This window comes from Mangrovibrevibacter kandeliae (genome assembly GCF_024519155.1).
In the GTDB taxonomy this organism is placed as follows: Bacteria; Pseudomonadota; Alphaproteobacteria; order Rhizobiales; family Rhizobiaceae; genus Mangrovibrevibacter; species Mangrovibrevibacter kandeliae.
The window spans coordinates 1-42,196 of sequence record NZ_JANIFJ010000012.1 but is presented as its reverse complement, the minus strand read 5'-3'; the positions used below and the strand labels follow the sequence as shown (position 1 = coordinate 42,196).

Here is a 42,196-nt window from a genome sequence, read left to right as displayed (position 1 = left end):
ACTCTTCGGCCACCGGCCGCTCCATGCGCACCGTCAGGTCACCCTCCGCCAGCCGCTCGAAGCCGGCCTCGATGTCGTGTACGAACCCCTTCAGCTCCTCGGCCTTGGCCTGCTCGGCCGCCATCTGCCGCTCGCGTTCGGCCTGCTGGCGGGCGCGCAGGTCGTTCGCCTCGGCTTCGAGGCGGTTGCGTTCGACCGCAGCCTCCTTGAACGTTTCGAGCGCGGACGCGATCTCGCCGATCTCGTCGCGCCGACCGATGCCGGGAATTTCGGCCGCGACGTCGCCGCCCGACAGGCGCCGCATGGACGCGGTCATGGCGTGCAGGGGCCGGGTGATCGACCGGGAGATCGGCAGCGCGCAGGCGGCGAGCGCCACGAGCAGAAGGCCGAGCCAACCGAGCGTCTTGTAGACCTCGCCCATGAACTGGTCCTGCAGGTCGTCGACATAGAGACCGCCGCCGACCGTCCAGTCCCACGGCTGGAACAACTGGGCGTAGGAGAGCTTGGGCGATTCCGAGTCCGAGCCCTTCAGGCGCGCGCGGTAGTAGGTGGTGAAGCCACCGCCCTTGTGCGCGTTCTCGACCATGTCCCGATTGTAGTAGAGGCCGGTCGAGTCCTTCGACTCGAACGAGTTCGTCCCCTGCAGCTTGGGATCGGGATGCATGACGCGGGTGCCATCGCCGCTCATCATGAAGACGTAGTCGTTCTCGCCGTAGCGGATCGCGCGCGTCGCGTCTTTGGCCCGGGCCTGCGCTTCCTCGAGCGACATCTCGCCGGCTTCGACCCGCTTCTGGAAGCCGTCGAGGATCGAGATCGCCGTCTGCACCTGACTGACGATGAGCGCCTTGCGATCCTTCCAGATCGTCTGGTTGAGCGAATAGAGCTGCAGAGAGAGCGCCGCGACACTCAGCAGTGCGGCGACGACGATCATCAGCGACAGTTTACGCGTAATGGTGAGGCGCATCGAACGGGATCCCCAGAAAGGCAGGACCCGATACAGACACCACGGCGTATAAATTTTCCTTGAAGCTGGCGGCAACGGGGCTTGATTCTTTGCCGCCGGCATCTTCAGGGGTTCGAATCAGCTAGAGCACGGTCAGCCGGGGCATTGCGCGTCGGCTGCAGCAATTGCCGTGGAGCGCTTACGCCCGCCGATCAGGCCTTGTCGGTCACGCCGGCTTCACCGAAGGTCGCCATCCCCGTGTGACAGTGTGCCGCGGCTTTGACAATGCCGGCGGCGAGCGCCGCCCCGGTGCCTTCGCCCAGCCGCATGCCGAGCGCCAGCAGCGGCACCTTGTCCATGTGACGCAGCGCCTTGATGTGGGCGGGCTCGGCCGAGACGTGACCGAACAGGCAATGGTCGAGCGCCGCCCGGTCCATGGCCCAGAGCACGGCGGCTGCCGCCGTCGCGACATAGCCGTCGACGATCACCGGCACGCGCTGCATGCGGGCAGCGAGGATCGCGCCCGCCATCGCGGCGATTTCGCGGCCGCCGAGGCGCCGCAGCACCTCCAAGGGATCGTCGAGGTGGCCGGCATGGAGCGCCAGCGCCTCCTCGACCGCGTTGGTCTTGCGCAGCATGCCCGGTCCGTCATTGCCGGTGCCGGGCCCGACCCAGTCCTGCACGCTGCCGCCGAACAAGGCGGCGTAGATCGCGGCCGCGACTGTGGTGTTGCCGATCCCCATCTCGCCGATGCACAAGAGGTCGGGCTCGCCGGCCAGCACCTCCATCCCGAACGCCATGGTGGCGGCGCAGACGCGCTCGTCCATCGCCGCTTCCCGCGTGATGTCACCCGTCGGCAGGTCGAGCGCGAGGTCGAACACCTTGAGACCGAGGTCGTAGGCGGCGCAGATCTGGTTGATCGCCGCGCCGCCGGCGGTGAAGTTCGCCACCATCTGGTGGGTCACCTCCGGCGGGAAGGCCGACACGCCCTTGGCCGCCACGCCGTGATTGCCCGCGAAGATCGCGACGACCGGCCGGTTGACGGCCGGCGCCCGTCCCTGCCACGCCGCCAGCCACTCCGAAAGGTCCTCCAGGCGGCCCAGCGCGCCCGCCGGCTTGGTCAACTGCGCCTCGCGCTCGCGCTTGGCGTGGATGGCGCCCCCGTCCGGCCCCGGCATCGTCCGGATCAGCGCGCGGATGTCGTCGAAGGGCAGGCCGGTGGTGGACATCGAGGATCGGTTCCAGGATTGCGGAGCACCGCGGTCTTGCCAAAGAATGGCCGGTCGCGGATCAGCAGGCTGTAACGCCGGCCCGCCCCGGCTGTAAACCGGGCGAGCAAGGTTCGCCCAGGAGATGTTCGTGTCCCTCGCTGCCCTGCTGCGCTCGCTTGCCTTCCTCACCCGATTTTCGATCGGCCGGGCGCGCTGGCCGGCCGATCATCGGCTGGGAGCGGATGCGCCGGCCTTCCCGCTGGCGGGCCTGATCGCCGCCCTGCCGGCCGCCGCGATCCTGCTCGCGGCATCGCGCCTCGGCCTGTCGCCGGAGATCACCGCCCTCACCGCCATCGCCGCGATGATCGCGGCGACCGGCGGGCTGCACGAGGACGGGCTGGCGGATGTCGCCGACGGGCTCGGCGGGCAGCACCCGAAGGATTGGGCGCTCGAGATCATGAAGGACAGCCGCATTGGCACCTATGGCGTGCTGGCGCTCCTGATCGTCACCCTCGCCCGCATCGCGCTTCTGGCGGCGCTCTGCGCCCGGGCGCCGCAGCCCGCCGCAGCTCTTTACCTCGCGGCGGCCGCCGGCAGCCGGGGGGCGATGGCCTGGCTCTGGTCGAGCCTGCCGCCGGCGCGCGCCGAGGGCGTCGCGGCACGGCTGGGACAGCCGACGCAAAGCGAGGGACGGATCGCGCTCGTCGTCGGCGCCGGCCTTGTCCTCCTCGCCGCGCTCGCGGCGGCCGATCCTGCCGGCGCCGTGCTCGGCGTCGCTCTCGCGACCGGTGCGACCCTCTGGTTCAGGGCGTTGATCCGCCGGCGGCTCGGCGGTCAGACCGGGGACTGCGTCGGCGCCACCCAGCAGATGGCCGAAGTGGCCCTTCTCCTCGGCTTCGTCATCGCAGGCTGAGAGCGAGCGCCAGTGCCGCGAGGACGATCAGCACCGTGCCGAGCCGCGACAGAAGGCCGAGCGCGGCGCGGATGTCGGCGGGCGATGCCTCCCGCCGGCCCGCGGGGTTGATCAGCGGCGCATCGACCACGAGCGCGCCGTAGCGCCTCGGACCGCCGAGCGCGAGGCCGAGGATCGCGGCAACCGCAGCTTCCGGCCACCCGGCATTCGGCGAACGGTGCCGCGGTCCGTCCTGCACGGCGACCGTGATCGCCCGCCGGGCGACGCCGCGTCCCTCCAGAGTGAGCGCGGCGAACGCGAAGAGGAGCACCGTCAGCCGCGCCGCCGGCCAGTTCAGGAGGTCGTCGAAGCGGGCCGAGGCCCAGCCGAAGTGGCGATATCTGTCGCTGAGATGGCCGATCATCGAATCCGCCGTATTCACCGCCTTGTAGGCGAGGAGCCCGGGGAGCCCGGCCACCAGGAACCAGAGCCAGGGCGCGACCACACCGTCCGAAGCGTTCTCGGCAAGGCTCTCGATCGCCGCGCGCGACACTCCGGCCTCGTCGAGTTGTTCCGGGTCGCGGCCGACGATCAGCGCCACCGCCCGCCGCCCGGCCGGAAGGCCGCCGGCTTCGAGCGCCAAGGCGACGCGTCCGACATGATCGGCGAGGCTCTTCTGCGCCAGGAAGATCGCGACGACGAGCGCCTCCAGCACGGTGCCCGTGCGACCGAGCCTTTCGCAGAGCCCCTGCAGGAGAAGGCCGACCGCGATCGCGCCGACCAGCAGGACGCCGAGTGCGACGATGCCGAGCAGCCGGCGCCGCCGCGCGCTCCAGGCCGGGCGGTTCAGCCGGCGGTCGAGCGCATCGATGACCTGGCCCATCCAGACCACCGGATGCGGCACGCGCCGCCACAGCCAATCCGGATCGCCGATCAGCCGGTCGAGGACGGTGCCGAGGACGAGGGCGAGGACATGCGCGCTCACGCCCCGAGTTCGGCTTCGATCTCGTGACGCGCCGCCCGAAGCGCGTCGCGCAGCCGCTCCGCCTCGGCCGCCGAGGCCGGATTGCCGATCCGCAGCCAGTCCGGCCGGTGGTCGAAGGGCCGCGTCAGGATCCGCCGGCGGCAGAGCGCATCGAAGATCGTGGCGGCCGCATCGTGGCGAACCAGCGCGAAGAGCGGCGTGCGGCCGGCGATTGTCCAGTCGTCGTCGGCCAGCGTCTCGAAGAGCCGGTGCGACTGGTTGAGGATCGTCTCGCGCAGAGCCGCGAACCCGGCTCCGTCGCTCATCAGCGCCGTACCCATCGCGACTGCCGGACCGGAGATCGCCCATCGTCCGAGCCGCGTCTCGAGCGCCTGCGCGAGAGACGGCGTCGTCAAGGCGAAGCCGAGGCGCAGCCCGGCGAGACCGAAGACCTTGCCGAAGGAGCGCAGGACGAGAAGCCCCGACCGGCCCGCCTCTTCGGCAAGGCTCTCGCCTGGATCGGCATCGGCGAAGGCCTCGTCGACCACGAGAAGACCATCGCGTTCGGCGAGGCGACGGGCGATGGCGAGGAGTTCGTCGCGCTCGAAGCTGCGGCCATCGGGGTTGTTCGGATTGGTCACGACGAGAATGCTGGCGAGACTGTCGGCGGCGGCCGGCGTATTGATCTCGACCACTCGATGCCCCGCCAAACGCCAGGCCGACGCGTGTCCGCCATAGGTCGGCCCGACGACGGCGACACCGGTCGGCGCGAAGAGATGCGGCAGCAGCGAGATCAGCGCCTGCGAGCCCGGCGCGGCGGCGATGCCCGCCGTCGGCGGGCAGCCATAGAAGGCCCGCGCCGCCTGGATCAGCGCCTCCTCGCCAGCGCGCTCGGGCAGGCGTGTCCAGGCCTCATGCGGCAGCGCGGGGAGCGGCGGCGGCGTGGGGTTGATCCCGGTCGAGAGGTCCAGCCAGTCGCCGCGGCTGCCGCCAAACGTCGCGACGGCCCAGTCGAGGGCGCCGCCATGCTCGCGCGCCGCGCTCATGCCTCGCCCCGGTCGATCAGGTGGAGGAAGGATCCGCAGACCCGGCCGCGCCGCAGGCCGAGCAGCCCGAGCGGCGTGCCGAGCGCGTCCTCCGCCTCGAACAGGCGATCCGCGTCGCCTTCGGAGAGGATCGTCGCGTAGTGGAACTCGTGCGCCGTCAGGCGCCCGCTCCACGGCGCGCCGGCCAGCGCGGTCGCGCGGCGGTAGCCGAGATGGCGCTGCCGCGTCCGGAAGCTGGTCTCGAGCGGCAGGAGGCCGAGCATCGCATGGCTCGCTCCGTCCGCGTCCTCAAGTCTTTCGCCCAGCACCATGTAGCCGCCGCATTCGCCGTAGATCGCCGCGCCGCGCGCCTGTGCGCTTGCCATGCCTTGCCGGAAGCGGGAGGCGCCCGCAAGCCGCCCGGCGTGCAGCTCGGGGTAGCCGCCGGGCAGGAACACTGCATCCGCGGCACCGTCAGGCGCCTCGTCGGAGAGCGGTGAGAACGGCGCGATCTCCGCACCGGCCCGCCGCCAGCCGGCAAGGAGGTGCGGGTAGGCGAAGGCAAAGGCCGCATCGCGCGCCACCGCGATCTTCTGTCCGAGCGGCGGCAGGCCCGGCACCTGATCGCGGGCGAGGCGTCCTGTCGGGCGCGCCAGCGCCGCGAGCGCGTCGAGATCGACACCCGCTGCGACCCAGTCCGCGGCCCGCTCGACAAAGACCTCGAGCTCGGGGTGCTCGTCGGCCTGCACGAGTCCGAGATGGCGGGAGGGCAGCACGAGGTCGGGGCGCGCCGGCAGGACACCCAGCACGGGAAGGCCGAGCGGCTCCAGTGCGTCGCGCAACAGGCCTTCGTGCCTGACGCTGCCGACCCGGTTGAGGATCAGGCCGGCGAGCCGCACGTCCGGCCGGTGGTCGCGGAAGCCGCGCACGAGCGCGCCCACAGAGTGCGACTGGCGGGCGCAGTCGACGACGAGCACGACGCCGGGGCCAAGCTGTACCGCGACGTCTGCCGCCGATCCGGTGCCGTCGGCGGCGCCGTCGAAGAGGCCCATCATGCCCTCGACGACGAGCGCATCCGCGCCCGCTGCGGCCTCGTCGGCCAGCGCGCGCAGCAGCGCCGGGCGCATCGCCCAGGGGTCGAGATTGACGCAGGCGCCCCCACTTGCCGCGGCATGGAAGGCCGGGTCGATGAAATCCGGCCCCGCCTTGGCCGAGGCGACCGCACGGCCGGTACGCCGCAGCGCGCGCAGGAGCCCGAGTGTGACGGTCGTCTTGCCCGAGCCGGAGCTCGGGGCCGCGATCAGGAGCCCGGACATGCTAGACCCTCGTCCGGCTTCCGGCTCGGATGGCCGCGCGCTATAGAACCGGCATGGAGTTCGGCGTCGGCGAGGATCGTGCGGAGAAGCCCGTAGCCGCGCCGCTGCGGCGCGGCTGGACGACGGGCGCCTGCGCCACGGCGGCGACCAAGGCAGCCTTGACCGCGCTTCTGACCGGCGACTTTCCCGACCCCGTCGAAATCACGCTGCCGAAGGGCGAGACGCCCGCCTTCGCCCTCAACCGCACGGCGCTCGCGTCCGCTCACGCGATGGCGAGCATCGTCAAGGATGCCGGCGACGATCCGGACGTCACCCATCTCGCCGAGATCGTCGCGACGCTCCGCTTCGGCGAACCCGGCACCGGCGTGCGCTTCCATGCGGGGCCAGGGGTCGGCACTGTGACCCTGCCCGGCCTGCCGCTGCCGCCGGGCGAGCCGGCGATCAACCCGGTGCCGCGCCGGATGATGACGGACGTCGTGGAAGCGCTCTGCGCGGCCCATGGCCGGGCGCCGGACGTTACGATCGAGATCGCGGTCACGAACGGCGCGGAGCTCGCCCGCCACACCTGGAACCCGCGGCTCGGCATCGTCGGCGGGCTGTCGATCCTCGGCACGACGGGGATCGTGCATCCCTTTTCCTGCTCGGCCTGGATCCACTCGATCCATCGCGGCGTCGACGTGGCGCGCGCGGCCGGTCTGGGGCACGTCGTCGGCGCCACCGGCTCGTCCAGCGAGGCGGCCGCGCGCGCGCGCTATCCTGAACTGCCGGAGATCGCCTACCTCGACATGGGCGACTTTGCCGGCGGGCTCCTGAAGTATATGCGCCAGCATCCGATCAAGCGGCTGACGATCGCCGGCGGCTTTGCCAAGCTGACCAAGCTCGCGCAGGGGGCGATGGATCTGCACTCGGGCCGCAGCCAGGTGGATTTCACGGCTCTCCACGCGCTCGTCGCCGGGCTCGATCCGGACGCCGGCGCGCGGCTGCGGGAGGCCGTGCTCGGGGCCAACACCGCGAAGGCCGTGCTCGACCTGACACAGGCGGCAGGGCTCGATCTCGGCGCGATCGTGGCCGCCCGGGCGCGCGCGCAGGCGCTGGCTCAGCTGCGCGGCACGCCGGTAGCCGTGGAGGTGCTGGTGGTGGATCGCGAGGGACGGGTAATCGCCCATGCCGGCTGACACCATCCTCATCCTCGGCGGCACCGCCGAAGCGGGCGCCCTTGCAGGAGAGCTTGCCGCCGCGCGGCCAAACCTGCGGGTGATCACCTCGCTCGCCGGGCGCACGGCGGCCCCGTCCCTCCCGGTTGGCGAGGTGCGGATCGGCGGCTTCGGCGGCGCCGACGGGCTCGCCGCGTATCTGAAGGAGGAAGGCGTCACGCGCCTCATCGACGCGACGCATCCCTTCGCCGCCGGCATCTCACGCAATGCCGAGAAGGCGGCGGCCGCCGCCGCCGTACCGCGGCTCTGCCTCGTGCGTGCGCCCTGGATGCCGGTCGCGGGCGACCTGTGGACCGAGGTCGATTGCATCGGCACGGCGCGCGACGCCCTGCCCGGCAACGCCCGGCCGTTCCTGGCGCTCGGCCGGCAGCATCTCTCGCCGTTCGCGCGGCGTGCCGATCTCGCGCCCGTGGTGCGGATGATCGATCCGCCCGATCCGCCGCTCACCTTCAGGGCCGATCTCGTCCTCGGCAAGCCGTCGCGCGAGCCGGCCGAGGAAGCGGCGCTCTTCACGCACCTCGGGGTGACGCATCTCGTCTGCCGCAACTCGGGTGGCGGCGCCTCATATGCCAAGATCGAGGCGGCACGCATGCTCGGCCTGCCGGTGATCGTGATCGCGCGACCGCCGGCGCCGGCGGGCCCGACCGTGGCCGACCTCGCAGCCGCGATCGCCTGGGCCGCCGGCACCGCCTAGCCCTTCCGCTTCGGCCGCAGCACGTGGACGTGGTCGGCGTCGTAGAGCTTGGAGTCGACGAAGCCCTCCGCGGCAAGCGCCCGCCCGACGAGGATCAGCGCCGTGCGGGTCAGCTTGGCGGCCCGCGCTTTGCGGTCGATGTCCCCGAGCGTGCCGCGGATCAGCGTCTCGTCCGGCCAGCCGACCCGGTAAGCGATCACCGCCGGGCAGTCCGGCCCGTAGGCCGGCAGCGGGATGAGCTCGCGCTGGATGTGAGCGATGTTGCGCACCGACAGGTGGATCGCGAGGGTCGCGCCGCTCTTGCCGAGCGTCGCGAGGTCCTCGCCCTCCGGCATCGCCGAGGATTGCATGGCGGTGCGTGTGAGGACGATCGTCTGGCAGACCTCCGGCACCGTCAGCTCGCTCTTCAGCGCCGCCGCGGCCGCGGCGAAGGCGGGCACGCCGGGCGTCACGTCATAGGGAATGCCGAGCGCGTCGAGCCGGCGCATCTGCTCGGCCGTCGCGCCGTAGATCGACGGGTCGCCGGAATGCACCCGAGCCACGTCCTCGCCGCGCGCGTGAGCGGCCTCGATCTCGGCGACGATCTCGTCGAGCGTCAGGGGCGCGGTGTCGATCACGCGCGCGCCGGCGGGCGCGGCCGCGACGACCTCGGCTGGCACCAGCGAGCCCGCATAGAGGCAGACGGGGCAGCGCTCGATCAGGCGAAGGCCACGGACGGTGATGAGGTCGGGCGCGCCGGGGCCGGCGCCGATGAAGTGAACGGTCATGCGGGTCGAGACTCAGGCGGCGATTGCGAGGGAGGCCTCGACGGTGATCCTGGACCAGGGCACGAGGACGGACCCGTCCGGCTGCGGATCGACGAGGCCGATCTCCTCGAGCTTGCCGAGATCCTCCTCAACGGCGCCAACGTCCCGGCCGATGGCATCGCCCAGCGCGGCGACGCCGGTCGGTCCGTGCTCCTGCAGGAACCGCAGCAGGCTCCAGCGCTCCGGGGTCATGTAGGCCCACAGATGCTCGATCGACGGAAAGCCGACGCGAGGCGTGTTCGGCGTGTAGTCGCCCGCGTCGATGCGCCGAGCGGCGGCCATCGCGTGGTCGAAGAAGGCATCGACACCCGACACGTGAAGAATGACTTCAGTCACGGCCAATCTCCTTCATCACATCGCGACGAAAGTCGCGGATCAACTCGGCGATCCCGACGAAGACATAGGGCTCTTCCCGGTCCCGATAGTGCCGGTGGTCGCCTTTGCCCCGTTCGTTGTCGTAACCGATGATGCGCTCACCCGATCGACCGTAGAACAGCGAATACTTCAACGCGTGCGGTCGCTCGGGCGTGGGCTCCGGCAGCTGCCAGACCCGAATCTGCATGATCAGTCCATCAGCTAGGTTCTCTTTCGTATCGAAAAGCAACCTCGCCCGCATCGGACCACCCGCGCACGAAAAACCTTATCACCAATCTAGCCGACCTCACTCTTCCCCGCATAGCCGCGCGGCGTGTAGGCCCAGCGCCTCCCGTCGCCGGTCGCGACCACCCGCGTCTGGGACGACCCGACGATCACCACCGTCAGCATGTCGACTTCGTCGACGTCGAGTTCGGCGAGCGGCACGATGCGCACCCGCTCGCCCGCGCGCCCGAGATTGGTGGCGAGCACCACCGGCGTCGCCGCCGGGCGGTGCTGCAGGAGCACGTCGCGGGCAAAGGCGAGCTGGGTGCGCCGCTTCTTCGACACCGGATTGTAGAAGGCGATGACGAAGTCGGCCTCCGCCGCCGCCCGCACGCGCCGCTGGATGTCCTCCCACGGGGTCAGGAGATCGGAGAGCGAGATGGTGCAGAAGTCGTGGCCGAGCGGTGCGCCGGCCCGAGCCGCCGCTGCCTGGAGCGCGGAGATGCCGGGCGCCACCGCGATCTCGATGCGCCGCGCGCCGTCCGGCATGTCACCGCGCTCCAGGAGCTCGAAGACCAGCGTCGCCATGGCGTAGATGCCGGCGTCGCCCGAGCAGACGAGCGCGACCGTCCGGCCCTCCCCCGCGAGCCGCATGGCATGACGCACGCGCAGCTCCTCGGCGCCGAGGTCGAAGTCGTGGCGCGCCTTACCGTCGGCGAGCGGGCCGAGGAGTTCGAGATAGAGCGAATAGCCAACGAGATCGCTCACCGCCTCGACCATCCGGCTGACCTCCGGCGAGCGCCAGGCCGGCTGGCCGGGTCCGATGCCGACGACGAACAGAGTGCCCCGTGCGCGGCCAACGGAAACCGCCTCGATCGGCCGGGGCGCGCGGGCAAGCGCGGCGGTGACCCGGTGCCCCTTGCGCTTCGGCAGGAGCAGGTCGCCCTCCGGGCCGACGGCGGCGAGCGCCGCGCCCTCGGCGACGCCGTGGCAGCCGGTCTCGGCGAAGACGATGTCGGATGGGTTCTGGAGGCGCGGGGCCTCGCGCTCCAGCGTCGCCGCGTCGAAGACACGGGCCGGCACGTCGAAGCGGGCGGCGACGGCGTGCAGCGCCGGCTCGTCGGCCTTCAGGTCGAGCGAAAAGACGCCGGCGAGCGACAGCGGGCTGACGCCGGCCTCGGCGAGGACGGCCTCGGCGAGCGCGATCGCTGCCCCCGACGGCGCGCCCCGTTCGGCGCCGAGCCCAAGCGCCAAGGTCTGGGGACGGTACAGAAGCTCGTTTGGGTCAGGCTGCCGCGCGGTCTCGCTCACCGTCAGCCGAATGGTGCCGTCGGCCGCAAGCGGCAGGCTCGCGGACGTCAGGAAGGGCGCCTCCCCCGTCAGCCGGGCCGTGCCGCCGGCGACGAGCTCGGCCATGACACGCTTGGCGTCCTGCGGATTCTCCAGCCGCCAGCCCGATGGCGGCGCGTCGAGCGCGACGCCGAAGCGCAGGTCGCCGGCGGTGGTCACCGCGGCAAAGCCTTGAAGTGCTTCGGCGATCTCGCGCGCCAGATCGTTGGCGCCGTGATGGCCGCCGAGCAGCGGCACGACGACCGAGCCGTCGTCCGCGATGGCGAGCACCGGCGGCTCGGCCGTCTTGTCGGCGAGGAGCGGCGCGAGAATGCGGATCACCGCCCCGGCCGCCATGACGGCCACGATCGGCCGGCCCTCGCGGAACAGCCCGCGCAGATGAGAGGCGGCGTCCACGAACGACACCGCGACGCCCTCGACGCGGCGGGCCGCGCCATGGACCTCGCCGCCGCAGGCCGTGGCGATGCGGTGGGCGATCGGAAGCGACCCAGCCGACAGGATGACGACCGCGGGCTTCACGACGCCTCCTCCGGCGATGCCGTCCGGACTGTGCCGCCGGACGTGCCTTCACCGCCGAGGATCAGCGAGAAATAGGGGACAGCACCGGTCACCTCGGCGAGCGGGAGGACGCGTTCGCTGGCGAGACCCACCCGCTCGCAGTAGGTGCAGTGCGCAGTCAGGTCGAGCTCGTCGAGCAGCGCCCGGATGCGCGGGTAATGCCGGCCGAGCTTGATGATCGCAAAGCTGTCGGCCGCCGCGATGCGAACCCGGAGGACCTCGTCCTCGAGCGGCGCGGGGAGGATGGCGACGCATGCGTTGCGGCTGGCGAGCGGTCGCCGGGCCGCCGCGCTTGCAGCATGCACCGAGGCGATGCCGGGGATGATCTCGGTCGCAAACCGATCGGCGAGACGCTCGAACAGATACATGAAGGAGCCGTAGAAGAAGGGATCGCCCTCGCAAAGCAGACCGACGTCGCGGCCCGCCGACAGATGTCCGGCGATCGCCTCCGCCGCCCGGTCGTAGACCGCCTGCGCCGGCTGCGTCTCGACCCGCATCGGCACGACGATCGGCAGCTCGACCTGCGACCGGGCCAGATGGCCGGCGACGATCGAGCGGGCGAAGCTCGGGCCGGTGTCCGGTGCGGGATAGGCGACGACCGGCACGCCGCGCAGGATACGCAGTGCCTTCACGGTCAGGAGTTCGGGGTCACCCGGTCCGAGCCCGAGGCCGTAGAGCGTGCCCGTCATGCCGCCTCCGGCTTCGTCAGGTGCCAGTGCAGCACGGGCATTGCCGGCCGCCAGCCGCGATAGGGGCCAACCGGGCTCGCCTGCTCGAGCGAAATGCGCAGCAGCTCACCGCCGAGGCGGCGATGCAGCCCAAGAAGGATCGCCTCCGACTCCAGCGTCACCGCGTGCGCCACCATCCGGCCGCCCGGCCGCAGCGCCTCCCATGCGCCGTCGAAGACGCCATCGGTCAGGCCGCCGCCGACGAAGACGCCGTCCGGCCGAGCCAATCCGGCATAGGCGGCCGGCGCCACGCCTTCGACGACGGTGACCGAACCCGGACAGAAGCGGTCGGCATTGGCCGCGATCATGTCTCGACGCGCCGCGACGGGCTCGATCGCCAGCGCCCGCCCGCCCGGCACCGCGCGGCACCACTCCACCGCAATGGAGCCGCAGCCGGCGCCGACGTCCCACAGGACCTCGCCGGGCTGCGGCGCGAGGGCCGCGATCGCCGCCGTGCGCAGCACGCGCTTGGTCATCTTGCCGTCATGGACGAAGGCCTCGTCCGGCAGGCCGGCGGCCGGGGAATAAGGCTGCGTACCGGGATCGGCCCGGCACTCGACCGCGACGAGATTGAGGTCGGCGGCGTCCGGGATGTCGCAACTCGACGCCGGCGCCGTCCGAACTCGCTCGGCGGCGCCGCCGAGATGCTCCAGCACGGTCAGGCGACTCTCGCCATAGCCGCGAGCGGTCAGCAGCGCGGCGATCGCCGCCGGCCCGTCGGCGTCCTCGGTCAGCACCAGAAGCCTGGCCCCGGGATGCAGCGCACGGACGACATTTTCGATCGGACGGCCGTGGGCGCTGAGGCAGGCGACGTCCTGCAGCGGCCAGCCGAGGCGCGCGGCCGCGAGCGAAAACGCCGACGGGCTCGGGATCACCTTGAGGGCGTCCAAGCCGTAGCGCCGCGCCAGCGTGGCGCCGATGCCGAACCAGAGCGGATCGCCGCTCGCCAGCACCGCGACCGCCTCACCACGCCGCGCATCGAGCTCGGCCAAGCTGTCGGAGAGCGGGGAGCGCCAGGCGATCCGTTCGTGGTGCGTGTCCATCAGCATCGACAGATGCCGCTCGCCGCCGAAGACGGTCCGGGCCGCATCGAGGTGACGCCGCGCGTCCGGCGTCAGCGTGTCGAGCCCGCCGTCGCCGATGCCGATCACCGTCAGCCAGGCGCTCATTCCGAGCCCGGCGCACCGCCCTCGCCGGCCGGCTTGGCGCCTGCCGGGGCGAGCCCCGCCGCGAGCGCGTTGACGGCCGCGGCCGCCATGGCGCTGCCGCCACGTCGGCCCCCGAGGGTGACGAAGGGCACGCCGTAGGATTCGCGCACCAGCTCGGCCTTCGATTCGGCCGCGCCGACGAAGCCGACGGGGAAGCCGAGAATGACGGCCGGCTTCGGCGCGCCCTCCTCGAGCCGTTCGAGCAGGTGGAACAAGGCGGTCGGCGCGTTGCCGATCGCCACGATCGCGCCGCCGAGGAGATCGCCCCACAGATCGACCTGCGCGGCCGAGCGGGTGGTGCCCTCGCGCTCGGCGATCTTGCGCGTGCGCGGATCGGCGAGACGGCAGACGACCTTGTTCTGGTGCGGCAGGTTGGCGGCGATGATCCCGTGCGCGACCATCTCAGAATCGCAGAGGATCGGCGCGCCTGCGTCGAGCGCCTGCCGGCCCGCCTCGATCGCGTCCTCGGACAGCGCGAGATCGGCGAGGATGTCGGGCATGCCGCAGGCATGGACGAGCCGGATCGCCAGCTCGTGCGCAGTTTCGGGCAACGCGGTGAGGTCCGTCTCCTCGCGGATCAGCCGGAAGCTCTCGGCGTAAATTGCCTGGGGGTCGCGGATGTAGGACAGTCGCCCGCCACCAGCCGCCGCGGCCACCGGATCGGCGGCGCCCGCGGCCGCCGGCGCGTCCACCAGCCGATGACCGAGCCCGAGGATCCAGCCCTCCTCGGCGACCACGGCCGCGCGCTCGGCATCGGAGAGGTCGGTCGGCGCGCCGAAGAGGTCGACGAAGCGCCCCTCGGCGTCGAACTGCGCGAAGATCGTCGCCAGCGTCTCGACCTGCGCCTCGTCGAGGCAGCTCTTGTCGCCGGTCGCGACCGGGACGAGGCCCGGATAGATCTCCGCCAGCACGACGGGTGCCGACAGGTCCTCGGCGAAGCGGGTGTCGAAGGGCCACACGGCGATCGCCTCGCCGATATCGGGATCCTGCCGCAGGGCTTCGAGCCGGGCGATGCCGGTGATCGCCTGGCTGCCGACGCTGCCGGTGAAGTTCAGCTTCCAGACCGGCTGTGCCTTGCCGGTGCGCGCCTCGGCGATGCGCCTCTCGGCGAAGGCCGTCGGGTAGGGGTCGGGCTTGGTCGCCGAAAGCCCCGGGATTTCCTGATGGATCGGCCGGCCCCAGAACATCGGCGCGTGGGCGAGCTTCTCGCGGTTGATCCGCCCGGTCACCTCGAAGCGGTTGGAGAAGTTGTCGTCGCGGTCCTGCAGGGCGTCGGCGAAATAGGCCCAGAGCGCGCGCCAATCGGCGCTGCCGGCGATCGCTGCGGCCGCGCCGGTCGGATAGCCCATCGGAAAGTCGAAGCCGACGAAGGCGCGCTTGCCGTCGGCGAGCGCGTTGGCGAGGAAGTGCCGGAGCACCCGCATCGCCGCCGCGCGCGTCGGCGGGTTGGTGGTGCCGAGGACACGGGTCTCGTTGCCGGTGCGCTCGGCAAAGGCGATCCAGATCGAGTCCTTGCCGGTGGTCGGGCTGTTGGCCGCCGACCAGTCGACGACGGCGTAGCAATCGAACAGGTGCGTCATGCGCCTCTCATCGAGCGAGGGCCGAGCGGATGGTCGGCATGCGGGTAAGGGTGATGGTGCCCGTGGGCGTGATCGTGGCCGTGCGCGTGGTCATGGTCATGGTCATGCGGATGATCGTGATGGCCGCTCGGGCCATGACCATGAGGGCCGTGGTCGTGCCCGTGACCATGGTGGTGGTGGTGCCCGTCGCCACTGCCGTGGTGGTCGTGATCGTGCGCATTCCCGCTATGCCCGCCATGCGCATGATCATGATGCCCGTCGTCGTGGCGATGGGCGTGCACGCCTTCGTCATGATGGTGATCATGGCCCGCTTCGCCGACGCCGATGCCCTCGACGTGGTGGTGATGGCTCTCCTGCGGCAGCCCGACCTCGGCTTCGAAGCCGAGCACCTGCTCGCGGTACTTGCACATCTGGCAGTTCATCAGGTTCTGCCCGGCGAGGATCTCCTCCATCCGGTCGACGAAGGTCTCCACCACCAGCGGGTGGCTGTCGAGATAGCCGGCCTTGAGGAAGGCGATCTCGGGGTGACGCGCCGCGACGAGGTCGGCCTGCGCGTAGATCCGGTTCACCAGGATGCCGGTGAACAGGAAATACGGGAACACCACGATCCGGCGGTAGCCGAGCCGCGCCGCGTGCTCGAGCCCCGGCTCGACCAGCGGGAAGGTGACCCCCGAATAGGCCGTCTCGCCCCAGCCGAAGCCGAGGCCCTCCCAGAGCATCCGCATCACCTTGGCGACGTTGGAGTTGGCGTCTGGATCGGAGGCACCCCGGCCGACCACGACGAGCATCGTGTCGTGCAGCGGCTCGCCCTCGCGCCAGCCGTCGGCCCGCAGACACTCGAGGATGCGCTCGCCGGCGGCGCGGATCATCTTCGGGTCGATGCCGAGCTCGCGGCCGTAGCGGATGGCAACGCCGTTGGCGCTGGCATAGGTGTTGAGCACCGAGGGAATGTCGTTCTTCGCGTGGCCGGCGGCGAAGAGCATGCCCGGGACCGCCAGGATCTCGTTCGCGCCGCGCTCGCGCAGCGCATCGAGGCCGGTCCGGATGATCGGCGTGGCGAACTCCAGATAGCCGTGCTCGACCGCCCAGTCCGGCAGGCGGGCACGCAGCTTGTCGGCGAGCACCGCGAACTCGGCGACGGCACCGGCATCGCGGCTGCCATGGCCGCAGAGCATCAGGGCTTTCATCGGGACCTCTCCGTCATCTTTCGTCCGACGCCGGAGGCGACGCGTGGCCCGGGACGGGACGCGATGCGGTTCCGACAGCTTCCGGCTTGGCCCCCGGCATGGGTCGGCCGCCACGGAATCACTTGCGAGCCCGAACGGGCACCGTCAGTCCGAGTGACGTAAACAGCAGCCGGTCGCCGGCGTCAACGCGAGGCGCCGCACGGGATCGTCTGCCGGCTTTCCAATCGCTGGCCTGCCGGGTAAGCGACCAGCTCCGCTGCCGCAGACACCCGACTCGATGCTCGACCCGACCTTTGCCTTCATCACCGGCGCCGCACTGTTCGCCGGCTTCGTCGACGCCATCGCCGGGGGCGGCGGCCTGATCACCATTCCGGCGATGCTGATCGGCGGCATCGACCCCTTCACGGCGCTCGGCACCAACAAGCTGCAGGGCCTGTTCGGCTCGGGCTCGGCCTCCATCGCCTACGCCTCGAAGGGGCACGTCGACCTGCGGCGGCTGCTTCCCGTCGCGCTTCTCTCCGGTCTCGGCGCCGTCGGCGGCGCGCTCGGCGCAATGGTTCTGCCGGTCGAGGTGCTGGAAGGGCTGCTGCCCTACCTCCTGGTCGCTGTCGCCCTCTATTTCGCGGTCAAACCGGGGCTTTCGGACCGGGACGCGGAGCGACGCGTTTCGCCGAGGCTCTTCGCGCTGACCGTCGTGCCGCTGATCGGCGCTTATGACGGGCTGTTCGGGCCGGGCACGGGATCCTTCTTCATGCTCGCCTTCGTCACCCTCGCCGGGCACGGCGTGCTCAAGGCGACGGCCCACACCAAGCTCCTCAACTTCGCTTCCAACATCGGCGGTTTTTCCGTCTTCGCCGTCTCCGGCGTCATCGACTGGAGGCTCGGCCTGGCGATGGGGGGCGCGCAGTTCCTCGGCGCCCGGCTCGGCGCAATGCTGGCGATGCGGCTCGGCGTGCGGCTGATCCGCCCGCTGCTCGTCACCGTCTGCCTGTGCCTGGCGGCGAAGCTGCTGCTAGCTTGAGGCCGGGGCGGTGTAATTCCAAGGATCGATGACGTCGACACCAAGCGCGGCGAAGTCGGCGACATTCCGCGTGACCACAGGCAAGCCGAGGTCGAGAGCGGTCGCGGCGATCAGCGTGTCGTTGGTCGGACGGCCGTTTGGGCTCTTCAGACGACCGGCTCGCCGCACGATCTTCAGATCGACCGGGACAATTCGATCTTCGAGGACGGGCAAGACAAGCTGTTCGAACCAATTCGCGAGCAGCCTGGCGAACGCGGCATCCCGGCCCTCTTGCCGGGTGATCCCGGTCTCGATCTCAAGGATCGTAAGCACCGAGACGCAGAACCATTCAGGCTTCACCGCGGCGAGAAATTGTTGGAACGACGCGTTCGTGCGCTCCGGCCGGCGGCTGTCGGATACGACGTTGGTATCGAATAGATAGCGGATCACACGAGGTCGCCGTCGCGGTCCCGTGCTGCAAATTCGTCAGGGTCGAACGGAAAGTCCGCCTCCGGACGCCGATCCGCCAGGCGATCGAGCAATGTCGGCTGCGCCGAGGCCATGCGTTCGTAGTCGCTCTGAGACATCAGCACGAAAGTCGGCCGACCGTTCTCGGTTATCGACACCGGCTCCACGCGCGCTGCGTCTTTCACAGTGCCATGCCGCTGGTTGAAATCGCGGCTGGAAAATTCCCGCATCGTCCACGGCTCCGCCTGTATTACATTAGATTGAATTTAGTACACGACTTCCAGAGCAACAACACCGTGCTGGACGTCCTGTCCCCCGCGGAGGCACAAGGGCGCATGACGAAGCCCCTCGCCCTCATGCTGCAAGGCACCGGCTCCGACGTCGGCAAGACGGTGCTTGTCGCCGGCCTGTGCCGGCTGTTCGCCCGGCGCGGGCTCAGGGTGCGCCCGTTCAAGCCGCAGAACATGTCGAACAATGCCGCCGTCGCGGCCATTCCCGGCACGAGCGAGGGCGGCGAGATCGGACGGGCGCAGTGGCTGCAGGCGCTGGCCTGCGGCGTTGCCCCAACGGTGCACATGAACCCCGTGCTCCTGAAGCCGCAGTCCGAAACCGGCAGCCAGATCGTCGTGCAGGGCAAGGTCTTCGGCTCCGCGAAGGGACGCGACTACCAGCGGCTGAAGCCGCAGCTGCTCGACAGGGTGCTGGAGAGCTTCGCCATCACCGGCGCCGACGCTGACCTCGTGATCGTCGAAGGCGCCGGCTCCCCGGCCGAGGTGAACCTGCGCGCCGGCGACATCGCCAACATGGGCTTTGCGACGGCGGCCAGCGTGCCGGTGGTCCTCGTCGGCGACATCGATCGCGGCGGCGTCATCGCATCCCTCGTCGGCACCCACACGATCCTGCCGGACGCCGACCGGGCGATGATTCGAGGCTTCCTGATCAACAAGTTCCGCGGCGACCCGACGCTGTTCGACGACGGCCTTGCGATCGTCACGCGCCACACCGGCTGGCCCTCGCTCGGCGTGGTGCCCTGGCTCGCGGATGCCGCTCGGCTGCCGGCCGAGGACTCCGTGGCGCTGGAGCGCCTGTCGGCAAGCGGAACCGCCGGCCGCTTCGTCGTCGCCGTGCCGCAGCTCGACCGCATCGCCAATTTCGACGACCTCGACCCGTTCCGGGCCGAGCCCGGCATCGAGGTCCGCTTCGTCCGGCCGGGCGAGCGGTTGCCCGTCGAGGCGCGGCTGGTGCTGATCCCCGGCTCCAAGTCGACGATCGGCGACCTCCTCGCCTTTCGCCGCAACGGCTGGGACGCCGATCTCCACCAGCATGTCGCACACGGCGGCGCGGTGGTCGGCCTCTGCGGCGGCTATCAGATGCTCGGCCGGCGCGTGCTCGACCCGGACGGCGTCGAGGGCGAGGTGCGCGCGGCGGACGGCCTCGGGCTCCTTGACGTCGAGACGGTGATGGCGGGCGAGAAGACGGTGCGCGAGGTCGTCGCCGCGACGCCGGCGGGCGAAGCGCTCCACGGCTACGAGATCCACATGGGGCGCACGGCGGGCCCGGACTGCGCCCGGCCGGTGGCACTGGTCGACGGCGTGCCGGACGGTGCGGCGAGCGTCGACGGGCGCGTTTTCGGCACCTACCTGCACGGGCTGTTCACCGCCGACGGCTTTCGGCGCCGGTTCCTGCAGGGGCTCGGGCACGCGGCGGGAGAGATCGACTACCGCGCCGGCATCGAGGCGGCACTGGATGGCGTAGCGGACGAGTTGGAACGGCACCTCGACGCGGAGCGGCTGCTGTCGATCGCCGGAGGCTGACCTGCAAGCTCAGAATGCTCGTCGGCAAGCGATACGGCCGTTGCCGAGACAGTCCCGCGAGCCCCTTTCGGCGCCTAAACCTTATCGGAACGGGCGCTTCAATCATCGACTTCGTCATCCCGGCCTTGAGGCCGGGATGACGAACCTTGTATCCGGTGCAACAGGCGTGCCCTCAGCGGACGCCCCTCACCGTCCAGCGAAGTCCTTGAACGCGTCGGCATGATCCGGATGCCAGCGCGACAGAGGCGGGCGGTTCTCGACAATGTCGCCGGCGGCCCACGCGATGCGCATCTCGTCCATCTCCCGCGTCACCTCGCCGTCCGGGCAGAGGATGTAGAAGTCGCCGGCCTCCAGCCGCTCGAACAGGAAGTCGACCGTCTGGTCGGGTGTCCAGGCCCCGGCCGGCTGCTCCGTGCGACCGTTCGCTGTGAGCGGCGTGAAGACGAAGCCGGGGATCAGGAGATGCGCCGTGATCCGGCAGCTCTCGCGGTTGCGCAGGTCGTGCTGCAGCGCCTCGGTGTAGACCTTCACGCCGGCCTTCGAGACGTTGTAGGCAGGGTTCCCCGGCGGCGTCGTGATGCCCTGCTTGGAGCCGGTGTTGATCACGAGGCCCGCGCCGCCCGCGGCAAGCATCGCCGGCACGAACGCCTGACAGCCGGCGACGACGCCGCCGAGATTGACGCGCAGGATCTCGGCCCAGTCGGCCTCCGAGCCGAAGACGCTGGTCGGCGGCTGGATGCCGGCATTGTTCATCAGGACGTGCACTGCGCCCCACCGCTCGCCGACGGTCCTGGCCAGCGCATCCATCGCCACCCGGTCGCCGACGTCGAGCGCAGCGGCCATCACGCTGTCGGCACCGCCGGCCGCGCGTTGGCCGAGCGCGTCGCGGGCGCGCGCCAGGGCCGCCTCCTGCCGGTCGACGAGGCAGACCTTCAGGCCGAGCTGGACGAAGCGACGGGCGGCGGCGAGGCCGATGCCGGAGGCCGCGCCGGTGACGACCGCGACATGGCCGGATGCGATGGCGGGATGAGTCATGGAGATACTCGCTGGTGATTGCTGGCGACGGAGCTAGAGGCGGAGGCCGCCCTGTCGATGCAGCCCGCGGCGAACTGGACGCTCTGTCGTCGGGCATCCAGACGGATGACGGGTCCAAGACTGCCGCGCGCGAAGCACTTTCACCCGCCTCTCGCGCTCGATGGAAACAGGCGACGCGTCCGTCTTCTCCCGTGTGTGGGAGACGGTGGCCCGGAGGACCGGAGGAGGGCGATCTGCGCCAGTCGCCGGGAGCACTGGCCCGACCCCGATTGAATCCCCTCCGCCGCCCGTCTATCTTCGCCGCCGGATGGTCCCGCGCCGCATCCCGCGGTTCGGGCGAAGAGGGAATGCGAAGGGCTTCGGCCCGTATCGCAGCCGACCCCGCGACTGTAGAGCGGCGAGGCGCGTCCACCGGATCGAGCACGGCTCGGACCGGAAACGCCACTGGAGCGAGAGCTTCGGGAAGGCAGGACGCAGCCGGCGACCCGCGAGCCAGGAGACCTGCCATCCCTCGGGGCCGAGAGGCCCGTCACGGAGGTTGATCGTGTCGTTGCCGAATGCCGCGGCGAGAGCCGCGCCGCCTGTCCTGCTTCCTGCCGATCGGCGGCTGTCCGGTGCTGCACCCGTTGCGGCACCCGTCGCCGCAGGCTGCTCCCGCCCGCGCTGCGGCGCCTGACGTGCAGGGTCTTCGACCCGGCGTCGTGCTGGTGCTGGGCGGCGCGCGCTCCGGCAAGAGCGCGCATGCCGAGCGGCTGGTCGAAGCGCTCGGCCGACCGGCAGTCTACGTCGCGACCGGGCGCGCCTTCGACGGCGAGATGGCCGAGCGCATCGACCATCATCGGGCGCGGCGCGGCGCGGACTGGACCACGGTCGAGGCGCCGCTCGATCTCGTCGGCGCGCTCGATGCCGTGCCGCCCGGCGCGCCGGTGCTCGTCGACTGCCTCACCCTGTGGCTCACCAACCTGATGCTGGAGGACCGGGACGTTCCGGCTGAGAGCGACCGGCTCTGCCGCCGGCTCGAAGGCTGGGCCGGCGCGCCGCGTGTCCTCGTCTCCAACGAGGTCGGGCTCGGCATCGTCCCCGACAACCGACTGGCGCGCGACTTCCGCGATCATGCCGGCCGCCTGCACCAGGCGATCGCGGCGCTGGCTTCCACCGTCCATTTCGTCGCGGCCGGACTGCCGCTGACCCTGAAAGGCTGAATCCCGATGCAGAAGATTCCCGCCACCGTGATCACCGGTTTCCTCGGCGCCGGCAAGACCACGTTGATCCGCAACCTCCTCGAGAACGCCGGTGGCCGGCGCATCGCCCTGATCATCAACGAGTTCGGCGATCTCGGCGTCGATGGCGGGATCCTGAAGAGCTGCGGCATCGAGAGCTGCACGGAGGACGACATCGTCGAGCTGAACAATGGCTGCATCTGCTGCACCGTCGCCGACGACTTCCTGCCGGCGATGGAAAAGCTCCTGTCGCGGGAGGCGCCGGTCGACCACATCGTCATCGAGACCTCGGGTCTTGCGCTGCCCCAGCCGCTCGTCGCCGCGTTCAACTGGCCGCAGGTGAAGGCACGGGTCACGGTCGATGGCGTCGTCACGCTCATCGACGCGGCGGCGGTGGCGGGCGGGCGCTTCGCCGACGACGAGGACAAGGTGCGAGCCCAGCGCGAGGCGGACGAGAGCCTCGACCACGACAACCCGCTGGAGGAGCTGTTCGAGGACCAGATCCGGGCGGCCGACCTCATCATCCTGAACAAGGCCGACCTGATCGACGCGAGCGCGCTGGACGCGGTGCGCGTCGAGGTCGCCGGAAAGAGCGCCCGCGCCGTGACGTCGATCCCGGCCGAGGGCGGCCGGCTGCCGATCGAGGTCCTGCTCGGCCTCAACGCGGCGACCGAGGACCAGATCGCGCTCCGCCGCTCGCACCACGAGATCGAGCACGAGAACGGCGAGCCGCACGACCACGACGACTTCGAGAGCTTTGTGGTGACGGCGGGGCCCGTGGCCGACGCGGCGGCCTTCACCAGAGGTCTCGCCAGGCTGACCGAGACGCACGACATCCTGCGTCTGAAAGGCTTCGCCGCGATCGAGGGCAAGCCGTCGCGGCAGGTCATCCAGGCCGTCGGCAGGCGCATCGACAGCTATTTCGACCGGCCGTGGGCGGCGGGCGAGACGCGCGAGACGCGGCTCGTCGTCATCGGCCTGCATGACGGGCTCGACGCGGCGGCGATCGCAGCGGAGATCCGGGCGCTCGCCGCAGGCCGCTCCGCAGCCGCCTGATGCATCTCCTCCTCGCCCGGCAGGGAACGGTCGCCGAGGGCGGCGAGGCGGTCGATCTCGGCCAGACCCCGGCCGAGCTTCTCGTCCTGTCGGCCGCCGACACGGAGATCGCCGCGCTCGCCGGCGCGGCGGGACGGCTGGACGATGCGGCGCCGACGCTGCGCCTCGCCAACCTGTTGAAGCTGTCGCATCCGATGTCGGTCGACGCCTGGTGCGAGCGCACCGCACGCCATGCGAGGCTCGTGGTCGTGCGGCTCCTCGGCGGCGAGAGCTACTGGCCCTACGGCCTGGAGCGGCTGCTCGAGCTCGCCCAGCGTCCGGGCGGTCCGCGCCTCGTCGCGCTCCCCGGCGACGACAAGCCCGATCCCGGCCTCGACCGCTACGCGACGATCCCGCCGGGGGAACGCGACCGGCTCTGGCGCTATCTCATCGAGGGCGGGGCGGAGAATGCCGACCGCTTCCTCCTCGCGTGCCGCGCGGTGCTCGACGGCGGCGACTGGCCGGCCGAGGCCCGACCGCTGCTGCGGGCGGGCGTGCTCACGTGGCGGCCCGGTGGATCCGAAGGCGCCAGCGCCTCTCGCCTCCCCGCCTCATCCCCGGCCGGGACGTCTCTTGGATGGGGAGAAGAGCGCGGAGCGACCGTCGCGATCGTCGTCTACCGCGCGCTCGTGCAGAGCGGGCAGACCGGGCCGGTGGAGGCGCTGGCAAGGGCGTTGCGGGAGACCGGCCTCGATCCCCTGCCCGTCTACGTCGCGAGCCTGAAGGACCCGGTGTCGGTGGCGACGCTCCGGACGATCTTCGCCGGCCAGCCGCCGGCCGTGGTGATCAACCTCACCGGCTTCGCCGTCTCCTCGCCCGGTGGCGCCCACGCTCCGACCGTCCTCGACGAGACCGGCGCGGTGGTGCTGCAGGCGGTGCTCGCGAGCGGCGGCGAGGACGCCTGGGCCGCCTCCAGCCAGGGACTCTCCGCCCGGGATCTGGCGATGAGCGTCGCGCTGCCGGAGGTCGATGGGCGCGTGATGACCCGCGCCATCGCCTTCAAGTCGGCCGGCGAGTGGGACGAACGCACGCAGACGCTCGTCGTCGCGCACAAACCCGTGGCCGACCGGCTGCGCTTCGTCGCCAGCCTCGCGGCGGCCTGGGTGCGGCTGCGGAACGCGCCGCCGGCCGAGCGCCGGGTCGCCATTCTCCTCGCCAACTACCCGAATCGCGACGGGCGCATCGCCAACGGCGTTGGCCTCGATACGCCGGCCGGCACGGTCGAGGTGCTGCGTGCCCTCGCCGCAGCCGGTTACGACACGGGCAGTGTTCCCGTCGACGGCAACGCGCTGGTCGAACACCTTCTCGCCGGTCCGACCAATGCCGGGATCGCCGGACGGCAGGTCCGCGAGACGCTGCCGCTCGACGCCTACCGCGCCTTTTTCGAAGCCCTGCCGTCCGCAGTTCGGGACGCCGTAAACGCGCGCTGGGGCGCGCCGGAGGCTGACCCGTTCGTCCTGAATGACTGCCGTGCGTTTGCCCTGCCGGTCGCCCGCTTCGGCAACGTCCTCGTCGGCATCCAGCCGGCGCGCGGCTATAACATCGATCCGAAGGAGACCTACCACTCTCCAGACCTCGTGCCGCCGCACAACTATCTGGCGCTCTACGCCTTCCTGCGACACGGGGCCGGCGTCCACGCGATCGTCCACATGGGCAAGCACGGCAATCTGGAATGGCTGCCCGGCAAGGCGCTGGCGCTGTCGGAGGCGTGCTATCCCGAGGCGGTGCTCGGCCCGCTGCCGCACCTCTATCCCTTCATCGTCAACGATCCCGGCGAGGGCACGCAGGCCAAGCGCCGGACTTCGGCCGTCATCATCGACCACCTGACGCCGCCCCTGACCCGCGCCGAGACCTACGGTCCCCTGCGCGATCTCGAGGTGCTGCTCGACGAATACTATGCCGCGAACGGCGACCCGCGCCGGCTGACGCTGCTGAAGCGCGACATCCTCGACCTTGTGCGCAGCGCTGGGCTCGACCGCGATCTCGGCATCGACGCCACGCTCGCCGTGGACGACACGCTGGAGGCCCTCGACGCTTATCTCTGCGAGCTGAAGGAGCTGCAGATCCGCGATGGCCTGCACGTCTTCGGCGTCGCGCCGCAGGGGCGGCTCCTGACCGATCTCGTCACCGCCCTCGCCCGCCTGCCGCGCGGGCCGGAGCCGCAGGACGCCTCGCTGATCCGGTCACTGGCGGCAGATCTTTTCGCGGCTCCTTCCGAGCCGCCGCGCGCCTCCCCCGCATCGCCGAACCTTCACGCACCGACGTCAGCAAATGGGCGCCCTTCTTCTCCCCTCGGGGGAGAAGGTGCCGAGCGCAGCGGGCTGAATGAGGGGAAACCCGGCGACGGCGCGGCGGCCGCGCACCCCCCTCTGTCCTGCCGGACATCTCCCCTTCAAGGGGGGAGATCGGCCGGGACGAACGCCGACGCACGATCGGACACGCCGCAGGGCCCTGCCGACGGCTCTGGAGAAGCCTCCTCCCCCCAAAGGCGCGTGATCTCCCCCCTTGAGGGGGAGATGGCTGGCAAGCCAGAGGGGGGCGGGACGGCACATTCGCCTAACTCGGCGGCCCGCGATCAAGGCTCTTCCCCCGCATCCCCGGCCGAGACGTTCCCCCGAGCGGGAGAAGACCGCAGCGTCGTCGCCTTCGACCCGCTCGACTGCGCAATGGCCGAGCCTTGGACCGGCCCACGCCCACAGCTTCTCCACAGCCTGTCCACCGACCCGTGGCGGACGACGGGCGATACGGTCGAGCGGCTGGAGCTCCTCGCAGCCGGACTCGTCGCCGGCGAGATCGCGGCGGACATCCACTGGCTGTCCACAACCGCCGTCCTCGCCGAGGTCGAGGCCCGCCTCAAGCCGGCCGTCACCGCCTCCGGTCCGGCCGAGATCGCCGGGCTGCTGGCCGGGCTCGACGGGCGCTTCGTGCCGCCGGGGCCTTCCGGTGCGCCGAGCCGCGGCCGCCCGGACGTCCTGCCGACCGGCCGCAACTTCTTCTCCGTCGACACTCGGGCGGTGCCGACCGAGACCGCCTGGCGGCTCGGCAAAAAGTCTGCCGAACTGCTCGTCACCCGGCACCTTCAGGACCACGGCGACTACCCTCGCGCGATCGGTCTCACCGCCTGGGGCACCGCCAACATGCGCACCGGCGGCGACGACCTGGCGCAGGCCTTCGCGCTGATCGGCGCCAAGCCGGCGTGGGATAGAGCGAGCCGGCGCGTCACCGGCTTTGAGATCACCACCCTTGCCGAACTCGGCCGGCCGCGTGTCGACGTGACGCTGCGCATCTCCGGCTTCTTCCGCGACGCCTTTCCCGAGCAGATCGCGCTGTTCGACCGGGCGGTGCGGGCGGTCGGCGCGCTGGACGAGGATGAGGCCGACAACCCCATCGCCGCCCGCATGGCCGCGGAGCGGCAGGCGCTCGTCGATGCCGGCGCCTCGCCGGCCGATGCGGATCGCCGCGCCGGCTTCCGCGTCTTCGGCTCGATGCCCGGCGCCTACGGCGCAGGCCTGCAGGCGCTGATCGACGAGCGCGGCTGGGAGACGAAGGACGATCTCGCCGCAGCCTATCTCGCCTGGGGCGGCTATGCCTACGGCGCCGACGCCGAGGGCGAGGCCGAACGCGACCTCTTCGCGGCGCGGCTGTCGGAGCTCGAGGCCGTGGTCCAGAACCAGGACAACCGCGAGCACGACCTCCTCGACTCGGACGACTACTACCAGTTCGAGGGCGGCATGACCGCTGCGGTGGAAACCCTCTCCGGCGCACGCCCGGCGATCTACCACAACGACCATTCCCGCCCCGAGCGGCCGGTGATCCGCACCCTCGAGGAGGAGATTTCGCGGGTCGTGCGCGCCCGCGTCGTCAATCCGAAATGGATCGCCGGCGTCATGCGCCACGGCTACAAGGGCGGCTTCGAGATCGCCGCGACGGTGGACTACATGTTCGCCTTCGCAGCCACCACCGGCGCGGTGCGCGACCACCATTTCGACCTTGCCTTCGCGGCCTTCATCGGCGACGAGGCGGTGCGCGGCTTCATGGCCGACAACAATCCCGCCGCGCTCGCCGAGTTGGCCGAACGCTTCGAGGAGGCTATCGCCCGTGGCCTCTGGCACCCGCGCGCCAACTCCGTTCCCCACGATCTCGCCGCGCTGAGAGCGGCAGAGGAGACCCCCTGATGGCCGAGAAGTCCGAGCTCCTCCAGAGCATGACCGACGCCGAGCTCGATGCGCGCCACGCCGAGAAGATGAGGAAGAAGAAGGCGGCGCGCGACAAGATCCTGGCGACGAAGACGGTCGAGAAGGGCCTCCTCATCGTTCACACCGGCAAGGGCAAGGGCAAGTCGACTGCGGCCTTCGGCATGGTGTTCCGCGCGCTCGGCAACGGCATGAAGGTCGGCATCGTCCAGTTCGTGAAGGGCAAGTGGGAGACCGGCGAGCGCAAGGTGCTGGAGCACTTCCCCGAGCAGGTGACGATGACCGCGATGGGCGACGGCTTCACCTGGGAGACGCAGGACCGCCAGCGCGACATCGCCGCGGCCGAGGCCGCCTGGGCGCGGGCGAAGGCGATGATCGCGGACGAGGAGCACGACCTCGTCCTCCTCGACGAGCTCAACATCGTCCTGCGCTACGACTATCTCGACCTCGCCGAGGTACTGGCCGGCCTCGCCGGAAAGCCGGCGATGAAGCACGTCGTCGTCACCGGTCGCAACGCGAAGGACGAGTTGATCGAGGTGGCCGACCTCGTCACCGAGATGGAAATGGTCAAGCACCCGTTCCGCTCCGGTGTGAAGGCGCAGAAGGGGATCGAGTTCTAGCCCGCGGGAAGAGGGCAGATCCGGCCTGCGCGGCCCCCTGCCCTAGGCGCTGCCGGGCGGCTGCGGACCGGCCCCGGCCAGGTCGATGGCGCGCAGGAGCGCCGTTTCGTCGATCGGCTTCGTCACGATGTCGACCACGAGGTCGGCATTCTCCCGCGCGAGGTCGCCCTGGCCCGTGACGAAGCAACCGACCCGTCCCCGCTCCTTCAGCCACCGTGCGGCATCCATGCCGGTCACGCCATCGGCGAGATCGATGTCGATGAGGGCGAGGTCGAACTCGAGATCCTGCCACTGCGGCAAGGCCTCCGCGAAGCTTGCCGCCGAGCCGACGCAGTCGTGTCCGGCGTCCTCGATCATCATCTCGAGGTGGAGCACCACCAGCGGATTGTCTTCCAGACAGTAGATGCGCATGTCCAACCGTGGGCTTGAGGTCACCCGCCAACGGTGGCCGACGCGTTTCGATCCGTGGCCGGCATCGCGTCGATCCGACTCAGTGGCCCATGCGCCACCAGGACCAGCCCCGAGGGCTCGAAGCGCACCTCCGGCGGCGCGCCGAAGAGATTCTGCATCGCGGCGCGGACGTAGCGCGTGCCGTAGCCGCTGCGGCTCGGCCGAGCCAGCGCCGGGCCGCCCGTTTCGCGCCAGCACAGCCGGAACTCGCGCGCCTCCACCGACCATTCGACGCGGATCAGTCCGGTCGGCACCGACCACGCACCGTATTTGATGGCGTTGGTCGCCAGTTCATGCACCGTCAGCCCGAGGCCCGCCGCCGCGTCCTTGTTCAGGCGTACCGCCGGGCCGTCGATCTCGAAATGAGCTCCTCCATTGGCCGCATAGGGGGACAGCACCAGCGTGATCAGCCCCTTGAGGTCGACCGCCTCGCCGCCCGCCTCGAACAGCGCCGAGTGGACATTGCCGAGCGTGGCGAGCCGCCCGCCGAAACTGCGCTTCAGCTCGTCGAGGTCGGCGCTGGCGCGCGCCGTCATCTGGAAGATCGAGCTGACGCTCGCCAGGATGTTCTTGACCCGGTGGTTGAGCTCGTGGCGCAGCTCCCGCTCGAGCGCGATGTGGTCGCGCACGTCGCGCTGCCGGATGCGGGCGAGCAAGGCCGACTGCACGCCGCTGAGCAGCTCGAGCGTCGCCAGAGGCCGCTGGTAGAAGACCTGCCGCGAGCCCGGCCACTGCTCGGTCAGGTGACGCAGCAGAAGGGCCTGCGGCACACCCTTTTCCACCAGCACGATCACCGTCAGTTCCGACCAGTCCGGCTGCCGGGCGAGGTGATCCTGAACCAGCGCACGGACCCGGTCGGTCAGCGCCTCCTGGGTGAAGATGAGAGCTCCCGGAAGCCCCGCGCCCAGTCCCTCGGCCAGCGCCTCCTCGTCGGGGCAGACGGTCGACTGGATGGCGTGGGTTTCGAGGAGGCTGGCGAGCATCCGGGCGTCGTTGCGGAACGGCGCATGGATCAGCACCTCCTGCAGGTCGAGCGGCACCCGCGCGCCCTCAGGCGACCGGGCCGTCGAGCGGCGCCGGGCTGACGCTGACGCCGTCCGAGGTGATCGCGAGCTCGTGGACGGACATCGCATGCGGCCCATGGCGCTTCTTGACCACGGTGATCGAGCGCTTCAGCCGGTCGCCCTCCTCGCTGATCCGCAGCAGGAGCACGGTGTCGCCGAGGAAGCTGACATCGACGTCGATCGAGACGTTCTCGCCGATCAGCCCGTGCTGGGCGACGATCAGCATCGTCAGGATGCCGCGCCGGGCGAGGAACTTCAGCAGCGACTGGATGTCCTGCACCGCCTGGTCGCGGTTCGGCAGGGCGCTGAGATAGCCGGTGAAGCTGTCGATCACCACCACGCGGGTGCGGCCCTTGGCGACCTCCTCCTGGACGATCTGGCCGAACTGCCCGGCCGTCACCTCGCCGGGATTGAAGTCCTTGATCAGGAGTTCGCCGCTGTCGTGGAAGCTGCGCAGCTTCATGCCGAGGCCTTCGGAGCGGCGGAAGAAGGTCTCCACCCGCTCTTCGAACAGGAACAGGGCCACGTGCTCGCCGCGCTCCAGCGCCGCGGTGGCATAGAGCGAGGCCATGGTCGACTTGCCGGTGCCGGCCTGGCCGATCACCAGCGTCGTCGTCCCCGCCTCCTGGCCGCCGCCGAGCAGGTTGTCGAGGTTCTCGACGCCGGACTTGATCAGCTCCAGCGACTTCGTCTGCTCCGGGATCACCCGCGGCACGATCCGGGGAAACACCACGACCCCCTCGCCCTCGCGGATCACCATGTCGTGATATCCGTCGGCAACCGGCGTGCCGCGCATCTTGGAGACCTCGATCCGGCGCCGTGCGACGCCGTAGTCCGGCAGGGTCTTGTCGAGCCGGACGACGCCGTGCGCGATCGCCTCGATCTCGTCGTTGCGGGTGCGGCCGCGATCGAAGTCGGTGTCGATCAGAAGCGCGGTGATGCCCTGCGCGGCCAGCACCGACTTCAGCCCGATCAGTTCGCGGCGGAAGCGCGCGTCGTCGCCGGTCAAAACCCGGATCTCGAGCAGTGAATCGTAGACGATCCGCTTCGGCGCGTAGCGGCTGACCGCCTCGACGATCGCCTTGCGGGTCTCGTCGAGGCGCAGGTCGGCGGTCTGGAAGATCGACTGATCGCTCGCCGCCGTCGCGCCCTCGGCGGCCGACAGCTCCTCGATGTCGATCCCCTCAAGGCTCCAGCCGTGCGAGGCGGCGATCTGCTCGAGCTCGGCGCGGCTCTGCGACAGGCTCACATAGAGGCCGCGCTCGCCGCGGGCGACGCCGGCGCGCAGGAACTGCAGCGCCGCGGTGGTTTTGCCCGACCCCGGCGCGCCCTTCAGCAGGTAGATGTTGGAGACGGGAAAGCCGCCCTGCAGCACTTCGTCGAGGCCCGGTACGCCGGTGGTGATCACGGGATGGTCGTGCGGCATCAAAGGCTCCGGGCGAGAGGGGACGGCGGCGGTCGGCCGGGGATGGAACGTCAGTTGTAGCGGGATTCGGGGCGACGCCGCGAGAGGGACACGGTGACCTGATACAAAACCCGGGCGTATGCGCTTCAAGCCTTGGCGGTCAAGACGCTACCGTCGGCGGACCGGGTTCGAAGGCGGTGAAGGCATTGGGACTTACCCCTCGTCCTCGTCATTCCCCTCGCGCAGCGCGGCGCGACACACCGCCGCCACCGTGTCGCGCAGCCAGCGATGCGCCGGATCGGCGTCGAGGCGCGGGTGCCAGGTCGCGGCGACGACGATCTCCGGCGTTGCGACCGGCAGCGGGAAGCTCGCAAGGCCCGCGCCGGGCGCGTCGGCATCGCTCGCCGTGCCGCGCAGGCACGAACGCGGGACGAGGGCGACGAGGTCGGACCGGCGCGCCAGGCGCAGCGCATCCGGATGGCCCGGCACCACCACGGCGATCCGACGCGACAAGCCGAGCTCGGCCAGCGCCGCGTCGACCGGCCCGAGGCCGCTCTCCCGCCGCGCGGTGACGACGTGGCGGCAGGCGGCGTAGCGCTCCGGCGTCACCGTGCGCTCGAGCAGCGGATGGCCGGCCCGCACGGCCCCGACGAAGCGGTCGCGAAAGATGAAGCGGCGCCGCAGCTCCGGCGCGGCCATGCCGGGCACGCCGATCTCGAGGTCGACCGGCCCCTCGCGCAGCGGCTGCGCGTCCTTCTCCGGCTTCGGCACGAAGCGCAGGCAGACGCCCGGCGCGGCCTCGCCCACCGCCACCACCAGCGGCGCGGCGGCGAGCGCCATGAAGCCTTCGCTGGCACGGATGGTGAAGCGCGCCGCGAGCGTGGCGGGGTCGAGGGCTTCGCGCTGCGGGCTGAGCACGGCCCTCGCGGCACCCGTAACGTCCTGCACCGCCTCGCGCAGCGCCACCGCACGCGGCGTCGGCACCAGGCCGCGCCCGGCCCGTACCAGCAGCGGATCGCCCGTCGCGGCGCGCAGCCGCGCCAGCGTGCGGCTCATCGCCGAGGCGCTGAGGCCGAGCCGGCGGGCGGCACCGGTGACGCTGCCCTCAGCGAGCAGCGCATCGAGGGCGACGAGAAGGTTGAGGTCGACCGCATCATCCATGTCGCGAACCCTTGGCGTGACATGGCGCCGGACGCAACACTCCTGTGCAGGCCCTGCGTCTGGCGCCCTCCGTGGGTCAGCCGATATGGAGACCTGAAAGCGGCCGCCAGGCAGGTCCGCCGCGAGCCGCACCCTCCGCCGATCCTTCGGCTCTTTTCCCTCGGAGGCACCCGCCATGCGACTGATCGCGATCGAAGAGCACTTCCTCACCCGCGAGATCCACGCGCGCTGGATGGCGCTTGGCCTCGACGCCATTGATCCGAGCGTCGCGCTGCATTCCGGCGTGATCGAGCGACGCCTCCTCGACCTCGCGGGCGAGCGCCTGGCGCTGATGGACGAGAGCGGTGTCGACGTGCAGGTGCTGTCGCTGACGACGCCGGCGCTGCACGATCTCGGGCCGGAGAGCGTCGACCTCGCCCGCCGCACCAACGACGGAGTGGCCGAGGCGGTCGCCCGTCACCCGGACCGCTTCCAGGCCTTCGCCACGCTGCCGGTGTCGCAGCCGGACGCCGCGGCCGAGGAGCTGGAGCGCTGCGTCGGAACCCTCGGCTTCAGGGGCACGATGCTCAGCGGGCGCGTCGGCACGCGCAATCTCGACCATCCCGACCTCGCGCCGATCCTTGCGAGCGCCGCGGCGCTCGGCGTGCCTATCCTCCTCCACCCGCGCATGCCGCCGGCGGGCGTGCGCGAGGCCTATTATTCCGGCCTGGCGCCGCAGCTCGACGCCGCCCTCGCGAGCTTCGGCCTCGGCTGGCACTACGATGCGGGCATCCAGTTCGTCCGCCTCGTCCTCTCCGGCACCTTCGACCAGCTGCCGGACCTGCAGGTGATCCTCGGCCACTGGGGCGAGATGGTGCTGTTCTATGCCGAGCGGCTGGCGGCGCTGGACCGCGTCGCCGGGCTCGCGAGGCCTGTCGCCGACTACCTGCGCCGCAACCTCTGGGTCACCGCGAGCGGCATGGTTCTGCCACACTACCTCGAGCGCGCCGCTGGCTACGTCGGCACCGACCGGCTCCTGTTCTCGCAGGACTATCCGTACCAGTACCGGCCCGGCAACGACGCGCGGCGCTTCGTGGAGCGCTGCGGGCTCGACGACGCCGGCCAGGCGGCGTTCGCGCACGGCAACTGGGAGCGGCTGACGGGGATGCGGGAGGGGTAGGCGATCAGCGGGCGATGACCTAGAATATATCCATATGATAACTACGTTTTTTACTAACGTCGATCCCCAGAATGCCCATCTTATACAGATTTCAGCACTATCGGCCAAGAGGATAATCCGAAAATTACCACGACTCTCGTGTAATGTGTTGATCTCCATCAGATCTACAAAGTTGGTGAAATCCGCCTCGCTTGCAACCGGGACCTTTGGTCGCTTCCTCCCTCTCCCCCGTCCTTCCCTTCCTAAGCCCCTCCCCCATATCGGACCGCAAGCGTCCAGTTTGGAACGGCTACAAGGAAGCGGACATGCGCCTCACCATCAACGGCGTCGGGCAGGAGCTCGACCTCGACATCCGAACCTCGCTCCTCGATGCGCTGCGCGACCATCTCGCGCTGACCGGCACGAAGAAGGGCTGCGACCACGGCCAGTGCGGCGCCTGCACGGTGCTGATCAACGGCCGCCGCGTGAACAGCTGCCTCACCCTTGCGGTGATGCACGAGGACGACGAGATCACCACCATCGAGGGCCTCGGCCAGCCGGGCAACCTCCACCCGATGCAGGAGAGCTTCCTGCAGCACGACGGCTTCCAGTGCGGCTACTGCACGCCGGGCCAGATCGTCTCGGCGGTCGGCATGCTCGACGAGGCGAAGAAGGGCTGGCCAAGCCACGCCTCGAAGGACCTCGACGGCACCGTCAGCCTCGACAACGCCGAGATCTCCGAGCGCATGAGCGGCAACATCTGCCGCTGCTCGGCCTATCCCAACATCGTCGACGCCATCCGCGACGTGAACGAAAAAGGTGCGGCATGAGGCCCTTCGACTACACCCGCGCCACGGCTCCGCAGGAGGCCGCCGCGATGGCCGCGGCGGGCGCCACGAAGTTCATCGCCGGCGGCACCAACCTCCTCGACCTGATGAAGCTGCAGGTGGAGACGCCGGAGAAGCTCGTCGACGTCACCCGCCTGCCGATGAAGGACATCGTGGCGGAGGGCGACGGCCTGAAGATCGGCGCGCTGGTGCCGAACAGCGACCTTGCCGCCGACGAGCGGGTGCGGCGCGACTATCCGGTGCTGTCGCGGGCGCTCCTCGCAGGCGCCAGCGGCCAGCTCCGCAACAAGGCGACCACCGGCGGGAACCTCCTGCAGCGCACCCGCTGCTACTACTTCTATGAGACCAGCGCGCGCTGCAACAAGCGCGAGCCGGGCTCGGGCTGCGACGCCATCGGCGGCTTCAACCGCATCCATGCGATCCTCGGCACCAGCGACGCGTGCATCGCAACGCACCCCTCGGACATGGCGGTGGCGATGCGCGCGCTCGACGCCGAGATCGAGACGCTGACGCCGGACGGCGCGACGAAGCGCCATCCGATCGCCGACTTCCACAGGCTGCCGGGCGATACGCCGAACGTCGAGACCGTGCTGTCGCCGGGCGAGCTGATCACCGCCGTGCACCTGCCGGCGCCGCTCGGCGGCACGCAGATCTATCGGAAGGTGCGCGACCGTGCGTCCTACGCCTTCGCGCTCGTCTCCATCGCGGCGGTCGTGACGATGGACGCCGGCAAGATCGGCACCGTGCGCCTCGCCTTCGGCGGAGTGGCCCACAAGCCGTGGCGCAACGAGGCGGTGGAGGCGGCGCTTGCCGGCGAGACGCCGTCCGCGGCGCTGTTCGACAAGGCCGCCGACATCCTCCTCGCCGAGGCCAAGGGCTTTGGCGAGAACGACTTCAAGATCCCGCTGGCGCGTCGCACGCTTGCCGCCGTGCTCGCCGAAGCGACGGGAGTGAGCCTATGAGCGAGCACACCATCCAGATGGACAAGCCGATCGGCGAGACGCGGCTCGACCGCCGCGTCCAGGACGTGATCGGCAAGGGTGTCGCCCGCCACGAGGGTCCGCTGAAGGTCTCGGGCCGGGCGACCTACGCCTATGAGAACCTCGCCGGCGATGGCAAGAACGTCGCCTATGGCTTCATCGTCACCTCGACCATCGGTGCCGGCAAGATCAAGCGCATCGACGCGGTCGCCGCACTCGGCAAGGCCGGCGTCCTGCACGTCGTCACCGACAGTGACGGCCCCCGCGCGTCTGCCGATCCGGGCGACAAGAAGCCAACGGCGATCAACGGCCAGATCACCCACTACGGCCAGCCGGTGGCGCTCGTTGTCGCCGAAAGCTTCGAGACCGCCCGCGATGCGGCGAAGCTGGTGACGGTGGAGTACGAGCCGACCGAGGGCACCTATGCGCTCGAGGACGCGCAGGACAAGGCCTTCGATCCCGGCCAGGGCGTCATGCCCTCTATCGTCAAGAAGGGCGACTTCGACAAGGGCTTCGCCGCGGCCGAGATCAAGTTCGACCAGACCTACACGACAACCAGCCAGAGCCACTCGGCGATGGAGCCGCATGCCTGCGTCGCCGAATGGAACGGCGACGAGCTGACGCTCTATGGCTGCTACCAGCTGGTCTCGACCAATGTCGGCCAGCTGGCCGCCGCGCTCGGCATCGACAAGAGCCATATCCGGATGGTGAACCCGTATATCGGCGGCGGGTTCGGCGGCAAGCTCGGCATCGGTCCCGAGTCGGTCTTCGCCGCGAAGGCCGCAAAGGTCGTCGGCCGGCCGGTGAAGCTCGCCCTCACCCGCCAGCAGGTCTACCAGGACACCTCGCGCCGCACCGACACCATCCAGCGAATCCGCATCGGCTGCGACCGCAACGGCGTCATCAACGCGATCTCGCACGACACCCTCTGCGGCAACACGCCCGGCGACACGGTATTCGAGCCGGCGGGCATCTCGACCGTCTTCCTCTATGACGGCGAGAACCGGCTGATCACCCACCGGCTTGCCGAGGTGAACGTCGTCCTCGCCTCGGCGATGCGCGCGCCGGGCGAGGCGGTCGGCATGCTGGCGCTGGAAAACGCCATGGACGAGCTCGCCGAGCAGCTCGGCATCGATCCGATCGAGCTGCGCAAGCGCAACGAGCCGAAGGTCGATCCGCAGGACGGCAAGCCCTTCTCCTCGCGCATGCTGGTCGAGTGCATGGAGGAAGGCGCCAAGCGCTTCGGCTGGGCGGACCGCTCCAAGGTGCCGGGCGCCCGCCGCGAAGGCGAGTGGCTGATCGGCACCGGCATGGCCGCCGCCTCGCGCAAGAACCTCCTGCAGAAGGCCTCGGCCAAGGTGGAGCTGCGGCCGGACGGCTCGGCGACGATCGAGACCGACATGACCGACATCGGCACCGGCACCTACACCATCCTGTCGCAGATCGCGGCCGAGATGCTCGGCCTGCCGCTCGACAAGGTGGCGGTGACGCTCGGCGATTCCGACCTGCCGCAGGCCCCGGGCTCCGGCGGCTCCTGGGGCGCCAACTCCTCCGGCTCGTCGGTCTACGCAGCCTGCGAGGGCATCATCGAGAAGATCGCAGCCAAGCTCGGCGTCGAGCCGGCCGGGCTGACGCTGAAGGACGGCACTGTCATCGCCGACAACAAGCAGACGGCGCTGACCGAGCTCCTCGCGGGGGAGCCGATCACCGTCACCGGCACCTTCAAGCCGGGCGACGCCTTCAAGGGCACCCATCAGGCGAGCTACGGCGCGCATTTCTGCGAGGTGGCGGTCAATGCCGTCACCGGCGAGACGCGCGTGCGCCGGCTCATGACGGTGGCGGCGGCAGGCCGCATCCTCAACGAGAAGACCGCGACCTCGCAGAGCTACGGCGGTCAGATCTTCGGCATCGGCGCGACGCTGACCGAGGAGCTCGTGGTCGACCCGCGCACCGGCCTGATCGTCAACCACGATCTTGCCGAGTACCACGTGCCGGTGAACGCCGACGTGCCGCAGCTCGAGGTGGTCTTCCTCGACGAGCGGGACCATGCGGCGAGCCCGCTGGCGTCGAAGGGCATCGGCGAGCTGGCGCTGTCCGGCGTCGGGGCGGCGATCTCCAACGCCATCCACAACGCGACGGGCATCCGCCTGCGCGACTACCCGATGACGCTCGACAAGGTGCTGGCCGGCTGGGCTGCAGGCAAGCAGGCGGCCTGACCGCCGCCCGAGCCTGGGAACGACAAGAGGCGGCACCATCCGGTGCCGCCTTTTTCGTTCGTCCCTCAGCCGTGCAGCTTCAGCGCCGGCCCGTGCGTCGGGCCGACCGCGTCGGCGAAGATCGCGACGGAGCCGCGCAAGGGCCCCAGCACCGCCCACTGATGCCGGCGCTGCAGCGCGTGGTAGGCCGCGATGGCGAAGCGGCCGCCGACGAGGAGATCCCTGCGGTCGAGCAGCCCCAGGAGGCCGACCGTACCTGCGCTCGCGAGCGAGATCAGCTGGCCGCGGTCGCGGTAGACGAACGGGTCGACGCGGTGGCCCTTCAGGCGACGCGGCAGGGCCCGTGCAAGATAGGCCGCCTGCTGGCTCGCGACCTGCGCGGTCGGCGCGAGCGGCCGGTCATCGCCGACCGGCGTCAGGCTGGCGGCGTCGCCCATCACGTAGACCGCCTCGTCCACCGTCGAGCGAAGGCGGGCGTCGATGCGGATCCGGCCCTTGCCGTCGAGCTCGAAGTCGCCGAGCTGCCGCAGCACGGGGTTGCCGATCAGGCCGGCCGCCCAGACCGTCAGGTCCGCCGGCCAGACCCGCCCGTCCTCAGCCTGCACCGCGTCCGCGCGCACCGCCGTCACCCTCACCCCCGTCGCCACCTCCACCGCCAGCGCGCGCAGGCGCTCGAGCACCGAATGCCGCAGTGGGTCGTCAGCGCCCGGCATCAGCTGCGGCGCCGCCTCCAGGATGGTCAGGTGCAAGCGCGGCGCCATATTCGCCGGATCCTCGCCGGGAAACGCCGTTTCCGCCAGCCGCAGATGCGCGGCGAGTTCGGTGCCGGTCGCCCCGGAACCGACGATCACCACGCGCGCCGGCTCACGTCTCTCGCGCGCCCGGATCATCAGGCCGGTGAACAGGCTGCGGAAGGCATCGGCGTCCTCTCGCCCATCGAGCCGGATCGCGTGTTGCGCAACGCCCACCGTGCCGAAATCGGCGGTGATGCCGCCCAGGGCGACGACACAGACGTCGTAGGACAGCGTGCGCGCCGGCGCCCGCTCCCGGCCGTCGAGGTCAAGGATCGGCCGAAGCTGCACCCGACGGCCCTGCCGGTCGATCCGCGCGACCGAGCCCTGCTCGAAGCGAAAGCCGCGCAGCCGGGCCAACGTATAGAAGCTGATCTCGCTCAGCATGCTGTCGACCGTGCCAGCTGCGAACTCATGCAGCCGCGGTTTCCACAGATGCGCAGGCGACTGGTCGACCAGCGTCACCGCATAGGAGCCCTCGGCCGCGAGCGCGCCCGCGAGTTCCAGCCCGCCGGCGCCGCCGCCGAGGATCAGGAGCCGCGGGCGCGCGCGGTCCGCCATGTCGGCCTTTCGCCGCGGTCTCAGAAGCCGCGCATCAGCCCGGTGATGCCGATGATGATGAGATAGATCGCGACGACGTAGTTGAGCAGCCGCGGCGCGATCAGGATCAGGATGCCGGCGATCAGCGCGATCAGCGGCTGCAGCGTCACGATGTCGAGGGTCATGCGGGTGCTCCTTGCGCTCTGAAAAGGCGGCTCAACCCATGTGCCAGCCATGGCTTGCGGTGATCGACTGACCGGTGAGCGCGTTCGAAGAGAAGCCTGCCAGGAAGAGCGCCAGTTCGGCAACGTCGGCCATGCTGGTGAATTCGCCGTCGACGGTGTTGCCGAGCATGATCCGCGAGACGACGTCGGCTTCGGGAATGCCGAGGTCTCGGGCCTGCTCGGGGATCTGCTTCTCCACCAGGGGCGTCTTCACGAAGCCGGGGCAGATGACGTTGGAGCGCACGCCATGCTTGGCCCCCTCTTTCGCCATGACGCGAGCCAGGCCGAGAATGCCATGCTTGGCCGATACGTAGGCGCTCTTCAGCGGCGAGGCCTCGTGGCTGTGCACCGAGCCCATGTAGATCAGCGACCCGCTCTTGCGGGGATACATGTGGCGGATGCAGGCCTTGGTGAGGAGGAAGGCGCCGCCGAGATGAATGTCGACCACGCGGCGGAACTCCTCGTAGGGGAAATCCTCCAAGGGATGGACGATCTGGATGCCGGCGTTCGAGACCATCGTGTCGATCCGGCCGAACGCCGCCGCCGCGCGATCGACGCCTTCATTCACGGCGTCTTCGTCGGTGACGTCCATCAGGAATGCGACAGCTTCGCCGCCTGCCGCCTGCACGGCCGCGACTGTGGCGTCGGCGGCACCGGCATTCACGTCGCAGACGGCAACCCTCGCACCCGCACCGGCGAAGCGCAGGGCTATCTCGCGACCGATGCCAGACCCGGCTCCGGTGACGACGGCGGCACTCCCGGCAAGGCTCATGGCGTCCACTCCCCGATGCTTGCGCCACAAAAGCTAGCGCCCCGGCCTGAAGAACAAGCCGGGGCGCCAGGTTAAATCGCAGTCAGGCGATCGGCGCGCGCTCAGAACTCTTCCCAGCCGTCCTCGGCGGCGGCCGGCTTGCGGGCGGCGCCACCGGTGCCGACCGACTTCAGCTGTGCCACCGGGCGCGGCGCGGACGCTGCCGCGGGCTTGGCCGCCGGTCGGGCCGGCGCGGCGGCGCTCGGCCGGCTCGCGGCGCGGCGCGCCTGCTGCTGGTGGCCGCTCGAGGCCGCCGTCCTGAAGCGGGAGATCAGCCGCGCCAGCTCGTCGGTTTCGTTCGCCAGCGTCTGCGCCGCCGCCGTCGCCTCCTCCACCATCGCCGCGTTCTGCTGCGTGACCTTGTCCATCTGGTCCGCCGCTGCCGACACCTCCTTCAGGTTCGCCGCCTGCTCCCGGGCGCTGCGCGCGATCTCCGACACCTCCGACGACATCGCCGCAACCTGCGCCACGATCTCCTCGAGCGACTTGCCCGAGGCCGACACCAGCTCGACGCCCTCCTCCACCTGGCTCGACGAGGTCGAGATCAGGTCCTTGATCTCCTTGGCGGCCTCGGCCGAGCGCTGCGCCAGACCGCGCACCTCCTGCGCGACCACCGCAAAGCCCTTGCCGGCTTCGCCGGCACGCGCCGCCTCGACGCCCGCGTTCAGGGCGAGGAGGTTGGTCTGGAAGGCGATCTCGTCGATGACGCCGATGATCTTGCCGATCTGCTCGGACGACTGCTCGATGGCGTGCATGGCTTCCACCGCCCGGCCGACGATCTCGCCGCCCTTCTCGGCGTTCTTCTGCGCGGTCTGGGCCGAACTCTGGGCGCGCGCCGCGCCCTCGGCCGTCACGTTGACGCCGCGCGTCACCTCCGACAGCGCCGCCACGGTCTGCTCGAGGCTCGCCGCCTGCTGCTCGGTGCGCTGGGCGAGATCGTTGGAGGCGGTGTTGATCTCGTCGAGGCCGGAGCGGATCGACGACACGCCGGTCATGACGCCGCCGAGCGTCTCCTCCAGCGCCGCCGTCGACTGGTTGAACTGCGCCCGGATCGGCTCGAACTCTTCGGCCACCGGCCGCTCCATGCGCACCGTCAGGTCACCCTCGGCCAGCCGCTCGAAGCCGGCCTCGATGTCGTGCACGAACCCCTTCAGCTCCTCGGCCTTGGCCTGCTCGGCCGCCATCTGGCGCTCCCGCTCGGCGACCTGCGCCTCGCGGACAGCCTTCGCCTCGGCCTCCAGCCGGTCCTGCCGGATCGCCGCCTGCTTGAACGTCTCCACCGCGCCCGCCATCGCGCCGAGCTCGTCCTTGCGGTCCGCGCCCGCAACCAGGACGGCCTTGTCGCCGCCGGCGAGCTTCAGCATGACACCCGTTAGCGCACGGACCGGGCCGGCGATGCCGCGGGTCAGCACCCAGCCGAGGCCGATCGACAGGAGGACGAGCACGCCGATGCCCACCATCAGGGCCATGCGCACATCGTCGGCCGCCGCAGCACTCCCATCCCATCCGGATTCGATCGACGCGTTTTCTGCAGTGGTGATCTTGTCGATGGCGTTTTCGAGCGCCTCGATGGACTTGTCCGCCGTCTCGCTGGTGAACAAGGTCAGCGCATCGGTTGCCGTCGCCTCGTTCGACGCCAACCGTACGATCGGCTCCACCACCGTCGCCTTCCAGCCGGCAAGTGCCGCGGCAATCGCGTCGACGTCACCGGACAGCTCGGGGTAGGTCGCCTTCATCGTCGCGAACTTGTCGGCGAGTGCCGCGTCACGCGACGCGATCGCCTTGGTGTAGCGCTCGTTGTGGGTGATCATGAAGGCGCGGAGCGCGGCCTCCATGCGCGAAACGATGAAGCGGGTCTCGGTGGACTGAGCCGCGATATGGGTGTGGCGGTTGATGTTGTCTCGCGCCGCGTCGATCTCGCCGAGACTGCTGCGCACGAAGAGCCCCATCAGCGCGGCGCCGATGATCAGGATGCCGAACGCCAAACCGATTTTCTTCGCGATGCTGAGGTCGCTCGTCCGCATGAAAGTCTGCCTCTTGAACTCGATGGACTCCGCTCAATTCGGCGGGCCGTCAGAGGCGCAGAACTGAAGCATCGCGAACTTTAAGCGACTTGTGCTAAAAGACTGTTGCCGGCAACGCGTCCTTTTCCCCCACGGCAGGACGCGATCGCGACTGAACCGTTGCCGCCCGCATCGGACGTCCTTCAGGGGTGTGGGCCGCGCCCGCGGGAGGGCCGAGACCGAACCGCAGGCCCGGCGTTTGCGCGCCACGCTATGGCGCCGGGGGCGGGCAACGGGTCACCTCGCCCTCGGCGCGCGCTCAGAACTCTTCCCAGCCGTCCTCGGCGGCGGCCGGCTTGCGGGCGGCGCCACCGGTGCCGACCGACTTCAGCTGTGCCACCGGGCGCGGCGCGGACGCTGCCGCGGGCTTGGCCGCCGGTCGGGCCGGCGCGGCGGCGCTCGGCCGGCTCGCGGCGCGGCGCGCCTGCTGCTGGTGGCCGCTCGAGGCCGCCGTCCTGAAGCGGGAGATCAGCCGCGCCAGCTCGTCGGTTTCGTTCGCCAGCGTCTGCGCCGCCGCCGTCGCCTCCTCCACCATCGCCGCGTTCTGCTGCGTGACCTTGTCCATCTGGTCCGCCGCTGCCGACACCTCCTTCAGGTTCGCCGCCTGCTCCCGGGCGCTGCGCGCGATCTCCGACACCTCCGACGACATCGCCGCAACCTGCGCCACGATCTCCTCGAGCGACTTGCCCGAGGCCGACACCAGCTCGACGCCCTCCTCCACCTGGCTCGACGAGGTCGAGATCAGGTCCTTGATCTCCTTGGCGGCCTCGGCCGAGCGCTGCGCCAGACCGCGCACCTCCTGCGC

38 protein-coding genes and 1 riboswitch are annotated in these 42,196 nt (G+C 70.5%); of the genes, 13 read left to right on the top strand and 25 right to left on the bottom strand.

Annotated features, from left to right (window positions below; translation table 11 throughout):
- Together NPA30_RS19490 and cobT are read right to left on the bottom strand one after the other, a co-directional pair.
- On the bottom strand, positions 1 to 964 hold a 964-nt coding region (locus tag NPA30_RS19490; RefSeq protein WP_256804459.1), incomplete at its 3' end, for a cache domain-containing protein.
- A 191-nt stretch (positions 965 to 1,155) separates the two neighbouring features.
- The gene (cobT, locus tag NPA30_RS19485) at positions 1,156 to 2,172 is read right to left on the bottom strand and encodes a nicotinate-nucleotide--dimethylbenzimidazole phosphoribosyltransferase (protein ID WP_256804458.1); all 1,017 of its coding nucleotides are present in this window, start codon (positions 2,170 to 2,172) and stop codon (positions 1,156 to 1,158) included.
- 130 nt (positions 2,173 to 2,302) lie between these two features.
- Here cobT and NPA30_RS19480 point away from each other — a divergent pair, with 130 nt between their 5' ends.
- Positions 2,303 to 3,067, top strand: a complete 765-nt coding sequence (locus NPA30_RS19480; RefSeq protein ID WP_256804457.1) for an adenosylcobinamide-GDP ribazoletransferase — start codon at positions 2,303 to 2,305, stop codon at positions 3,065 to 3,067.
- Here the strand turns inward: NPA30_RS19480 and cbiB are convergent.
- Genes cbiB through NPA30_RS19465 form a run of 3 tightly spaced genes read right to left on the bottom strand, consistent with a single transcriptional unit; the run spans position 3,054 to position 6,351 of the window.
- A complete protein-coding gene (gene cbiB, locus NPA30_RS19475; protein WP_256804456.1) occupies positions 3,054 to 4,031 on the bottom strand; it encodes an adenosylcobinamide-phosphate synthase CbiB in 978 nt (325 codons plus the stop codon). The two genes, NPA30_RS19480 and cbiB, sit on opposite strands and share 14 nt — an antisense overlap.
- On the bottom strand, positions 4,028 to 5,056 hold the full coding sequence (cobD, locus tag NPA30_RS19470; protein WP_256804455.1) for a threonine-phosphate decarboxylase CobD: 1,029 nt from the start codon (positions 5,054 to 5,056) through the stop codon (positions 4,028 to 4,030). The genes cbiB and cobD overlap by 4 nt, the downstream gene beginning before the upstream one ends.
- Positions 5,053 to 6,351, bottom strand: coding sequence for a cobyrinate a,c-diamide synthase (locus NPA30_RS19465; protein ID WP_256804453.1), 1,299 nt, complete (start codon positions 6,349 to 6,351; stop codon positions 5,053 to 5,055). Before NPA30_RS19465 ends, cobD begins: the two co-directional genes overlap by 4 nt.
- Before the next feature lie 53 nt (positions 6,352 to 6,404).
- Between NPA30_RS19465 and NPA30_RS19460 the strand changes: the two genes are divergently transcribed.
- Entirely contained in the window at positions 6,405 to 7,526 is a 1,122-nt protein-coding gene (locus NPA30_RS19460) for a cobalt-precorrin-5B (C(1))-methyltransferase (protein WP_256804461.1), read from the top strand.
- Complete coding sequence (locus NPA30_RS19455) at positions 7,516 to 8,259, top strand: cobalt-precorrin-6A reductase (RefSeq protein WP_256804452.1); 744 nt, start codon at positions 7,516 to 7,518, stop codon at positions 8,257 to 8,259. Before NPA30_RS19460 ends, NPA30_RS19455 begins: the two co-directional genes overlap by 11 nt.
- On the opposite strand, the gene cobM is transcribed toward NPA30_RS19455, so the two are convergent.
- The 8 genes from cobM to NPA30_RS19415 all read right to left on the bottom strand — a co-directional run bounded on the left by cobM (position 8,256) and on the right by NPA30_RS19415 (position 16,255).
- On the bottom strand, positions 8,256 to 9,026 hold the full coding sequence (cobM, locus tag NPA30_RS19450; RefSeq protein WP_256804451.1) for a precorrin-4 C(11)-methyltransferase: 771 nt from the start codon (positions 9,024 to 9,026) through the stop codon (positions 8,256 to 8,258). The genes NPA30_RS19455 and cobM overlap by 4 nt on opposite strands.
- Positions 9,027 to 9,038: 12 nt before the next feature.
- Positions 9,039 to 9,401 carry an HVO_A0114 family putative DNA-binding protein gene (locus tag NPA30_RS19445; protein WP_256804450.1) on the bottom strand — a complete coding sequence of 121 codons (363 nt, stop codon included), beginning with the start codon at positions 9,399 to 9,401 and terminating at the stop codon, positions 9,039 to 9,041.
- Positions 9,394 to 9,681 carry a toxin-antitoxin system TumE family protein gene (locus NPA30_RS19440; protein WP_256804449.1) on the bottom strand — a complete coding sequence of 96 codons (288 nt, stop codon included), beginning with the start codon at positions 9,679 to 9,681 and terminating at the stop codon, positions 9,394 to 9,396. Before NPA30_RS19440 ends, NPA30_RS19445 begins: the two co-directional genes overlap by 8 nt.
- 35 nt (positions 9,682 to 9,716) lie before the next feature.
- On the bottom strand, positions 9,717 to 11,513 hold the full coding sequence (cobJ, locus tag NPA30_RS19435) for a precorrin-3B C(17)-methyltransferase (protein WP_256804448.1): 1,797 nt from the start codon (positions 11,511 to 11,513) through the stop codon (positions 9,717 to 9,719).
- Positions 11,510 to 12,241, bottom strand: a complete 732-nt coding sequence (cobI, locus tag NPA30_RS19430) for a precorrin-2 C(20)-methyltransferase (protein WP_256804447.1) — start codon at positions 12,239 to 12,241, stop codon at positions 11,510 to 11,512. The genes cobJ and cobI overlap by 4 nt, the downstream gene beginning before the upstream one ends.
- The gene (cbiE, locus tag NPA30_RS19425) at positions 12,238 to 13,449 is read right to left on the bottom strand and encodes a precorrin-6y C5,15-methyltransferase (decarboxylating) subunit CbiE (protein WP_256804446.1); all 1,212 of its coding nucleotides are present in this window, start codon (positions 13,447 to 13,449) and stop codon (positions 12,238 to 12,240) included. Before cbiE ends, cobI begins: the two co-directional genes overlap by 4 nt.
- Positions 13,446 to 14,117, bottom strand: a complete 672-nt coding sequence (locus tag NPA30_RS19650; protein WP_320109217.1) for a precorrin-8X methylmutase — start codon at positions 14,115 to 14,117, stop codon at positions 13,446 to 13,448. Before NPA30_RS19650 ends, cbiE begins: the two co-directional genes overlap by 4 nt.
- A gap of 947 nt (positions 14,118 to 15,064) precedes the next feature.
- On the bottom strand, positions 15,065 to 16,255 hold the full coding sequence (locus tag NPA30_RS19415; RefSeq protein WP_256804444.1) for a sirohydrochlorin chelatase: 1,191 nt from the start codon (positions 16,253 to 16,255) through the stop codon (positions 15,065 to 15,067).
- A gap of 277 nt (positions 16,256 to 16,532) precedes the next feature.
- Here NPA30_RS19415 and NPA30_RS19410 point away from each other — a divergent pair, with 277 nt between their 5' ends.
- Entirely contained in the window at positions 16,533 to 17,276 is a 744-nt protein-coding gene (locus NPA30_RS19410) for a TSUP family transporter (protein ID WP_256804443.1), read from the top strand.
- On the opposite strand, the gene NPA30_RS19405 is transcribed toward NPA30_RS19410, so the two are convergent.
- Together NPA30_RS19405 and NPA30_RS19400 are read right to left on the bottom strand one after the other, a co-directional pair.
- Positions 17,268 to 17,705, bottom strand: coding sequence for a type II toxin-antitoxin system VapC family toxin (locus NPA30_RS19405; RefSeq protein WP_256804441.1), 438 nt, complete (start codon positions 17,703 to 17,705; stop codon positions 17,268 to 17,270). The genes NPA30_RS19410 and NPA30_RS19405 overlap by 9 nt on opposite strands.
- On the bottom strand, positions 17,702 to 17,953 hold the full coding sequence (locus NPA30_RS19400; RefSeq protein WP_256804440.1) for a type II toxin-antitoxin system Phd/YefM family antitoxin: 252 nt from the start codon (positions 17,951 to 17,953) through the stop codon (positions 17,702 to 17,704). Before NPA30_RS19400 ends, NPA30_RS19405 begins: the two co-directional genes overlap by 4 nt.
- Before the next feature lie 105 nt (positions 17,954 to 18,058).
- Here NPA30_RS19400 and NPA30_RS19395 point away from each other — a divergent pair, with 105 nt between their 5' ends.
- Positions 18,059 to 19,537, top strand: coding sequence for a cobyric acid synthase (locus NPA30_RS19395; protein ID WP_256804439.1), 1,479 nt, complete (start codon positions 18,059 to 18,061; stop codon positions 19,535 to 19,537).
- Between the two features lie 186 nt (positions 19,538 to 19,723).
- On the opposite strand, the gene NPA30_RS19390 is transcribed toward NPA30_RS19395, so the two are convergent.
- The gene (locus tag NPA30_RS19390; protein WP_256804438.1) at positions 19,724 to 20,572 is read right to left on the bottom strand and encodes an SDR family NAD(P)-dependent oxidoreductase; all 849 of its coding nucleotides are present in this window, start codon (positions 20,570 to 20,572) and stop codon (positions 19,724 to 19,726) included.
- A gap of 291 nt (positions 20,573 to 20,863) precedes the next feature.
- Positions 20,864 to 21,095: riboswitch (cobalamin riboswitch) on the top strand.
- Positions 21,096 to 21,249: 154 nt separating this feature from the next.
- Here NPA30_RS19390 and cobU point away from each other — a divergent pair.
- From cobU to cobO, 4 genes are read left to right on the top strand one after another with little or no spacing between them, the layout of a single operon-like run.
- Positions 21,250 to 21,774, top strand: a complete 525-nt coding sequence (gene cobU / locus NPA30_RS19385; RefSeq protein ID WP_256804437.1) for a bifunctional adenosylcobinamide kinase/adenosylcobinamide-phosphate guanylyltransferase — start codon at positions 21,250 to 21,252, stop codon at positions 21,772 to 21,774.
- The gene (gene cobW, locus NPA30_RS19380) at positions 21,775 to 22,848 is read left to right on the top strand and encodes a cobalamin biosynthesis protein CobW (RefSeq protein WP_256804460.1); all 1,074 of its coding nucleotides are present in this window, start codon (positions 21,775 to 21,777) and stop codon (positions 22,846 to 22,848) included.
- On the top strand, positions 22,848 to 27,062 hold the full coding sequence (gene cobN, locus NPA30_RS19375) for a cobaltochelatase subunit CobN (RefSeq protein ID WP_256804436.1): 4,215 nt from the start codon (positions 22,848 to 22,850) through the stop codon (positions 27,060 to 27,062). The genes cobW and cobN overlap by 1 nt, the downstream gene beginning before the upstream one ends.
- On the top strand, positions 27,062 to 27,700 hold the full coding sequence (gene cobO / locus NPA30_RS19370; protein ID WP_256804435.1) for a cob(I)yrinic acid a,c-diamide adenosyltransferase: 639 nt from the start codon (positions 27,062 to 27,064) through the stop codon (positions 27,698 to 27,700). Before cobN ends, cobO begins: the two co-directional genes overlap by 1 nt.
- A 42-nt stretch (positions 27,701 to 27,742) precedes the next feature.
- On the opposite strand, the gene NPA30_RS19365 is transcribed toward cobO, so the two are convergent.
- The 4 genes from NPA30_RS19365 to NPA30_RS19350 form a co-directional block, all read right to left on the bottom strand.
- Positions 27,743 to 28,111 carry a response regulator gene (locus NPA30_RS19365; RefSeq protein WP_256804434.1) on the bottom strand — a complete coding sequence of 123 codons (369 nt, stop codon included), beginning with the start codon at positions 28,109 to 28,111 and terminating at the stop codon, positions 27,743 to 27,745.
- Between the two features lie 20 nt (positions 28,112 to 28,131).
- Entirely contained in the window at positions 28,132 to 29,190 is a 1,059-nt protein-coding gene (locus NPA30_RS19360; protein WP_256804433.1) for a sensor histidine kinase, read from the bottom strand.
- Between the two features lie 10 nt (positions 29,191 to 29,200).
- Positions 29,201 to 30,640 carry an ATPase domain-containing protein gene (locus NPA30_RS19355; RefSeq protein WP_256804432.1) on the bottom strand — a complete coding sequence of 480 codons (1,440 nt, stop codon included), beginning with the start codon at positions 30,638 to 30,640 and terminating at the stop codon, positions 29,201 to 29,203.
- Positions 30,641 to 30,832: 192 nt separating this feature from the next.
- Positions 30,833 to 31,780 (bottom strand): LysR family transcriptional regulator, encoded by a 948-nt coding sequence (locus tag NPA30_RS19350; protein WP_256804431.1) that lies wholly within the window; start codon positions 31,778 to 31,780, stop codon positions 30,833 to 30,835.
- Between the two features lie 175 nt (positions 31,781 to 31,955).
- Here NPA30_RS19350 and NPA30_RS19345 point away from each other — a divergent pair, with 175 nt between their 5' ends.
- The 4 genes from NPA30_RS19345 to NPA30_RS19330 all read left to right on the top strand — a co-directional run bounded on the left by NPA30_RS19345 (position 31,956) and on the right by NPA30_RS19330 (position 36,962).
- A complete protein-coding gene (locus NPA30_RS19345) occupies positions 31,956 to 32,939 on the top strand; it encodes an amidohydrolase family protein (RefSeq protein WP_256804430.1) in 984 nt (327 codons plus the stop codon).
- A gap of 305 nt (positions 32,940 to 33,244) precedes the next feature.
- A complete protein-coding gene (locus NPA30_RS19340; protein WP_256804429.1) occupies positions 33,245 to 33,748 on the top strand; it encodes a 2Fe-2S iron-sulfur cluster-binding protein in 504 nt (167 codons plus the stop codon).
- Positions 33,745 to 34,728, top strand: coding sequence for an FAD binding domain-containing protein (locus tag NPA30_RS19335; protein ID WP_256804428.1), 984 nt, complete (start codon positions 33,745 to 33,747; stop codon positions 34,726 to 34,728). The genes NPA30_RS19340 and NPA30_RS19335 overlap by 4 nt, the downstream gene beginning before the upstream one ends.
- Entirely contained in the window at positions 34,725 to 36,962 is a 2,238-nt protein-coding gene (locus tag NPA30_RS19330) for a xanthine dehydrogenase family protein molybdopterin-binding subunit (protein WP_256804427.1), read from the top strand. Before NPA30_RS19335 ends, NPA30_RS19330 begins: the two co-directional genes overlap by 4 nt.
- Positions 36,963 to 37,027: 65 nt before the next feature.
- Here NPA30_RS19330 and NPA30_RS19325 read toward each other — a convergent pair whose 3' ends face one another.
- From NPA30_RS19325 to NPA30_RS19305, 5 genes are all read right to left on the bottom strand, one after another.
- Entirely contained in the window at positions 37,028 to 38,314 is a 1,287-nt protein-coding gene (locus NPA30_RS19325; protein ID WP_256804426.1) for an NAD(P)/FAD-dependent oxidoreductase, read from the bottom strand.
- Between the two features lie 20 nt (positions 38,315 to 38,334).
- Positions 38,335 to 38,478, bottom strand: a complete 144-nt coding sequence (locus tag NPA30_RS19320) for a DUF3096 domain-containing protein (protein ID WP_256804425.1) — start codon at positions 38,476 to 38,478, stop codon at positions 38,335 to 38,337.
- A 31-nt stretch (positions 38,479 to 38,509) separates the two neighbouring features.
- Positions 38,510 to 39,289, bottom strand: coding sequence for a 3-hydroxybutyrate dehydrogenase (locus tag NPA30_RS19315; protein WP_256804424.1), 780 nt, complete (start codon positions 39,287 to 39,289; stop codon positions 38,510 to 38,512).
- A gap of 101 nt (positions 39,290 to 39,390) precedes the next feature.
- Positions 39,391 to 41,352, bottom strand: coding sequence for a methyl-accepting chemotaxis protein (locus tag NPA30_RS19310; RefSeq protein ID WP_256804423.1), 1,962 nt, complete (start codon positions 41,350 to 41,352; stop codon positions 39,391 to 39,393).
- A gap of 298 nt (positions 41,353 to 41,650) precedes the next feature.
- Positions 41,651 to 42,196, bottom strand: a 546-nt coding sequence (locus tag NPA30_RS19305) for a methyl-accepting chemotaxis protein (protein WP_256804422.1), incomplete at its 5' end; no start/stop codon positions are given.

Bases quoted from the DNA above. Each gene is read 5' to 3' on its own strand.
- cobT (WP_256804458.1), bottom strand. From the start codon at position 2,172: ATGTCCACCACCGGCCTGCCCTTCGACGACATCCGCGCGCTGATCCGG.
- cobD (WP_256804455.1), bottom strand. From the start codon at position 5,056: ATGAGCGCGGCGCGCGAGCATGGCGGCGCCCTCGACTGGGCCGTCGCG.
- NPA30_RS19465 (WP_256804453.1), bottom strand. From the start codon at position 6,351: ATGTCCGGGCTCCTGATCGCGGCCCCGAGCTCCGGCTCGGGCAAGACG.
- NPA30_RS19460 (WP_256804461.1), top strand. From the start codon at position 6,405: ATGGAGTTCGGCGTCGGCGAGGATCGTGCGGAGAAGCCCGTAGCCGCG.
- NPA30_RS19455 (WP_256804452.1), top strand. From the start codon at position 7,516: ATGCCGGCTGACACCATCCTCATCCTCGGCGGCACCGCCGAAGCGGGC.
- cobM (WP_256804451.1), bottom strand. From the start codon at position 9,026: ATGACCGTTCACTTCATCGGCGCCGGCCCCGGCGCGCCCGACCTCATC.
- NPA30_RS19440 (WP_256804449.1), bottom strand. From the start codon at position 9,681: ATGCGGGCGAGGTTGCTTTTCGATACGAAAGAGAACCTAGCTGATGGA.
- cobI (WP_256804447.1), bottom strand. From the start codon at position 12,241: ATGACGGGCACGCTCTACGGCCTCGGGCTCGGACCGGGTGACCCCGAA.
- cbiE (WP_256804446.1), bottom strand. From the start codon at position 13,449: ATGAGCGCCTGGCTGACGGTGATCGGCATCGGCGACGGCGGGCTCGAC.
- NPA30_RS19415 (WP_256804444.1), bottom strand. From the start codon at position 16,255: ATGAAAGCCCTGATGCTCTGCGGCCATGGCAGCCGCGATGCCGGTGCC.
- NPA30_RS19410 (WP_256804443.1), top strand. From the start codon at position 16,533: ATGCTCGACCCGACCTTTGCCTTCATCACCGGCGCCGCACTGTTCGCC.
- NPA30_RS19400 (WP_256804440.1), bottom strand. From the start codon at position 17,953: ATGCGGGAATTTTCCAGCCGCGATTTCAACCAGCGGCATGGCACTGTG.
- NPA30_RS19395 (WP_256804439.1), top strand. From the start codon at position 18,059: ATGACGAAGCCCCTCGCCCTCATGCTGCAAGGCACCGGCTCCGACGTC.
- NPA30_RS19390 (WP_256804438.1), bottom strand. From the start codon at position 20,572: ATGACTCATCCCGCCATCGCATCCGGCCATGTCGCGGTCGTCACCGGC.
- cobN (WP_256804436.1), top strand. From the start codon at position 22,848: ATGCATCTCCTCCTCGCCCGGCAGGGAACGGTCGCCGAGGGCGGCGAG.
- cobO (WP_256804435.1), top strand. From the start codon at position 27,062: ATGGCCGAGAAGTCCGAGCTCCTCCAGAGCATGACCGACGCCGAGCTC.
- NPA30_RS19365 (WP_256804434.1), bottom strand. From the start codon at position 28,111: ATGCGCATCTACTGTCTGGAAGACAATCCGCTGGTGGTGCTCCACCTC.
- NPA30_RS19355 (WP_256804432.1), bottom strand. From the start codon at position 30,640: ATGCCGCACGACCATCCCGTGATCACCACCGGCGTACCGGGCCTCGAC.
- NPA30_RS19350 (WP_256804431.1), bottom strand. From the start codon at position 31,780: ATGGATGATGCGGTCGACCTCAACCTTCTCGTCGCCCTCGATGCGCTG.
- NPA30_RS19345 (WP_256804430.1), top strand. From the start codon at position 31,956: ATGCGACTGATCGCGATCGAAGAGCACTTCCTCACCCGCGAGATCCAC.
- NPA30_RS19340 (WP_256804429.1), top strand. From the start codon at position 33,245: ATGCGCCTCACCATCAACGGCGTCGGGCAGGAGCTCGACCTCGACATC.
- NPA30_RS19335 (WP_256804428.1), top strand. From the start codon at position 33,745: ATGAGGCCCTTCGACTACACCCGCGCCACGGCTCCGCAGGAGGCCGCC.
- NPA30_RS19330 (WP_256804427.1), top strand. From the start codon at position 34,725: ATGAGCGAGCACACCATCCAGATGGACAAGCCGATCGGCGAGACGCGG.
- NPA30_RS19325 (WP_256804426.1), bottom strand. From the start codon at position 38,314: ATGGCGGACCGCGCGCGCCCGCGGCTCCTGATCCTCGGCGGCGGCGCC.
- NPA30_RS19320 (WP_256804425.1), bottom strand. From the start codon at position 38,478: ATGACCCTCGACATCGTGACGCTGCAGCCGCTGATCGCGCTGATCGCC.
- NPA30_RS19315 (WP_256804424.1), bottom strand. From the start codon at position 39,289: ATGAGCCTTGCCGGGAGTGCCGCCGTCGTCACCGGAGCCGGGTCTGGC.
- NPA30_RS19310 (WP_256804423.1), bottom strand. From the start codon at position 41,352: ATGCGGACGAGCGACCTCAGCATCGCGAAGAAAATCGGTTTGGCGTTC.